The organism is Paenibacillus sp. FSL R7-0128 (assembly GCF_038002245.1).
GTDB classification, from domain to species: domain Bacteria; phylum Bacillota; class Bacilli; order Paenibacillales; family Paenibacillaceae; genus Paenibacillus_AQ; species Paenibacillus_AQ silagei.
On the sequence record NZ_JBBOCD010000001.1, the window covers coordinates 7,377,134 to 7,434,804 of the forward strand.

At 54.1% G+C, this 57,671-nt stretch carries 50 protein-coding genes and 1 riboswitch (1 of these 51 cut by a window edge); of the genes, 10 read left to right on the plus strand and 40 right to left on the minus strand.

Annotated features, from left to right (window positions below):
- Positions 1-659, minus strand: the beginning of a protein-coding gene (locus NST26_RS31550; RefSeq protein WP_340980669.1) for a DUF2339 domain-containing protein. Its footprint begins 1,912 nt before the window's first position; 659 of the gene's 2,571 nt are visible here — the first part of the coding sequence; it begins with the start codon at positions 657-659; its stop codon lies off the left edge, out of view.
- Positions 660-843: 184 nt separating this feature from the next.
- Here NST26_RS31550 and NST26_RS31555 point away from each other — a divergent pair, with 184 nt between their 5' ends.
- A complete protein-coding gene (locus NST26_RS31555; protein WP_340980670.1) occupies positions 844-2,037 on the plus strand; it encodes a polysaccharide deacetylase family protein in 1,194 nt (397 codons plus the stop codon).
- Here NST26_RS31555 and NST26_RS31560 read toward each other — a convergent pair.
- The 18 genes from NST26_RS31560 to NST26_RS31645 all read right to left on the minus strand — a co-directional run bounded on the left by NST26_RS31560 (position 2,027) and on the right by NST26_RS31645 (position 23,766).
- Positions 2,027-3,601, minus strand: coding sequence for a sensor domain-containing diguanylate cyclase (locus NST26_RS31560; protein WP_036722726.1), 1,575 nt, complete (start codon positions 3,599-3,601; stop codon positions 2,027-2,029). The two genes, NST26_RS31555 and NST26_RS31560, sit on opposite strands and share 11 nt — an antisense overlap.
- Before the next feature lie 172 nt (positions 3,602-3,773).
- Positions 3,774-4,022, minus strand: coding sequence for a type B 50S ribosomal protein L31 (locus tag NST26_RS31565; RefSeq protein ID WP_036722727.1), 249 nt, complete (start codon positions 4,020-4,022; stop codon positions 3,774-3,776).
- A 277-nt stretch (positions 4,023-4,299) separates the two neighbouring features.
- The gene (locus NST26_RS31570) at positions 4,300-5,154 is read right to left on the minus strand and encodes a diguanylate cyclase domain-containing protein (RefSeq protein WP_076081509.1); all 855 of its coding nucleotides are present in this window, start codon (positions 5,152-5,154) and stop codon (positions 4,300-4,302) included.
- A complete protein-coding gene (locus NST26_RS31575) occupies positions 5,151-7,235 on the minus strand; it encodes a cellulose biosynthesis cyclic di-GMP-binding regulatory protein BcsB (protein WP_340980672.1) in 2,085 nt (694 codons plus the stop codon). The genes NST26_RS31570 and NST26_RS31575 overlap by 4 nt, the downstream gene beginning before the upstream one ends.
- Before the next feature lie 42 nt (positions 7,236-7,277).
- Positions 7,278-8,528: a glycosyltransferase family 2 protein gene (locus tag NST26_RS31580; RefSeq protein WP_036722729.1), complete on the minus strand. Its 1,251-nt coding sequence runs from the start codon at positions 8,526-8,528 to the stop codon at positions 7,278-7,280.
- 34 nt (positions 8,529-8,562) lie between these two features.
- On the minus strand, positions 8,563-10,119 hold the full coding sequence (locus NST26_RS31585; protein ID WP_339252160.1) for a hypothetical protein: 1,557 nt from the start codon (positions 10,117-10,119) through the stop codon (positions 8,563-8,565).
- Positions 10,116-11,663 carry a glycan biosynthesis hexose transferase WsfD gene (gene wsfD, locus NST26_RS31590; RefSeq protein ID WP_339252161.1) on the minus strand — a complete coding sequence of 516 codons (1,548 nt, stop codon included), beginning with the start codon at positions 11,661-11,663 and terminating at the stop codon, positions 10,116-10,118. Before wsfD ends, NST26_RS31585 begins: the two co-directional genes overlap by 4 nt.
- Positions 11,664-11,686: 23 nt before the next feature.
- Positions 11,687-12,847 carry a hypothetical protein gene (locus tag NST26_RS31595; protein WP_339252163.1) on the minus strand — a complete coding sequence of 387 codons (1,161 nt, stop codon included), beginning with the start codon at positions 12,845-12,847 and terminating at the stop codon, positions 11,687-11,689.
- Between the two features lie 189 nt (positions 12,848-13,036).
- Positions 13,037-14,053 carry a potassium channel protein gene (locus tag NST26_RS31600; protein ID WP_339252165.1) on the minus strand — a complete coding sequence of 339 codons (1,017 nt, stop codon included), beginning with the start codon at positions 14,051-14,053 and terminating at the stop codon, positions 13,037-13,039.
- A 97-nt stretch (positions 14,054-14,150) separates the two neighbouring features.
- The gene (locus NST26_RS31605) at positions 14,151-14,543 is read right to left on the minus strand and encodes a DUF350 domain-containing protein (protein WP_036722734.1); all 393 of its coding nucleotides are present in this window, start codon (positions 14,541-14,543) and stop codon (positions 14,151-14,153) included.
- Positions 14,540-15,193, minus strand: a complete 654-nt coding sequence (locus NST26_RS31610) for a hypothetical protein (RefSeq protein WP_209868705.1) — start codon at positions 15,191-15,193, stop codon at positions 14,540-14,542. Before NST26_RS31610 ends, NST26_RS31605 begins: the two co-directional genes overlap by 4 nt.
- Positions 15,180-16,403: a glutathionylspermidine synthase family protein gene (locus NST26_RS31615; protein WP_339252168.1), complete on the minus strand. Its 1,224-nt coding sequence runs from the start codon at positions 16,401-16,403 to the stop codon at positions 15,180-15,182. The genes NST26_RS31610 and NST26_RS31615 overlap by 14 nt, the downstream gene beginning before the upstream one ends.
- Complete coding sequence (locus NST26_RS31620) at positions 16,400-17,086, minus strand: hypothetical protein (protein WP_339252170.1); 687 nt, start codon at positions 17,084-17,086, stop codon at positions 16,400-16,402. Before NST26_RS31620 ends, NST26_RS31615 begins: the two co-directional genes overlap by 4 nt.
- A gap of 29 nt (positions 17,087-17,115) precedes the next feature.
- Positions 17,116-17,334 carry a hypothetical protein gene (locus tag NST26_RS31625; RefSeq protein ID WP_036691939.1) on the minus strand — a complete coding sequence of 73 codons (219 nt, stop codon included), beginning with the start codon at positions 17,332-17,334 and terminating at the stop codon, positions 17,116-17,118.
- 146 nt (positions 17,335-17,480) lie between these two features.
- Positions 17,481-18,617 (minus strand): response regulator, encoded by a 1,137-nt coding sequence (locus tag NST26_RS31630; RefSeq protein WP_339252173.1) that lies wholly within the window; start codon positions 18,615-18,617, stop codon positions 17,481-17,483.
- A gap of 43 nt (positions 18,618-18,660) precedes the next feature.
- A complete protein-coding gene (locus NST26_RS31635) occupies positions 18,661-21,732 on the minus strand; it encodes an ATP-binding protein (protein WP_339252175.1) in 3,072 nt (1,023 codons plus the stop codon).
- A gap of 136 nt (positions 21,733-21,868) precedes the next feature.
- Positions 21,869-23,167: a nucleobase:cation symporter-2 family protein gene (locus NST26_RS31640; protein ID WP_339252177.1), complete on the minus strand. Its 1,299-nt coding sequence runs from the start codon at positions 23,165-23,167 to the stop codon at positions 21,869-21,871.
- Complete coding sequence (locus NST26_RS31645) at positions 23,161-23,766, minus strand: xanthine phosphoribosyltransferase (RefSeq protein WP_209868713.1); 606 nt, start codon at positions 23,764-23,766, stop codon at positions 23,161-23,163. The genes NST26_RS31640 and NST26_RS31645 overlap by 7 nt, the downstream gene beginning before the upstream one ends.
- Positions 23,767-23,949: 183 nt before the next feature.
- Positions 23,950-24,053: riboswitch (purine riboswitch) on the minus strand.
- A gap of 245 nt (positions 24,054-24,298) precedes the next feature.
- Here NST26_RS31645 and NST26_RS31650 point away from each other — a divergent pair.
- The 4 genes from NST26_RS31650 (at position 24,299) to NST26_RS31665 (ending at position 30,562) form a co-directional block, all read left to right on the plus strand.
- A complete protein-coding gene (locus NST26_RS31650; RefSeq protein WP_340980676.1) occupies positions 24,299-27,904 on the plus strand; it encodes a response regulator in 3,606 nt (1,201 codons plus the stop codon).
- Between the two features lie 8 nt (positions 27,905-27,912).
- Positions 27,913-29,088: an ATP-binding response regulator gene (locus NST26_RS31655; RefSeq protein WP_339252181.1), complete on the plus strand. Its 1,176-nt coding sequence runs from the start codon at positions 27,913-27,915 to the stop codon at positions 29,086-29,088.
- A 146-nt stretch (positions 29,089-29,234) separates the two neighbouring features.
- Positions 29,235-30,095, plus strand: a complete 861-nt coding sequence (locus NST26_RS31660; protein ID WP_340980677.1) for a helix-turn-helix domain-containing protein — start codon at positions 29,235-29,237, stop codon at positions 30,093-30,095.
- An 80-nt stretch (positions 30,096-30,175) separates the two neighbouring features.
- A complete protein-coding gene (locus tag NST26_RS31665; RefSeq protein ID WP_340980678.1) occupies positions 30,176-30,562 on the plus strand; it encodes a VOC family protein in 387 nt (128 codons plus the stop codon).
- Positions 30,563-30,677: 115 nt separating this feature from the next.
- On the opposite strand, the gene NST26_RS31670 is transcribed toward NST26_RS31665, so the two are convergent.
- From NST26_RS31670 to NST26_RS31680, 3 genes are all read right to left on the minus strand, one after another.
- A complete protein-coding gene (locus NST26_RS31670; RefSeq protein WP_340980679.1) occupies positions 30,678-31,604 on the minus strand; it encodes an AEC family transporter in 927 nt (308 codons plus the stop codon).
- Between the two features lie 247 nt (positions 31,605-31,851).
- Complete coding sequence (gene greA, locus NST26_RS31675; RefSeq protein WP_036691918.1) at positions 31,852-32,334, minus strand: transcription elongation factor GreA; 483 nt, start codon at positions 32,332-32,334, stop codon at positions 31,852-31,854.
- 116 nt (positions 32,335-32,450) lie between these two features.
- Positions 32,451-33,917 (minus strand): MDR family MFS transporter, encoded by a 1,467-nt coding sequence (locus NST26_RS31680; RefSeq protein WP_340980680.1) that lies wholly within the window; start codon positions 33,915-33,917, stop codon positions 32,451-32,453.
- A gap of 225 nt (positions 33,918-34,142) precedes the next feature.
- On the opposite strand from NST26_RS31680, the gene NST26_RS31685 reads away from it, so the two are divergent.
- From NST26_RS31685 to NST26_RS31695, 3 genes are all read left to right on the plus strand, one after another.
- Positions 34,143-34,574 carry a MarR family winged helix-turn-helix transcriptional regulator gene (locus tag NST26_RS31685; RefSeq protein WP_339312006.1) on the plus strand — a complete coding sequence of 144 codons (432 nt, stop codon included), beginning with the start codon at positions 34,143-34,145 and terminating at the stop codon, positions 34,572-34,574.
- 96 nt (positions 34,575-34,670) lie between these two features.
- The gene (locus NST26_RS31690; protein ID WP_340980681.1) at positions 34,671-35,840 is read left to right on the plus strand and encodes an ATP-grasp domain-containing protein; all 1,170 of its coding nucleotides are present in this window, start codon (positions 34,671-34,673) and stop codon (positions 35,838-35,840) included.
- A 13-nt stretch (positions 35,841-35,853) separates the two neighbouring features.
- Positions 35,854-36,606, plus strand: coding sequence for an esterase family protein (locus tag NST26_RS31695; protein ID WP_339252193.1), 753 nt, complete (start codon positions 35,854-35,856; stop codon positions 36,604-36,606).
- Between the two features lie 99 nt (positions 36,607-36,705).
- Here NST26_RS31695 and NST26_RS31700 read toward each other — a convergent pair whose 3' ends face one another.
- The 10 genes from NST26_RS31700 to NST26_RS31745 all read right to left on the minus strand — a co-directional run bounded on the left by NST26_RS31700 (position 36,706) and on the right by NST26_RS31745 (position 47,132).
- Positions 36,706-36,993 (minus strand): DUF6509 family protein, encoded by a 288-nt coding sequence (locus tag NST26_RS31700; protein WP_340980682.1) that lies wholly within the window; start codon positions 36,991-36,993, stop codon positions 36,706-36,708.
- 33 nt (positions 36,994-37,026) lie between these two features.
- Positions 37,027-38,115: a 23S rRNA (adenine(2503)-C(2))-methyltransferase RlmN gene (gene rlmN / locus NST26_RS31705; RefSeq protein WP_036722765.1), complete on the minus strand. Its 1,089-nt coding sequence runs from the start codon at positions 38,113-38,115 to the stop codon at positions 37,027-37,029.
- A 191-nt stretch (positions 38,116-38,306) separates the two neighbouring features.
- Positions 38,307-38,663 carry a nucleotide excision repair endonuclease gene (locus NST26_RS31710; protein WP_036722768.1) on the minus strand — a complete coding sequence of 119 codons (357 nt, stop codon included), beginning with the start codon at positions 38,661-38,663 and terminating at the stop codon, positions 38,307-38,309.
- A 211-nt stretch (positions 38,664-38,874) separates the two neighbouring features.
- Positions 38,875-40,062, minus strand: coding sequence for a nitric oxide synthase oxygenase (locus tag NST26_RS31715; RefSeq protein ID WP_340980684.1), 1,188 nt, complete (start codon positions 40,060-40,062; stop codon positions 38,875-38,877).
- A 47-nt stretch (positions 40,063-40,109) separates the two neighbouring features.
- Positions 40,110-40,958 (minus strand): EcsC family protein, encoded by an 849-nt coding sequence (locus NST26_RS31720; RefSeq protein ID WP_340980685.1) that lies wholly within the window; start codon positions 40,956-40,958, stop codon positions 40,110-40,112.
- 162 nt (positions 40,959-41,120) lie between these two features.
- Positions 41,121-41,402 (minus strand): hypothetical protein, encoded by a 282-nt coding sequence (locus NST26_RS31725; RefSeq protein WP_036722771.1) that lies wholly within the window; start codon positions 41,400-41,402, stop codon positions 41,121-41,123.
- Positions 41,403-41,974: 572 nt separating this feature from the next.
- Complete coding sequence (locus NST26_RS31730) at positions 41,975-43,396, minus strand: hypothetical protein (RefSeq protein ID WP_340980686.1); 1,422 nt, start codon at positions 43,394-43,396, stop codon at positions 41,975-41,977.
- A gap of 161 nt (positions 43,397-43,557) precedes the next feature.
- Positions 43,558-44,103, minus strand: a complete 546-nt coding sequence (locus tag NST26_RS31735; protein ID WP_340980687.1) for a hypothetical protein — start codon at positions 44,101-44,103, stop codon at positions 43,558-43,560.
- Positions 44,104-44,179: 76 nt separating this feature from the next.
- Positions 44,180-46,171 (minus strand): FAD-dependent oxidoreductase, encoded by a 1,992-nt coding sequence (locus NST26_RS31740; protein ID WP_340980688.1) that lies wholly within the window; start codon positions 46,169-46,171, stop codon positions 44,180-44,182.
- Positions 46,172-46,310: 139 nt separating this feature from the next.
- The gene (locus NST26_RS31745; protein WP_340980689.1) at positions 46,311-47,132 is read right to left on the minus strand and encodes a MerR family transcriptional regulator; all 822 of its coding nucleotides are present in this window, start codon (positions 47,130-47,132) and stop codon (positions 46,311-46,313) included.
- An 85-nt stretch (positions 47,133-47,217) separates the two neighbouring features.
- Here NST26_RS31745 and NST26_RS31750 point away from each other — a divergent pair, with 85 nt between their 5' ends.
- Together NST26_RS31750 and NST26_RS31755 are read left to right on the plus strand one after the other, a co-directional pair.
- Positions 47,218-48,441 (plus strand): UvrB/UvrC motif-containing protein, encoded by a 1,224-nt coding sequence (locus tag NST26_RS31750; protein WP_340980690.1) that lies wholly within the window; start codon positions 47,218-47,220, stop codon positions 48,439-48,441.
- 96 nt (positions 48,442-48,537) lie between these two features.
- Positions 48,538-49,365: a GNAT family N-acetyltransferase gene (locus NST26_RS31755; RefSeq protein WP_340980691.1), complete on the plus strand. Its 828-nt coding sequence runs from the start codon at positions 48,538-48,540 to the stop codon at positions 49,363-49,365.
- A 17-nt stretch (positions 49,366-49,382) separates the two neighbouring features.
- On the opposite strand, the gene NST26_RS31760 is transcribed toward NST26_RS31755, so the two are convergent.
- From NST26_RS31760 to NST26_RS31795, 8 genes are all read right to left on the minus strand, one after another.
- Complete coding sequence (locus NST26_RS31760; protein ID WP_340980692.1) at positions 49,383-50,618, minus strand: alpha/beta hydrolase family protein; 1,236 nt, start codon at positions 50,616-50,618, stop codon at positions 49,383-49,385.
- A 132-nt stretch (positions 50,619-50,750) separates the two neighbouring features.
- Positions 50,751-51,185 carry a DUF3021 family protein gene (locus NST26_RS31765; protein ID WP_340980693.1) on the minus strand — a complete coding sequence of 145 codons (435 nt, stop codon included), beginning with the start codon at positions 51,183-51,185 and terminating at the stop codon, positions 50,751-50,753.
- A 16-nt stretch (positions 51,186-51,201) separates the two neighbouring features.
- Positions 51,202-51,657, minus strand: a complete 456-nt coding sequence (locus NST26_RS31770; RefSeq protein ID WP_340980892.1) for a LytTR family DNA-binding domain-containing protein — start codon at positions 51,655-51,657, stop codon at positions 51,202-51,204.
- A 181-nt stretch (positions 51,658-51,838) separates the two neighbouring features.
- Positions 51,839-52,639 (minus strand): ABC transporter ATP-binding protein, encoded by an 801-nt coding sequence (locus NST26_RS31775; protein ID WP_340980694.1) that lies wholly within the window; start codon positions 52,637-52,639, stop codon positions 51,839-51,841.
- Positions 52,639-53,670, minus strand: coding sequence for a FecCD family ABC transporter permease (locus tag NST26_RS31780; protein ID WP_340957281.1), 1,032 nt, complete (start codon positions 53,668-53,670; stop codon positions 52,639-52,641). Before NST26_RS31780 ends, NST26_RS31775 begins: the two co-directional genes overlap by 1 nt.
- The gene (locus NST26_RS31785; RefSeq protein WP_036722784.1) at positions 53,667-54,707 is read right to left on the minus strand and encodes a FecCD family ABC transporter permease; all 1,041 of its coding nucleotides are present in this window, start codon (positions 54,705-54,707) and stop codon (positions 53,667-53,669) included. The genes NST26_RS31780 and NST26_RS31785 overlap by 4 nt, the downstream gene beginning before the upstream one ends.
- On the minus strand, positions 54,704-55,795 hold the full coding sequence (locus NST26_RS31790; protein WP_209868755.1) for an iron-siderophore ABC transporter substrate-binding protein: 1,092 nt from the start codon (positions 55,793-55,795) through the stop codon (positions 54,704-54,706). The genes NST26_RS31785 and NST26_RS31790 overlap by 4 nt, the downstream gene beginning before the upstream one ends.
- A 207-nt stretch (positions 55,796-56,002) precedes the next feature.
- On the minus strand, positions 56,003-57,631 hold the full coding sequence (locus NST26_RS31795; RefSeq protein ID WP_340957277.1) for a copper amine oxidase N-terminal domain-containing protein: 1,629 nt from the start codon (positions 57,629-57,631) through the stop codon (positions 56,003-56,005).
- Between the last annotated feature and the right edge of the window lie 40 nt (positions 57,632-57,671).

Genomic DNA, 57,671 nt, shown 5'->3' on the forward strand with positions numbered 1-57,671 from the left:
AACCCGGCGCCCACTGCCAGGATCAGCAGCAGAATCCCCAGGCGGTTGATCCAGTTCAGGCCAATCTTCATTTCGATCCGGTTCTGCTTGCGGCGGCGCTGCAGGGTCTCCTCGTCAACTCCTTCAGCAGCCAAATCATCCAGCCCGCTGTCCATCGTCCCCCTGAGCGAACGCTCTGCCTCCCGCTGCCATTGTCTGCGCAGCAGGATACTCTCATTCAGCTTCGCCTGCACCTCATCCAATATATAAGTGATCTGGGTCTTCTCCTGGCCCAGCTCGCGGGCCCCGATACTGTACATCTCCTCTATCCGCCGCTTGGCGTCCTGCTCGAAGGACGTAAGCCGGTCGAGGTACGCATGATCCCGTGAGGCAAAATAAGTCTGCAGCTTCTGCCGCGATACCCGGAGAATACCCAGCTTCTCATCCAGAATCTGCTCCGCCAGCGCAGTCCGCAGCTCCGAGTTGTCGCGCTCAAGCCTCGCGGCCTGCGCCTTCAGCTCCGCCAGGCTCTGCCTGTTTTCCCCATTTTCCCGTCTTAACACTTCGTTCTCGCGGACGAGATCACTGCTCTCGTATTCTTCAATTAAAGACTGGTATGCCTTCAAAAGCCCGTCCTGCTGCTGCTGCACAGCCCTCATCCGATCTCTGAAATCCTCCATAGCCGCCCCCCAGTATCTGCTAATCGGCAAATTGTTAATATATTGATATTACTATATTTCTAATTACCACCACAGACCTTACAAAAACCACACCGCTTAGTTAAGATCCTGTCACATTTTTGTCTTGGCAGACGTTATAGGTTTATTATTATCTTAATATTCGGGAGATGGGGAGAATCGGACATTGAAACTGAACCTGCACAAACCGCAAACACGTTATATCCTCATCCTGCTGCTGCTGGTGGTGGTCTTCCTGCCTGTGCCTTTTAGACATAAAGCAATGACCAAGCTGAGCATTACCGGCCTTGATGGAGTCGAATTCAAGACATATGCCTATGCACTGACAGCGGATCATAAGCTGATGGTGGATAAAGACCTCGCTGAACGTATTCTTAATGCGCGTATTGGCTGGGAAAAGGAGGCTCCGCTCCCCAAGGGGGTGTACTATAAGGATCATGTGGCGGTACTCATGTATCACCATCTGACGAAAGACCCGTTAATGCTCTATCCCGGCGTATTACCCGCGGCACAGTTCGATGAGCAGATGCAGCTCCTGAAGCAGGAGGGCTTCCATGTCATTACGATGAAGCAGTACCGGGAATTCATGCTGGACCGCGCGCCGGTTCCCGATAATGCGGTTCTATTGACGTTCGATGACGGCTATGAGAGCTTTTACAAGCTGGCGTTTCCCATTCTGCAAAAGTACGGCTACACCGCAGTGAACTTCATCATTGTCTCTGATGTAGACAACGCTAGTAAGCGTCAGGTGCCCAAGCTGACCTGGGAGCAGATGCGGGAGATGAAGCGCGCCGGAATGGGCTTTTATAATCATACGTATAATCTGCATTATTACGCCGAAGTCGATGCAGAGGGCGGCACCCGCCCGGCGGCGAGCTCCCTGCTGTACATTCATGATGAGAACCGGAATGAACTGAATGAAGAATACTACAGAAGAGTAACCGGGGACCTGGCTCATGCAGAGCGCAGGCTGAAAGAAGAATTGGGCAATACCGATTCGGCTATCGCTTTTCCTTACGGCTCCTATAACGACAAGCTGCTGGAAGTCTGCGATTCACTCGGCATCCGTCTGAAATTCAATATCGGGCTGGGCCTGAGCTCCAGAACCACACTGAACGCTCCACGGATCAATGAAGGGAACCGGACCCTAACCCCAGAGCTGTCCATCCAGCAGCTGAAGCAATTCGAGCCGCCGATGATTCTGACCGTGAATGGGAAGAAGGTTCTCCTTACCGGAACTCCGCCGGAACTGCGGAACGGGAAGGTCATGGTTCCGCTGGATGCGCTATGCTCCGAGCTAGGCGTAGCGATGCATTATGACCGCAGCAGCGCTGTCCTGAAGCTGACGCCTACCCCTTAGCTGCCTGACGCACCATAGGCTCACGGCCTAAGGTTACCCGGTTCTTCCCCGTGGCCTTGGACAGGTACAGCGCCTCGTCCGCCTCGCGGTACAGGTCCTCGAAGGTCACATCTGCCTGATCCGTAAAAGCGATGCCGATGCTCACCGTAAGCTGGATGTGATGCCCCCCGTCCAGCTCCACGATGTGCTCGCCCATAGCGGTACGGAAGCTCTCCGCCTCCTTCAAGGCCGCGGCTTCGCTGCCGGCGAAGAAGCAGACGGCGAACTCTTCGCCGCCTACGCGCCCGGCAATTCCTTTGTCATGATATACCTGCATAATCTTGCCCGACAAATCCACCAGTGCCTGATCACCGGCCATGTGTCCGTATGTATCATTAATTAATTTGAAATCATCGATGTCGAACAGCAGCAAGGCCATACCCGCGCCGATCTGTGCGGAGTAACTCTGCACCAGCCTCATGAAATGCCTGCGGTTGTACAGCCCGGTCAGATCGTCCACCGTGGCCTGATGCAGCAGCTCCCGCTCATACCTCTTCTTCTCGCTAAGATCACTGAAGACCAGCAGCATTCCCGTACTCTTCGCCCGGACCTGCTCTGTGGCAATGAGCGCAACCCCATAGCAGGACCCGCTCCGGCCGGGAGGCTCGATTTCGAACTGTCCCTCCCTCCGCTGCGCATAGCAGGCCGACAGCTGCCCGTGCTGCCTCAGCAGCGGCTGAATGCTTGTGCCCATCCAGGTCTCCGGCTTCTCCTCCAGCAGCTCGGACAGCATAGCATCCGCCGCCTCATTGACATCCATTATGTAATCGTAGCGGTCTGTCAGGACGATGCCGTCCTTCATATTCTCGAAGATTTTATTCTTAGCCAGCGGATATAAGGACAGTCTGGGATCGCGGAACAAGGTGAGGTAAGCGGCCACGATGGGCGGCAGGTAAGTGAAGGCCGTGAAGCCTGTAATCGTAATCTGCAGCAGCGGAAGCAGGAACACCGACAGGACCGGGACCAGCAGACTGAATAACAGCAGCGCATTATGGCGGAAATAATACTTAGGCCCATTCAGGAGAGAGATGGCCAGCAGATATACAGCATACAGTCCGAATAACTGATCGTACGCGATGAGGATCATGCTGAGCACCGTGGGCTTCACTACGATTCCGGTAACACCGGCCACCGTAGCCAGTCCGACCTCGCTGCGCATCAGATGATGGTAAGAGTCGGTGAAGATCAGCAGCACATCCACCGCCACCGGGATACAAAAATAAATAAGCCTCTTGGACAAACCCTCAGAGGAACGGGATACATACTCTTTAATAACCGCATAGGTGAAGATCGCACTCAAAAAAAGCGGGCCCTGCTGCACATTCTTCCACCATAGCTTCGCCTCGAAGGAATCCGTTAGAATCTCTCCGGCCGTAGCCGCGAAGATCATGCTGACCAGCAGCATCAATATCCATAAATAGCATCTTCCTGGTGTATGACGGTGCTTGTAAGAACCGATGCCCATGTAGAGACTTAGAACGCTGCCCATTACCAAGTAAAACGGATAACCCTGCATCCACGGCATGTCATATTTCTCCTATTTTTGAGATTGCTTTGCCTTATTATATCCTACTCTTTCGCACAAATGAATCATTCTGCCAAAAAATACTACCGGTACCTAAGGTTCCGGACAAAACAAAAGAGGATACTCCTTCACCATCTGCATGGATGCGGGAATATCCTCTATAGCAATACCATTATTTCTTCTGAGCGAGACGTTGTTTGAACTTGTCAACGCGGCCGCCAGTTTCGGTATCTCTTTGTTTACCTGTGTAGAACGGGTGGGATGCAGAGCTGGAGTCTACACGGATCACCGGGTAAGAGTTGCCGTCTTCCCATTCCATAGTTTCACCGGATGATTTGGTGGATGAGCTAAGGAATTTGTAGCCTACGCTAGCATCGAAGAAAATAACCTGGTTGAACTTAGGGTGTATGCCTTGTTTCATTGTAGTAACCTCCTTTCCATACGGATACAACTTATGAAGAATTATTGAAGCCATCTCTTGGTCTATTTAAAAATCCGGTTAGACAAAGGGAGATGCGTAAATCTTCCGATTTTTACACGCCATACTATCATACGTGAAATGAGCCGCTGAGTCAAGAGCCTGTCCTAGAGGGATTTTACCATTCCGCCGTCGATCAGCAGGGACTGTCCCCTCAAGACCCAAATCCATCGTCCAGTCCTCCTGTCAGATTGGTTGCAGGACTTCCTGCTCCCACTCATTATACATCGTATTCCAGTTCCTTTTTGGCCTGGACGATGAAATCCAGCGGATTCTCGATGGTGTCCGCCGCATATTCCACTGCACCGATCTTCAGCCCCAGGGTGACCTTGTACTTGCCGGAGAACTCCGAGTCATTCAGTTCCTGCAGCCGCTGTTTGATCCGCTCAATGACAATCTTGGCCCCTTCCCGGTCCGTGAAGAGCAGAAGGCCCCAGGTAGCATCCTCCTTGTCCAGCAGATACAGCGCATCATTGGTACGAATGCTCGACTGGCTGAGCTGGGAGACATCATAGATGGCTTCGGACAGCTGTTCTTCCGGGATCAGGCGGCGGATTTCATTCCAGTACTTCACCTTCACCACAAGCAGCGTCAGCGGGATTTTATAACGGACCGAGATTCCGGTGAACAGGCTGGCGTCCTTCTGAAAAGAAATGCTGTTGCGCAGATCCGTATTCTCATCCACCGCAGCCAGATTATTCGTGCGCTTCAGCAGCCGTTCATTCTCCGCCTGCAGCTCACGGGTGCTTGAGGTGAAGACCCACAGCACCACCGTAAGCAGCGGGGTCATAATCAGCCAGAAATATGTCTCTACACCGATCGATGCGCCCTGCGATACCGTCTGATAGACCACGAAGAAGCCGTAGCCGAAGACAAACGCCAGATTCAGCGTCAGTCCCGCCGTGACCGTGGTGAAATACGTGACCAGCGCCAGGATGAACGATACATTCAGAATAATAATGTTCTGGACGTAGTTATCCGGTGAGCCCGCGATATATACGATGCAGGCGAAGATCAGAACCAGAAAGGCCAGGAAGCCCAGATCCGAGGTTAGACTGCTGCGGTTACGTCTCACGCTTGATCACCACGTTTCTTCTTATGTTTGCGCAGCATCAGAATCAGCGCCACGACCACCAGCGTCACGATCATCACCGCTGCGGTCACGAAGCCCAGTACATCGCTGCGCTCCATCACCCGCGAGACCAGAGAGTCCGTCTTAGCGCCGGAGACCGTCTTGAAGCGGTAGGCATTCACCGTGCCGTCCTTATCCGCCACAACGCCGTCACCGTACACCCTCCACCTGTCCTTCTCGCTCCCGATCAGCTTGGAGACTACGAAGTAGCTCTCAGAGCTGACCGCAGTGACCGCAAGCAGGCCGCGTCCGCTCTCGTAAGGGGATTCCAGGAGCTGGAGCGTGCCGATGGCGGCTCCGTACTGCTCGTCGAGGGCGATTTTCTCATTGGAGAGGAGGGTTGACCCGTCCTTGTTATACTTGAAAAAGAGCTTGCCGTTGTTGTCACGGATCACCTTATTATTCTTATAGCTCCCGATCGCAATAATATTGTTGTCCTTCAGGTTATCCGCTCCTGCGTTATCGCTGTAAAAGTGGACATCACCGGTATTTCCTCCGGCAAACTGCCCGAGCATATTGAAGACATTCCCGAGGCTCCGGTAGGTGTAATCATCCCTCTCCTTCGGCAGCACCACCGCCACACGGTTGAAGATGCCGTCCCGCAGGAACGGATACGGGTAATTGCTCAGCAGGAGGTCGGTGCGGTCCTTCGTGTTCAGGCGCATGAGCGATTCCTTGCTGATATAAGCCCACGGCATCTCCTCTTTGTTCGGAGTACAGAGCATGCTCGCAAGCTCCAGATCGAAAGCCACCGTCACGGTGAAGTTGCCGGAGATATTCAGACTCTGCGGCACATTCAGATTCAGCACATCACCGTTGGCCAGCTCCTTCGTCAGCTTCTTGCTGCCGATGGGCGTATTATTGATGCTCACGGTCACCAGGGAACGGTTGAAGTCCAGATTCGCCGCATACCGGAAATCCAGGCTGATTCTGCCGTCATCCGCAATGGAGCGGTTGGACGGGAGAGAGACGAAATACGTCTGCTCCTGATGGTTGGGCCCGGTGAGCTTGTCCCCCGTCTCCGTGAACGTAATGTTCGAGCTGATGGCCGGCGCAGGGTTCACTACATCGGTAGCATTAGTAACCACCTTCAGATCCTTGCGGAGCTGGCTCATCAGCTCCCGGCTTGCCATCAGCCGTCCGGCCTTGATCAGCAGGCTCTCGTCCCTCGAGGTCACCACCAGTGTAGGCAGGGAATCCTTGTTCACCAGCTGAATGACCGCATGGGTGCCGAGGTCGTCCGCCGTACTCACCAGCTTCTTTATTCGTTCCGGCAGATGATCATACGTAGCTACCAGCACTACTGCACTCTTGTCCTTGACGGTATCTTCGCGATAAGGCAGCAGCGGAATGGTTCTGTCGTTCAGCGTGTTGCCTTTGGCGAATCCCGAGAGGGCGTAGGTAGCACTTTCCAGCTCTGCCCCGCTGGCATTCTGCGGCACGGCGAGCAGGCTTTGTTCATTTTTTACCGTATCCATTCCTGAGAATCTGGCACTGAAATCCTGAATGCCTCCAGTAATGGGCTTCGGTGTATAATTCACAGCAATGTTCGAGGTGTTGAACAGATGCAGCCAGCTGTCCTGCATATCATCGATATTACACAGTTCATAGCCGCCCGTCGTGGTTCTTAAGCTCCCTTGTATCCGCAGCGTATTGCTGCCCTTAGTCAGGAAGCCTTTGGGCGCCTCTACACTCAGGCTCTGCTGCCCGTTATTGTCCAGGGACGGCCGGAAGGAATAGAACGGAATGCCGTTCAGCGACAGTGTTACGCTCGACAGCTTATCCTCACTGATCTGTGAGGTCTGGAATTGCAGATTGATCATCACTTGATCCACATTCCAGTAATCCATGACTGTGAAGAACTGCTGCTGGGAGCTGGAGCCCCTCAGCGAGACATCGCTGGTGAACAGCGTCTCATACGTTGCTCCCGCTTCACCGGGAAGCACCGCCGCCTGTGCCGCAGGGATTTGAACCAGGAAGAGGGAGAGGCAGAGCAGCACTGTTAGGATCTGTTTTTTCATCATGTTCCGTATCTCCTGACATCTTATTTCTGGACCTCCGGCGCACTAGTACCGCTCGGTTTTGTACCACTTGGCTTCCCGTTTGAAGATAACGTCTTTGAAATAGTTGTACAGCCCGTAAGCGGCCACTACCATCCAGAGCTGGCAATACGAGACGTACATCAGCAGAATAATCCACAGGTTCGACAGGCTCATCTCACCCTTCTCTGTGGTCAGGGTAACGAAGATCCCCACCACGAACAGCACAATAGCGAGCAGCCACAGGAAGCTGCTGAGCCCGGCGATGGTGGTATGTACATACCCCATGGCATGCAGCACGAGCAGAATATCCGAGGTGACCAGCGAGATCAGCAGGAGGAAGTAGATCGAGACATAATACAGAATATCGAAGCGGATCTTCGCCGCCTTCCGGTCGATGAGGAGCGGAAGGTTCTTCACAATGACATAGATATTGCCCTTCGCCCAGCGTGTCCGCTGCTTGAACCATACCTTCACCGTCTGCGGCTCCTGCTCCCAGGTGACCGACTTCGGCTGGAACTTGATCCGGTAGCCCATCATATAAATGCGGAAGCTGATCTCCGTATCCTCGGCAATTGCCTTCACATCCCAGCCGCCGATACTCTCGACAATGGTCCGGCGCATAATGAAGTTCGTTCCCGGGATCGTACAGAGCTTGAACAGCTTCCAGCGCCCTGCTTGCGCCATCCACTGGAAGGACAGAGTCTCGATATTAATGAACCGGGTCAGCAGGCTGGCATCCCGGTTGCGGGTTCTGAACTTGCCGATAACCGCCCCTAGGGAGGCATCATTCATAATCTCTGCCACCAGGTATTTCAGCGCCGTGCGCTCCGGCGTATTGTCGGCATCATAGATCGCAATCAGCTCCCCGCTACTGCGGGTAAAGCCGATATTGAGCGCATTGGATTTCCCTTTGCCGCCTGTGACGGCGTCCGTATTGATAATGATCAGCTTGCGCTGCGGATTCCGCTGCTGGATAGCATCCAGCAGCTCAGCGCTATTGTCTGACGAATTATCATTGATGACGATAATCTCATACCGGTCATGCGGGTAATCCAGTGCCAGCAGGGATTCCACGGTTTTGCTGATGACGACCCCCTCATTGTGAGCAGGAACCATAATCGTCACCATGGGATGCTCCCCGGTAATCTCAGGCACCGGTTCGTTTTCCGTTTGAATGTAGTACAGATACCCCGCTATAATCAGCATCACATTCACCAGCAGCAGGGACCAGATACAGATGACCGCGATCACCATCAATACGTCTGAGATCGTCATAGTATTCTCCTAAACTCGCTATATTTTTCCCGGATTACTTGTTCAAATATTTCCTGCGGTACATTCTGTAGCCGATAGTGAGCAGGCCGCCGAACAAGAGCAACGCAGCCAGGATCACGATGATGAAGAATTGATTCTGCACGCTGAACAGTCTGTTGAAGCTTGTCGCCTGCTTCTCCTTGTACTGGAAATCAACGGCGACCTTCTGCGGGGTATAATCGACATCCAGTGTGTTGCCATCCAAGCGGATCACCCCGTCAGCAGATTCAAGAGTGTGCTTATCCGTGCGGACCGTATGCGCCTCCTGCTTATAGTCTGCGAAGGTATACCATTCCGCATTCAGATTCTGCAGAAGTTCCTCCAGCCCGCGCTCATCCTCCGGCAGGTCCAGCGTCACCGCCGTATTCAGCGGAAGCTCCGGCATCGCCTTTCCTGTTCTGCCAACTCCCTGCAGCAGCGCCGGGGGCAGACTGTACAGAGAAGAAGAGAAGGCCGCTGAGGTGTCTGTCTGCTCCATATAATGGGTCTCTCCGTCCGGGAAGAGCACCGCCGAATTGAAGAACCCCATGCCTGCGGCCGAATACTCCTTGTCATACGTCCAGTAGCTCTCGGCAGCAACGCCGAGCGGTGCCACGCCCCCTTCCGCCAGCACATTAATGAACTGATTCATCTTCCCGCGCAGGGACCGGTCATTCGAATTAATCGGCGGTCTGACCGCAGGGGCATTGACCACGATGCTGCCGTTGCGGGACTGGACGGCTCTGAGCGCCTCCAGATACCGCTTCATAGCGGGGAAATCCGTATTCGCGAATACCGGACGGACACTGGCGATGAAGGGAATACCGCTTCTATACAGGCGGTCTGCCATCTGCTCCAGCAGATTCAGATCCGAGAAGGGATAGATCTCCTTGATGACCAGATACATCTGCGGCTGTGCGGTATAGTGCAGCCAATCCTTCAGCACATAGGCCGCAGCTATAGCTGTGAAATCGCCCTGCTTCAGATAAGGCAGGTAAGCGGAGCGGCCGCTGCTTACCGCAAACGGCAGCTGCGCCCCCCCATCTGATGAGGACCACGTTCCATAAGAACGCCCCGCGTCCGAAGCGGTGATATATGGCATCCCTTCGACCTCCACCGGGATTCCGGTGAATCCGCCGATGGAGAGGCTTGCGCCCGCTCTATGCCATACCCCGGTCTTCAACCGCAGCGTCTGCTGCATCCGGGCAGGCGGTCTATATCCAACATGCAGCATAGCCCCCTTGTACCCGGCTGCTTCCTGAAGGTAGTCTTGATTCGTAATCTCAAGCTCATCATTGTTAATCACAGTGATCACGCCGGAATAGCCCTTCATGCCGCCCGGCTCATAAGAGGAAATAGGCTTCAGCGTGACCTGTGCGCTGTAGGCGGCAAGCAGCCGTTGCAGCTCGGCCACATTCCCCTGCTGGCCTGAATTCTTCGCCAGACTGTCGAACAGCAGCAGAATCCGCTGCGCCGGAGCCGGAGAAGCGGCAGCGGATGCCGGACCGGCAGACGGCAGCAGATCACCCGCCAATACAATGAACAGCAGAATGACGATTCCTCTGCGTCTCACATGCCCACCCCTTTATTCAGTGCCGGATATTCCTTGAGCGGCCGTGCAGACGGCGCAGACGGCACCGATCTGCGTGATGAGATTCCGCGGCCGATTACGCTCGCAGCCGTCTGGAAGATGATCAGGTCGAAGGCCAGGGTGAACAGGAATTCATGCTTGGCAATATCCGCGTCACCCGCCCCGATAATGGAGACTACGATACCCGACAGTCCGACCAGCATCGTTGCCAGAATCACCAGCAGACGCTGCATCCCCCGGAAATCCCGGGTACGGATGGACCGGACGAACGATGGCATATAGACCCCTATCGTTACGGCCATCCAGAGAAGAATGAAGGCGAAGGGACGAGGGGCCAGCTTCTCCTTAAGTGTGCTGTACAAGCTGAAGAAATGACTCTGTGCCCGGAACTCCTTGCCTGCGGACAGCTCATAGTTCCCCATAGCCGCTGGCTTAATTTTATAGGCACTCTCAGCAGCCGTATCCAGGATTGAGCCCAGCTCATTCGGGTGAGAAGCATAATAGGTCAGAATGGAGACGAAGCCGTAACGGCTGTAGAAATTTTTATCCAGCAGCTCGGATTTCACATCCACCGTCCCGTATTGGTCATAGTACGTATTCTCTTTGAGAATCGCGTACTGTTCATTGATCCCGAAGGAACCGAGCGCAGTCTCCGGATTCTTGGATTCCATCAGCACCCCACGCGTCATCGCATGATACTGGTTAATATTCACGAACTCTTTGGAGATATTAAGATACGTTGCAATTCCGGCGAACATCATCAGACCGGCCGACAGCAGTGTCACCCAGCGGAATAGCTTGTCCCGGCGGATCAGCACCAGCGGAATCGAGAGCAGGGAAATCACCATCCCCACCGGAGCATTCTGCTGCTTGGAGGTGGTCAGAATCAGGGTGCTGATCAGCAGGATCGCCAGCATGGCATAATCGTTGTATCTCTTCCGGTACAGTAGCAGCCAGGAGGCGAACACCAGAATCATGGTCACCATCACCAGGCTCTCGCCGAAGAAGGAGCTGAAGTAGTTGGTGTAGCCTGTATCCCCGAAAATGAACACCGCAAGCGCCGCGACTGCCATCCCCCGCTTTGGTGACATTTTCAGCGTGATCGCTTCAACCAGCAAGTACACTGCGGCAACATACAGCAAGGTGTAGATTGCAGCCTGGAAGCGGATATCGAAGACCTCGCGGCTGAAAAACAGCTTGTTGACGAAAATAGCCAGCTTGATAAACAGGGACTGGGAGGAGACCACCATCGTGCTGTTCTCGTTGAAATATTGAAAGATTCCGAACTGCTTCACGAAATAGCCGAAGTACTGGCTGTCATAGTCCGGAGCATTGAAATAAAGGCCGTTGCTATAGATAATCCGGTAAAAGTCTCCATTATCCGCCATGCCGATATAAGGGGAGGTAAACAGCGAAATAGCCGTCACCAGCAGCACGCAGAACGCGGCGGCAAAGGCCGGAGTAATCCGAAAGCCAGCCAACGTGATACCGGGCCGGGTCGATGTAAGCTCTAGGTTGTTTATCATTCCGATTCCCCTTTTTGGTTATATTATGGAGCCTTATAGGAGTACGCCAGCAGTGCCATCAGGTTGTCAAAAGAGTAGGCCTGCCCGGAGGCAGGATCACCGAAGCCGCCATATAGCGGACTCAGAGGATCTGTCACCCTGAATTCATTCATCCGGTCCATACTGGACTGATAGAGCTCACCATCCTCCAACACAGCTCCAATCATGGCTGTGAGCGCGTAGACCGCTGTTGAACGAATATCATTAGCCGGCTTGCCCTCACGTGTATATTGTCCGAACAAGGTTCCCGCTGCGACCTGAGCTTTGATGTAGCTGATGCTTGCCGGCCGCTCGCGGCCGATCTCTGCCAGATGAAGAATTGTCAGCAGAGATTCTACCGAGTTGATGCCTTCAGAGCTGTACTGTCCGCTCTTGTAATCGAAGCGGGTCTCATAGAATGGAAAAGAATCGGACAAATATCCCTCCTCCAAAATACCGCTCATATTCTTCAACAAATTCTCTTGTAATTCGCTAGATATCGACAATTTCTGCAATACACTCAGATCAATATAACACAAAGTTACGAATCCGTTGACCATTTTCAAATAATTGTCATAGATGTCATAAATGTAACCTTTTTTAGTGTTGTTTTTATAGAAACGTTCTCCATATTTATCGGCTTCTCTGGTATATTCCGGCTGGTTAAATGCCTGCCCCGCCTCATATAGCGCTCCGATCATCCGCAGGTCATCCACCGCTGCATTCACGGGGTAACGCTTCTGCTGCCTGGGACTGTAGCGGTAGCTGAAGCCGCCCTCCATATCGAAGATTCTGCGGGCCGTCTTCCACTGCCGGTCGAACAGCTCCTGATTGCGGGTCCGGACCGCAGTCTCCATCAGGAGAGAAGCGGACTCGCTCAGAATCTCATGACCGGTAGCCACCTCTGCCGATTCAGAGGTCTCCTTCAGATTCGTATATACCCCGTCGGGTCCTGTAAGCTGCGTATTTATGAAATGGTATAATTCCTGCTGTTCCAGTGTAGGCTCAAGCTGCGGCGCTTCATCCGGCCGTGTAGTCCCTGCGGGAGAGACCGCCGGAGTATAGACGGGAGAGGATGGCGCCGGTCCGGCCTGATTGCCGCCGCAGGAGGTTAGCAGGAGCAGCGACATCCCCAGAACAGCAGCCTTGCTATATCTGCTTTCCAATCGATCACATCCTTAAATGACAACTACCAATTGATCCATACTAATATAACGGTAATTATTGTCACATTATTTACTGTTTGTTCGAACATTATGTGTCGCCTTCACATATTTCTCCTTTTCCGCCAAAAAAAAGAGCCGCTCCATGTCTTAATGACCGGAACAGCTCTTATGAATGCTTAGGTATTATCTCTAGCTCTCTTTAATTCTCCGGTACGTGGCCTCATCGGCGACGATGTAGAGTCTGGCGTCTGCCGGAATCGGCCGGTCAAGCTTGCGGTTAATGCCCAGGTCGCCCCGGTCGGACAGCAGAGTCGCCCCCTGACGCAGCAGATCCTGAAAGGCCTCCCCATAGGTTGTCCAGCCGCTGCGGCGGGGAATCTCATAGATATCATCCCCGTGCTCGCGGCTGAGCAGCTGGGTGATCACCTCAGAATTGCCCTCCTGCAGCGCAGAGCGCACCGCCAGTCTGGAGATCGCATCATGGGAGAGCACGAACTCGTTCACCTGCACATGCTTGAAGTTCTTAATGTTCTTCTCCTGCATAATCTCTACGGTAGTATGTACCTGCGGGGCAATCCGCTCAATGCTGGAAGCAATCAGCAGCGACTTGCCGTCGCTTAAGGAAGCTTCGTCGATACGGGTGTCGCTGAACACAATCGCTGCTCTGGCGCTCCCGATATTCGCCTTCAGCAGAATGTCATCGCTTGCCGCATCGCCGCTGATGAAGTGGACCTGCTCCATGGCTTCCAGCGGATGCCGTCCGTTCTCATCGATAATGACCACTTTGCATTCCTTGTCGTAACACAGAATCTCATCTACTGCCGCCTGTGTCTTGCGGTTCCAGTTAATCAGCACGACATGATGTTGTCCGTGAAAGGTCAACGTTCCGGCTCCTCTCCTGCGCTGCATCTCGCCCATGGCATCGATAATCTTGCCGATCACCAGACTGAGCAGACCGATGCCAAAGATATATAAGAAAATCGTAAACACCTTGCCTGTGACGGTAGCGGCAAAGTAATCGCCATACCCGACGGTAGCCATGGTGGTCATCACCCAATAAAAGGCGTTGAACCAGCTATGAAACGTGTCCGGCTCCAGCAGGAAGGCGATGGTTGCGCTGAGAAGAATGAAGGCCAGAATAATAAAGGCAATGGACTTCTTCTTGAGATGAAGCAGCTTGCCGGATAATTGGATTAGAAAATGCAATGCTCATCCCTGCCTCCCGGGTGAATTGAGCCGGCGGGCAGCAGCCTGCGCCGAGTCCCTTGCGGGGCACAGCCGCCCGCCTGCCAATCGAGTCTACCTAAATAATCAGACTGCTGACCGCAAAGGCCGTCCCGATGAACACCATGCAGAGCATGACGCCGACCGCAACATTTCCCTTCTCCAGCTGCTCTGAAATCCGGAAGCCGGGCGTGAACAGCTCGAAGATCCAGTAAGAAGCGATCAGGCAGACATACCCCACAGCGAACCAGAGCATCATGAACCAGATGGAGGTATTGGTGTAAGCGGCCACGCCTAGAATTACCGCCGTAGCCAGGAACTTGCCGCCGAACGCCAGGCCTACCGCAATATTTCCCTTTTTCAGCTCCTCCATATCCTTGAATGGAGTCATGAGCGCGAAGATCACCATACCCAGCACCTGAAGCAGAACAATGGTCAGAATACTAACCACCAGATTAATTACGATCGTCATTTAGCCCACCCCCGAAATTTCGCATAGGCCGAATCATAGTCGGCGAAATCATGTACTTCCTCCAGCACCACTGAGACTTTCTTCTGCTTCTCCAGCGCGGTATAGCGCTTGTCGTCAATCGGCTGCTTGATCCGGTTGCCGGAAGGCAGCTCCAGCACTGCGAAATTTCTGGTCTTGCTCTGGTATTCCGTCTTGTACACTCCAACCAGGTCCACATCCGTTGTGATGGATACCTTGAGATTAGCCAGATCCTCTGTGGCCGCCTTCTGGTCGGCGTAAGACTTAAGTGTCGTCCAGGCGGACAGCTTGATCTCATTTTTCTGGTCAGCGTCCGTTATCAGCTCGGCATCCATGAACTGGAGCGTCCAGACGGTGTCGCCTGTAGCATAATTCCCGTCGTTCGGGAGCAGCTCATTATCCGGCAATATAGTCATATCGCTGCCGACCAGATCGCCAACCTTGCCCTCCACCACCCGGTAATCCCATGGTACACGCGATACACTATCCGACGTATCAGTGCCGGTATGAAATACACTGCCGCTGTTCGCTGAGCATGCACTCAGCACCATAACCGCCAGTAGCAGCACTGTAGTCAGCAGGGTGCCCCGGGCTCTGCGCCCGGCAGCATGCCCCTCTCTATCCTTGAACATCTTCAAGCCCCCTCACTCCTAGCGCGATAAAATGACTGGCATTGCCTGTAATCGGCCCGCCGGCCCGGCCAAGCAGCCCGCAGGGCGTTCCGTTAATGACGAACATGCCGGTCAGCAGGTGCAGCTCACCCTCCGCCGTCATGATCCGGGCCATTTCTGCCCTTTTCTGATAGACCACGGGGAAGAGCTGGCTGCTGTCGTAGCCCTCCTCGTCCTCGATCTCAAGCGCGCCGCTGTCATCAAAGATCCGAACAGATCCGCCTTCGCGGCCGAATACGGATTTGGATACAAAGCTCTCTGAGAACACCGCCTTATTGTACGTCGGCAGGATGTACCGGGAGATGGCCTCGCGTTCCGGCTCCGTGAACAGCAGGCCAAGCTCATACATTCCCCAGACAGCGGCCATCAGCCCCTTGGACTGGAGGATGATGCTATGCGGTCCGTTGAACAGCTGGAGCTTCCCGCTCTCAATGGCATAGGCCAGAGCCTCGCCGCCTTCATCTACGGCCATCCACTCCTTCGGGTACAGCGCGAACATCCGCTCTATGATCCGGTTCTCTCCGTCCTTGACCACACCCTCATCAATCGACAGATCCAGACAATCGACACAGCGGACATCCAGTCCGCTATGCGCGGCCAGCGCCTCAATCGTTCCGCTGTCCTCCTCATGGCTGCCATAATCCACACAGGCTACCGTGTCGGGGCGCTCCACGCCCCAGGCTGCGGCAAGCTGCTGCTTCATGGCCGCATTCACGTTTCCGACGCCTGCTTCCGCGCAGATCCACGGCGTTGCAATGGAGGCCTCCACATAGCCGGTCGGAGTATCCGCATTCAGCTCCAGCAGCTTAATCGTGCCATCCCCTGCCACGGCAAAATCGAACCGGGCATACCGGCTGATCAGTCCCGGCTCCGGCAATGGACAGTCATCCAGCATATGCCATAGCACCGGAGGAATCCCCAGGAGATCGTACAGATCATGTCTGAGATGGACATAACGCACGGCCTTATCCAGAATCGCCCAGAGCGCGGCGGCGGCTTCCTTCAATTCCTGATAGGTCTCGCTGCGCATCACAGCCACCGCATCCAGCCAGTATTCCTCGTCCTCCAGATCGGCCCAGGTGAAGCCCAGCTCATGCAGCCGCTCAACCCGGGGAGCTCGTTCCAGACCGGACTGGTCTATATATTCGAATGCCTGCTCCGCCCGGATCATCCGCCGAACCCGCTCTTGCCGGAGCGCACCGAGCTTTTGCCCGAGCTTTTACTGGAGCCGGATTTGGATTTATTCGAACCCAGCCCGCTGGAGGTGCCGCCGATGCCGCCCGATTTGGAAGAGGTATTCCTTCTGGTAATGGAGCCGGTGGATGAAGTTGAGGTCTTCGGCTTCACCACCGAGCCGGCCACCGGCTTGTTCTGGAATCGTCCGCTATTATAGGAGGGCGGCTTATAGGTATTGCGTGTACCTCCATAATAAGTAGGCCGGTCATTGTACCAGCCTCTGGAAGAGTAGAACGAACCGCTATTGAAAAGCATGTGGTACAGAAGCACATCATCCCAGCCAAACCCTGAGTTATACCCGCCGTAGTTGTTAATTACTGTCGTGCCGCCGGAGGTTACAGCCCCCTGCCCTTCCTGGACCTTCTCTTCCTGGTCTTCCGGATATGGAATACTCCAGTCTACATTCTTGTCGAAATATTGCTTAACCTCCTCAGTAGACCAGGAGACCAGCTTAGGCTCCTCGCCGCCTGTGCCGCTTGCGCCTGCACCTCCCGGAATGAATAAAGCGTTAGCCAGCAGCGCAATGCCGAGCGAGGTGGATAATACGCGGACCGGTTTGCCGTCCGGCGTGAACAGCCTGCTGATTGCGGGTTCTTTAGCATCTTCGTCTTTTGCCAACTTGGGGCCTCCTTTCCTGGTATTCATCCTTAACCTTCTGTACGCATGGGAACCAGCAGAAGCTCCAGCTTCCCTTCATCTACATTCAGTCTTCCCTCTACCGCCTCGAACTCACGTCCGCCAACGACAATATAATTGACATGCTCCAGTGCCGTAACCATATTCATGCTCCAGACGCGCTCTTCAATCATTTGCAGGTCGCCTTCAGGCAGCTTCTCGAACAGGATGACCTTCAACCCGTTATCCATTCCCACTCCATCTCCTCTTGAATATTCGTATGCTTCTGATACGCTGTCATTACGCTTTCGTTTCAATTCCCGCAGCCTTGAATATGTATACCACAGCATATAAATAATAATGACAACAAGCAGTTTTGCAGTGGCCGGCTACGGGCTTACAATACCTTCTGGACCCAGCTGTCCATGACCTGGTCAGGGCGGATGCCCAGCTCATTCTCCAGGAGCTCCTTGTATTTATCGTAGTGTGTCCTGAATCCGATGAAATCCCCCAGGTCGGCGTAACTTCGCAGGATCAGCCTGCAGAGCTGGTCGGAATAAGGATCGGCTGCCTGCAGATCCAGCAGCCGCTCCAGCGCCAGCCGGGGACGCCCGGAGGACAGCTCATATTCGGCGGAATGCAGCGCCATGCGGATATACCGGACCTGCAGCTCCTTGCGCCGGATCTCTGCCCAGTCGTAATGATGCTCCTGCAGGTAGTCTCCACGGTACAGCTTCAATATCTTTTCCCGGCGCAGCCATTCCTCTTCTGACTCCACAGGCGTGCCGGCATAGCCCAGCTCGAACTCCTCCACATCCAGCAGCACCTGCTCCTTGGTCAGCCTGTAACGCTCCTGCGAGAATTCGACGAGCACCTCCATATCCCAAGCCTTCAGCAGCTTGCGGATATGGTATACCGTGGTATGCAGGTTCGTTACGGCCTTCTCGGGCTTGAAATCGGGCCAGACGAGATCCACAATGGTGTCCTTGAGTATCCACTGGCCGCGGTTATGCAGCAGCAGGGCGAAGACCTCCTGCGCCTTGCTTGTTCTCCACTGCATTTTGCGCCCCGGCTCCGTGCTGTCTGTGAATTCAAGCCGGTGGAAGCAGAGGATTGACAGCTCCTTGACAGGCGCCGCAGACGCCGGTGTAGGCGGCATCTTCACTTCAGCGCTCTCCTTGCCGACTTCCAGACGCTCAAGGGTTTTGTTTAACCGTTGGGAGGTCACCGGCTTCAGCAAATAATCCGCTGCATTGAGTTCAAAGGCTTCGATCGCATACTCGCTGTATGCGGTAATATAGACAATCCGGGTGTTCCGGTCCATACCGGCAATGTATTCACCTGCTTCCAGCCCGTTCATCTCCGGCATCCCGATATCCAGGAATACAATATCCGCCTTCTCCCGTTCCAGATGCGCAAGTCCCAGGCGTGCCGAGGTGAATTTCCCGGTGATTGTAAGACGCCCATCCTTCAGGAGCATACGCTCCAGATGCTGCAGCGCCGGCTTCTCATCGTCAATCAATATGGCCTTCATCAGTCGGACTCACCTCCTCTTCGTTCGTAGTTCTCAAATACCTTTAGGTGGGGATGGTATATGATATAGCGGTTCCCCTTCCCGGTACACTGTCGATATTCAGGCCTGCTCCGTACATCTTGAGCAGACGGTGCTGAATATTGCGCAGCCCTATGCCCCCCTCTGTCCGCTCTTCCGAGAGGACCTCCGCAATCTTCTCCGGGGTCATTCCTACACCGTCATCCGTGACTGCTACCTTGAGGCAGCCGGGCAGCAGCTCAACTGTCAGCCGTACCGTCCCTCCGGCCTCTTTCTGCATCAGGCCATGATTAACGGCATTCTCCACAATCGGCTGGATGCTCAGCGGCGGAACCATCGCCATCACATCTTCCGGCACATCGAACTCGATGTTCAGCCGTTCATCGAACCTCGCCTGCTCCAGCGCAAGATAGGATTTGACCAGTCCCAGCTCCTTCTCCATAGAAACCGTCTGTCCCCGGTTCTGGAAGTCGAAGCTGCTCCGCAGGTATTGGCTGAGGTCCAGCAGCAGCTCCGTGGCCTTGTCCGGGTCCTCCGGACAGACCGAGATAATGGCGTTCAGCGCATTATATAAGAAATGCGGCTTAATCTGTGCCTGCAGGAAGGCAATCTCCGACTGGACAGATACACGGATCGACTTGCGCATATCCAGCAGGGTCTGCATCCGTGCCTTGAATTCGCGCACCTCCACCGGCTTGCTCAGATAATCATTCGCTCCGGCCTCGAAGGCTGCGAGGATATCATCAGGACGGCTGCTCGCCATCAGCACCAGAATCGGCAGCTCGGACAAGGTGAACCGTTCACGGATGGCCTTGCATAACAGAAGCCCGGGCATTTCCGGCATTACCCAGTCGGCAATCACCAGATCAAGCTCAGGATGCTGCTGGATGATCTGGATCGCCTCCGCGCCGCTGCTGGCGGTAATCACAGAATGGTTATCCAGCTGCAATACGCCTACCAGCACGCGGAGGTTAACGGGATCATTATCCACTACCAGAATGGAGCAGCAGTCTTCAGACGGCAGTTGCACAGGTTCTTCTCCGGGAAGCGGGTACGAAGGCGCCGTCTCCCAGCCGTGAAGCTCTCCGAATTCCTCCTCCAGCAGTGCATTGCTCCTCTGCAGGATCGGCTGGGTGAAGCAGAAGACGGAGCCGTGCCCCAGTTCGGAATGTACCTCAATCTCCCCGCCCGTCAGTTCTACCAGCCTCTGGGTAATGCTGAGGCCAAGCCCGTTCTCGCGGTAGACCTTACTGGCGGCAGGACCGCTTGGATCATTGGCATCGAAGATCGTACGCAGACGCTCAGGCGCGATGCCCTGGCCAGTGTCTGTTATGATGATGGCAACATACTCTTCTTTAACCTCAGCAGACAGTGTTATCACGCCTCTGGGCGTATAATTCACTGCACTCGCGAGTAAATTATGCAGAATCTGAGCGAACCGCTGCTCATCCGTCTCCAGCAGCGGAAGCTGTTCCGGCAGACTCAGCCGGAATTCCAGCTGGCTGTTGCCGTAGACCTGACGGGTGACCGCCATAATGGAGGAAGCTGCCATGCGGAGATCGACGGCCTGCCGGCGCAGGAAGAGCGAGCCGTGATTCAGCTTCGCGAAGTCCGACATATCATGGATCAGGGCTGTAAGCCGCTTGCCCGTGGAGACAATCGTCAGCAGCTGATCCTGCTGGGCAGTGCTGATGGAGCCGGCCGTCCCCTGAGCCAGCACCTTGGCCATGTTGACAATCCCCTGCAGCGGCCTCCGCAGCTCCTGCGAGGTATCGGAGATGAAGTCATCCTTCAAGCCGTCAAGCGACAAAAGGCGGCGTGAGAGCTGTTCCACTTCGCGGAAGGAAGCTGCGTATTGCCGGGTCATAAGGATCGCCTGCACGAACCCGAACAGGAGTATCTCGTAGGAGATGATGAAATAGCTGAAGGTCATGCCCATGAAGCTGACCAGATAATAGATAATGACCACGCTCAGGCTCTCGATACTGACCATCATCAGGAACATATTCTTCGGATTTCGCCGGGTGCCCTGGACCATGGAGTAGAGCACGAAGCCCAGGCTTACGGAGCCCCAAGTCAGCAGCAGAACCTCCAGATAGCTGAACAGATAGGCCGGGACGAAGGCAGCAATCAGCAGCAGGAATGCCGTAACCAGCCTGGAGGCCTTAATCATCCCAATGGACATCGGGTAGTTCACTGAATTGGCGACATAGTGCAGGAGATAATAATAGACCAGTGTAGAGGACGCAAGTTGCAGCTTGAGTATAATCTCGTAAGGGAAGCCGGGCAGCGCCGCCAGGATAAGCTTTTCACCATGCGTAAAAATGTAGACAAAGGCCGCTATGCAGAACAAGCCCAGATACAATGTGACCCCCCGGCTCTCCCTTACCTTGGAGAACATCAGCAGGAAGAGGGCTAGCACGAAGAATCCGATCAGTGCAGCCCCGTCTACAAACAGGGCAAATTCCCTGTGCTTCAAAATAGCGGCCTGATTACCGATCACAATCGGCTGAACGATCCCGCCTGAGGAGTAGCTGTAGTTAGCTACCTGCACAATAATCTCCATGGTATCCCCGGTTACCGAGGCGAATCCCATAAAAGGCATGTTATTCTGTCTGCCCTCAGAGGCCGAGGCTGCCGGGGTTCCGCTGCTTCCAATCTCCTGCCCGTTCAGATAGACCTTGCCGGCACTGCGGATGTTGCTGGTGCGCAGGCCGTAGACCATGGCTTCCCCTGGGGTAATCTTCGCCTGGAGGCGGTATGTAGCATAGCCTTTGGCTCTGCGCCCGCCCTGTTCAGAGATATCGTCGTTCCACTTCCCCGGGACCTGAATCATCGTAGAGGCGGCGGGGACCTCCTTACCAGCGTTCACCGGATGGAAATCCTCAGGCGACAGCAGCACATCCCGGTACAGCTCCCACTCTCCATCCAGCTTCATAATCCCGTCGTGGCGGGCGTCCCAGGAGCGAAGGTCAATCACACCCTGCACCGCCTGCGGCCTGTCTCCCTTAATCTGATGTGTCTGGAGGACCGAGAGCAGCGGAACGATCAACACCAGCACCAGACTGCCGAGAATGCTCAGCCAATACTTTCTCATGTCCTCTGCCAGTCCCTTCTAGTTGTCATTGTATAAATTATACAACAGACTCCGTTCATCTGAAGCAAAAAAAGCCGAGTTCCATTTATTTCGGAATCGGCTGTTCATCTTATTAGAGCTACGTGGATGGAATATTTTACTTCGTTTCCGGAGCGGCTGCGGCAGGAACCGCACTCTCCTGGGTCTTCGACAAGAAGATATTGAGAATGATCGCTGTCAGCGACCCGGATACGATTCCGTTCTGCAGCAGCATCCGAGCGAATTCCGGCAGCTGGTCGAACATGGACGGAAGCACTGCAGAGCCGAGGCCCACCGCGATGCTGCAGGCAGCGATCAGCAGATTGCCGTCCTTGCGCAGATCCACATCGGACAGAATCGACATGCCGGAAGCAGCGACCGAGCCGAACATGACAATCATCGCCCCGCCCAGCACCGCATTCGGCACCACTGTAGTCAGTGCAGCCAGCTTAGGCAGCAGCCCGAGTACGACCATAATTCCGCCTGCTGCAAAAATAACATTCCGCGTCTTTACCCGCGTCAGCGACAGCAAGCCGACATTCTGAGAGAATGCGGTGTACGGGAAGGCATTGAACAGGCCGCCCAGCATGATGGCCAGTCCCTCGGAACGCAGGCCGTTCACGATCTGCTTCTGCTCCACCTGCTGGTCCGTCGCCTTACCAACGGCAAAGTAGACCCCGGTCGATTCGACCATAGACACGATATTCACGATAATCATTGTGAAGATTGCGGTGATGCTGAACTGCGGCCAGCCGAAGTAGAACGGCTGTGCAACGCTGACCCAGGAGGCTGTAGTCACGGTAGAGAAATGCACGATGCCCATGGCGTAGCCGATTACTGTACCCACTACAAGTCCTACCAGCACCGATATGGAACGCAGAAACCCTGTAGTCAGCCGGTTCACGGCCAGAATAACGAGCAGAGTAATCAGAGCCAGCAGCAGATTGCGGGGCTGCCCGAAGTCGGCGCTTCCCTGGCCGCCGGCCACATTATTCATCGCAACAGGAATCAGCGACAGCCCGATAATTGTGACTACCGAGCCGGTGACCACGGTCGGGAAGAACTTCAGCAGCTTCCCGTACACCGGGGCTGCCAGCACCACGAACAACCCGGAGATAATGATCGCGCCGTAAGCTGTCGCCAGATTGGAGCCTGAAGCGATGGCGATAATCGGGCTGACCGCCGTGAAGGTACAGCCGAGCACCACCGGCAGCCCGCTCCCGAAATATTTGCTGCCCATAATCTGCAGCAGGGTCGCCAGCCCGCAGGTGAACAGATCCGCTGCTATCAGATACGCCATCTGCGTACCGTTCAAATTGAGTGCTCCCCCGACAACCAGCGGTACAATGACCGCTCCGGCATACATCGCCAGTACATGCTGAAGCCCTAGGGCAAGTATCTTCTGTTTGCTTAACATCCTGCACGCTCCTTGATTAATCCTTCATTATCTATGAAATGAATCTCACCCGGCGACATGGAAGCAATCCGTGCCAGGGAATACACCGGAACTCCGCGCTGCTCCAGCAGACCGCGTCCCTCCTGGAAGCTCTTCTCAATGACACAGCCGACCCCGGCCAACTGCGCCCCGGACTCTGCTACGATATCGCATAGCCCTACAAGCGCCGCGCCGGTAGCCAGGAAATCGTCAACGATCAAGACGGTATCGTCCGGCCCGAGATATTTCTGTGAGATGCTGATCTGGTAGTCCTCTTGACGGGTGAAGGAATGAACCGGTGCCGAATACACCGCTTCGGACAAGGTGACTGCCTTCTTCTTCTTGGCATAGATGAACGGCACGCCCAGCGCAATTCCCGCCGCCATGGCGAACTGGATGCCGCTGGCCTCCACAGTCAGCACCTTGGTGATCTGCCGGTCCCCGAAGACCGCTGCAAATTCCTTCCCGATCGCAAGCGCAAGCGCCGTGTCTACCTGATGGTTCAGAAATGAGTCCACTTTCAGTACAGTCTCCGATAGAATTAAGCCCTCTTGTCTAATGCGTTCTTCCAATACTTTCATTACAGCGGATCTTCCTCCTTAGAAATAAAAAAGACAGATAAAATAAAAAGGACAGATTCCCTGAGTGTTTCTCTCAAGTGAATCTGTCCTTCTGGGTTTTTGTCCCTTGGTGGTGTAACACATATACGTGTCCGCATCGCTTGGACCAGTCTTTCCCGTGCCGCAGCACAAGAAACGGAACCCTAGATGCGCTATTTCACTCATAGTCGGATAATTACAGTGGCTATCCGGTAGAAACTTATGGGCCATATTCCCAAGATTATATGAGTTATATGAAATCTGTTATAAGAAATCTATTATGAAGCATGTCTGTTATCTTACACGCTCTACCCGCTGCTTACAAGCAAAATTTTAAGTAAATTGCGGTGATTTCAAAGTTTTCATGAAACCTCCTGCAAAAGCGGGCCCGCCTCCAGGAAGCCTTGTAAATTTTAGGTTTAAGGTGTTTTCTTCATGTCTTCTATATCACTGAAGCTCCATAAAAGCTATAATTATATAGCTAAACATTCTAACTGAACAAAGGCGGCGAACAATGAGAATAAAACAACAGGTTTGGTTAGCAACTTCAGCTACTATACTGCTGTTAGGCAGTATGATTACTATATCTTTCCTCTTTATGGAGGGCGGCTCGCGCCTGCTTGCAGCAGGATTAGGCGCAGGCGGCATTCTGGTTAGCATCAGCCTTCTTTACAGTATTCAGCGGAATATAGATCGCGGTCTAGGCCGGATCACGGAGATCTCAGAGGATATCGCAGCAGGCATTTTCAACCCTGATGCTGCGGCTGCTGTTCAGACGGATGAATTCGGGCAGCTGGCCGCTTCCTTTTTCGGGCTGGCGGCTGACCTTCACCATAGAACCGCCGATGAGCGCGAACTGCGGCTTAGAGCCGAAGAACAGGCCTGGATTAATACGCAGGTGTCTGAGATGGCGCTGCTGCTTCAAGGCTCTGTCCAGCTGAAGACGGCCTCGCGTGTGTTCATCGGCAGGCTCGCTACCGCTGTAGGCGGAAGCTACGGGGCTATCTATCTTAAGCAGGGGGGCCAGCTGAACTTCGCAGCCGGCTATGCCTTCGATGATGCCGCAGGGCAACAGGAATCCATACCGCTGGGCAGCGGCCTGGTCGGACAATGCGCACTCGATAGGCAGATGATTGTTCTGCAGGATCTTCCAGAGCATTATATCAAGGTCCGTTCCGGTCTGGGGGAGGCTGCGCCTGCCTCACTGATTATAGTTCCTATTAAGCATGAGCAGGAAATTGTTGCTGTCATGGAGCTGGCGGCACTACGCCCGTTCAGCTCCAAGGAGATGCAGCTGATTGAACGCACCGCACAGAATATGGGCGTGCTGATTAATACACTGGCGGATGTCGCCCGGATCGAAGATCTGCTGAGTGAGACTCAGCTGCAGAAGGAAGAACTGGAAGCCCAGACGGAAGAACTGACCGCCCAGACCCAGGAGCTGGAAGCTCAGACCGAAGAGCTGATGGCCCAGACAGAGGAGCTGCGCCTGCAGACCGACCAGTTACAGGACCAGAAGACTGAACTGGAGGCGCAGTCCGAGAGCCTGCTGACCTCCAATGAACAGCTTCAGACACAAATGAAGCTCACAGAGGCCCAGAAGGACGAGATTGAAGCCCAGACGGAGGAACTGCGGCAGCAGACGGAAGAGCTGCATGCCTCCAACCTGGAATTGCAGAATCAGATGGAGATTTCCCGCCGGCAAACCATGGAGATCAAGGCCCAGGCCGACGAGATCTCTGCGGCAAACCGCGATATGCAGAAGCAGCTTCAAATCACGGAAATGCAAAAGTCCGAGATCGCAGATCAGGCCGGGGAGCTCCAGGCACAGACGAGTGAATTGCTGGAGCAGAAGGAGCAGCTTCAGGCCCAGACAGAAGAGCTTCAGTCTCAGACGGAGGAGCTTCAGGCCCAGACCGATACATTGCAAACCCAGGCCGATGAACTGCTGATCCAGAAGGAGGAGCTGGCTGCCTCCCATGATCAGCTGCTGCTTCAAGTCGAGCTTACTGAGAAGCAGAAGGAGGAGATCCAGGCACAGGCGCAGGAGATCTTCATGGCCGCGCAGTACAAATCGGAATTCCTGGCCAATGTCTCCCATGAGCTGCGCACCCCGCTGAACAGCCTGCTGATCCTCTCGCAGATTCTTGCCGAGAACAAGGACGGCAATCTGGAAGCGAAGCAGCTGGAATACGTTCATACGATCTTCTCGGCAGGCAAGGATCTCCTGCAGCTGATCGATGAGATTCTCGATCTGGCGAAGCTGGAGGTCGGCAAAATGACCCCTGTCATCGAGCCGGTCTCCCCACAGGATCTCAGCAATCATGTCTTCCGCCACTTCGAACAGCAGGCCAAGAAGAAGAACCTGCGGTTCGATGTCCATTCCGACAACCGGCTGCAGGATTATCTGATGACCGACGGTCACAGATTGCAGCAGGTCTTGAATAATCTGTTATCCAACGCCATCAAATTCACACCGGAGCAAGGCTCCGTCTCCCTGTCGATCCGTACCAGCGGCGAAGAGGTCATCTTCGCCGTCAGCGACACCGGTATTGGCATAGCCGCTTCCAAGCTGGAGAGCATCTTCGAAGCGTTCCAGCAGGCAGACGGCACCACCAGCCGCAAATACGGCGGCACCGGTCTCGGCCTCACGATCTGCCGGGAGCTGGCTACCCTGCTGGGCGGAAGAATTGAGGTTGATTCCTTGGAAGGCAAGGGCAGCACCTTCTCCCTGATTATTCCCGCTGTAGAACCGGGTGAGGATGCCCAGACCCTTGCTGCCGCAGCCTATTCAGCAGCAGCCTCTCCGGAGATTCCGGCTTCCGAGCCTATCCGCCGCGAGAATCCGGCCTTCCGCGAGTCCTTCGTGCCCGACATTTCTATCTCCAATCCGAAGCTGCTGCAATATGCGGAAATGGATGATGACCGCAGCAATTTGCTAAGCGGGGATATTACCCTGCTGATTATCGAGGAGGACGCCGAATTCGCCGCCCGGCTGCTGGAGCTGGCGCGCAGCCGGGGCTTCAAGGCTATCGTCGCCTTCCAGGGCGATCAGGGGCTTGCCCTGGCCCATGCCTACAAGCCTGATGCAATCCTGCTGGATCTGCATCTTCCCGTTCTGGACGGCTGGTCCATTATCAGCCGCCTGAAGAGCCGGCCGGAGCTGCGGCATATCCCTGTGCATGTGATTTCAACAGCCGAGGAGAACCAGCAGAGCCTGTCGATGGGGGCTTTATCCTTCTGGAAGAAGCCGAATGATTATGCAGAGCTGGAAGCAGCCTTTCTCCAGATTGAGACTTATATCCGCCGTCCGGTGAAGAGTCTGCTGATTGTCGAAGACAACAAGGTTCTGCGCGGCAGTCTTGTCGAATTCATCGCCCATCCCGATGTGAACATTATTGCTGTGGGCACCGGAAGAGAAGCGATGGAGCATCTGGCCAGCCATCATTTTGACTGTATGGTGCTGGACCTGGGTCTCTCGGATATTTCCGGCTTCGACCTGCTGGAGCAGGTCAAGACCAACCGCAAGCTGCAGACCCTGCCGGTGATTATTTATACAGGCAAGGATCTCAGCAAGACAGATGAGCAGCGCCTTAAGCACTACGCCGAGAGTATTGTGATCAAGAACGTGCGTTCAATGGAACGTCTCTATGACGATACGGCCCTCTACCTCCACCGCAAGCATGCAGACCTGCCTTTGGATAAGCAGCGACTGATCGAGAACCTGCATAATCCGGAGTCCGCTTTTGCCGGGAAAAGCATTCTGCTTGTGGATGATGATATGCGTAATATTTTTGCGTTATCCAGTGTGCTGGAAGGTTATAATATGGAGATCAGCTTTGCCCAGAATGGCAGAGAAGCCCTGGAGCATCTGGAGACCCACCCGGGCGTAGAGCTGATATTCATGGATATTATGATGCCGGAGATGGATGGTTACGAGACGATGAAGCATATCCGGCTAAACCCAGACTATGATCAGATCGTCATTATTGCGCTGACCGCCCGCGCCTTGGAGGAAGACCGGGTCAAATGCCTCGAAGCTGGGGCGAGCGATTATATATCCAAACCGATTAATACCACACAGCTGGTGAGAGTGCTGAAATTATGGTTGATTCAATAGGAGGCAGCATGGAGTATCCGATTAATATTTTGGTTGTAGATGACCGGGCAGACGAGTTCCTGTCCATTCAGGCATTGCTGGCCGATTCACCCTACCGGCTGGTTCAAGCCCTCTCGGGCCTGGATGCTCTGAAATGTCTGCTGGAGCAGGAATTCGCCCTGATCATTATGGATGTGCTCATGCCTGGCATGAACGGATTTGAAACGGCGAAACGGATTAAGATGCGTCAGAAGTCACGGGATATCCCTATTATTTTCTTAACCTCGCTGACCTCGGAGCTGGAGAACTATATGTTGGCTTACTCGGCCGGGGCCATTGACTATCTGACCAAGCCGTTCCATCCGACCGTGTTAAAAAGCAAGATTGACGGCTTCGTCCGTCTCTACCAGACCCGCAAGGAGCTGCAGCTCAAAACGCAGGAGCTGGAGAAGGCCAACGGCATCCTGACCGAGCTGAAGGAGACGGCCGAGTTGGCGTTGCGGATCAAGAGCGGTTTCCTTGCCATGATGAGCCATGAGATCCGCACCCCGCTGAACGGGATTATTGCCATGTCGGATGTGCTTCGTTCCTCCGAGCTGTCTGCTGACGACCAGGAGATGGCCGAAATCATTCATACCAGCGGTCACGCGCTTGTCTCTGTCATTACGCACATCCTGGACTTCACCAAGATCGAATCCGGTAAAATGGAGCTGGATTACGAGCTCTTCAATCTTCACTCCTGCATCAAAGAAACGGTCGATCTGTTCAGGGCTCTGGCGAAAGAACGCAACCTGACCCTGGAGACCTCTATTGATTCTGACATTCCTGCCCTGCTTATCGGTGACCCCAACCGTCTGCGCCAGGTACTGAATAACCTGATCGGCAATGCCATCAAGTTCACGATCACCGGCGGCGTCAAAGTGCATGTCCATCTCCGGCAGGCTATGGATAAGCTGCTGGAGCTGGAATTCATTATTGAAGATACCGGCATTGGCATTCCAGCGGATAAGATGAACTATCTGTTCCAGCCGTTCACCCAGATCGGAGCCACCATCAACCGCAAGTTCGGCGGAACCGGGCTCGGGCTGTCCATCTGCAAAATGCTGGTCGACCTCATGGGCGGAACGATCTATGCCAAGCCGGGTCTAGTGGGCGGAGCTACCTTCATCTTCACCATCCAGGTCGCTGAAGGCCAGCCGGATTGAGGCTTCGCCCTATTGTTCAGCATGAAGCAGCCTCACTGTATACAAGAAGCTCCCCCTTCAGATCATGAAGAGGGAGCTTCTTTGTTATTGCTGTGGACTATTGTAGAATGGAATGGACCAACTGTGGAAGGGGATGAACTCTATAGATGGGAACCTCCAGATTCCCTTTGTTCCAGCGGAACTTCGTGCTGCAAGCGCGAAGTACAACTCATCATTGGGAAGGCACCGGCCCCCTTTCCTTAAAGACATTTCGGAATGGCCGAGCCTATTACAAAACAAAACTCGGCCATTATGCTGTTGAGCGAGAGGGCTACCTCCTGTTAAATGAAGGGGAGCAGTACGCTATAGTCATTGAGTCAGAAACCGAAGTCGACTCTTTTTGTGTATTTTTCAAGACTGGCTTTGCTGAAGAGGTTCATAGAGCCGTTCATTTAGGAATAGAGAAGTCTTTGGACGATCCATTCTCAGAATCTAAGCACCCGTTGCAATTTCATACAAAGTCATACCGCAATAGTCATCTGATAACTCCACTTCTCGAGAACTTCAAGAATTCCTTACCTGTACTCGGCAGCGAGAATCTCTGGGTCGATGAACAATATCAAAGTCTAATTCAAGCAATGCTTAACGTCCACCAGAAGATTTCTCAAGAAATTAATACATTGCCAGGTATGCGGCCAGCCACTAGAGAAGAACTCTTTCGGCGGTTGACACTAGCATACGAGTACTTACATGCTTATTACAACCAAAACGTGTCCCTTGAAGAAGTTTCAAGAGTCGCTTGTCTTTCTAAAAACCATCTGATCCGCAACTTCCGCCACTTTTTCAAAAGAACGCCACACCAGTTCATCCTCGAAAAAAGGATACTTGAAGCACAGCGTCTCCTTGCTCAAACGGAAAGCAGTGTAACCGAGATTAGCCTAAGTGTTGGATTCGACAATGTCTCTTCCTTCAATAAGGTTTTTAAACAAAGAATGGGATACTCACCCCGGATGTTTAGAAAAAAGTGATTTTGGAAAAGTAACGCTTCATCCGCACATGTTACATTTACTGCGTGGAACATACAATATAACAAGGGAGCGATATTCACATGAATTCAGAATTTCAAATCAAAGGCATTGGGCAAATATCCATTCGGGTACATGACATGGAGGCTGCCACCCGATTCTATCAAGATACCCTAGGCCTAAACCTGTTATTTCAGATCCCAAACATGACTTTCCTGGAGTGTAACGGACTTCAGATGGTCTTGAGTATTGCTGAAGACCCGCGGTTCGATCATCCCAGCTCGGTGTTCTATTTCCAAGTTGACAATATACACGCATCGTACGAAACGTTAGTCGGGCGGAATGTGCATTTCCTGGACAAGCCGCATAAAGTGGCTGAGATGGGTCAAACCGCAACCTGGATGACGTTCTTTCAGGACCCCGATAAAAATGTACATGCATTGATGAGTGAAGTGCCTGTGTCTAAATAATTACTTCCAGGGGGGCACAGTTGCCCCTCTATTCAGTTTTTCGCACATATTTGGCCCGCGCACCCCCGCAGCAGCAAATTGTATGCTGTTTTTCGCATACATTCGTTGCGCCTCCCTATCCCCCCACCGCCGCAATCAGCACCGGCAGGACCAGGAAGGAGGCCAGCGTCGTCCAGACGATACAGCGCGAGACCAGCGCAGGCGAGCTGCCGAAGCGTTCGGCCAGGACGACGGAATTGACAGCCACCGGCATGGAAGCCAGAATCAGCAGCACCGAGAACAGGGTGCCTGTGATGTTCAGGGCGAGCAGCACCAGCGCGGCCAGCAGCGGAGCCAGCACCAGCCGGACGGTCAGCCCCGTCCAGAAGGCCAGCTGCACATTGCGCTCCGTGTGTGCTGCCTGGACCTTGACCATCTGCGCGCCGAGGATCGCCAGTACTACCGGCGAATATGCTCCGGCGGCCATCGACACCCCTGAGGCCAGCTCATGCGGCATATGAAGGCCCAGCGCCCGCAGCAGCAGCGCCAGGATGGCGGCGTAGATGGCCGGCAGCGAGAAGACGGACTTCACCGCGCTGCGCACGGAGAACTGTGACCGGGCGGCAAAATACACGCCGATCGTATTCACGATCACCATCTGGGCGATGACATAGACCGATGCCTTGTCCAGGCCCAGCTGGCCGAAGGCCAGCAGCACCAGCGGCAGGCCGTAATTGACGCTGTTCGTGAAGGTGGAGATGAGCGTCAGGCCGGCGGCCTCCGGCGGAGCCAGCTTCAGCATTTTACCGATTAGGGTCGCCACACCCCACAGCAGAAACAGGTTCATGAGCGAGAAGGCCAGTGTCTTATAGACATCATCGAAGGAGATATCTGCCGTAGCCAGCGTGTCCAGAATAATAGCCGGACTGAGAAAATACAGATACAGCGTCAGCAGAGGCTTCGTATCGAGCTGCTTATACCGTCCAAGCAGCGCTCCGGCGGCCACCGGAATGGACAGCGGTACGATGACCTCAACAAGTGTCGTGAGTACAGTCTGAATCACAAGCCAGGACTCCTCTATGCAGTAGTTATTTTCTACTATAACCCTCCCGGCAGGGAGCGTCTAAGACAAGGAAGCAATATCCTTGATAGCAATTGCCTATGACCCCCGCCGCGTGCAGACAAAATAACCCCACAAAGTGGGGCTTTAGCTTAGATGATGACTCAGGTACTTTGCGGAGGCCCCAAAACATAAAAAAAATCCCGCACCCTTAAATTAAGGGCCACGGGATTCCGGTTGGGTCTTCATTTTACAGCATTTTGATCTCAAGCAGCTCGTATTTGATGATCCCCATCGGGGCATTGACGCTAATGATATCGCCTACCTTTTTGCCGATCAGCTCTTTGCCGAGCGGGCTCTCGTAGGAGATCTTGTTGTCCAGCACATCGGCTTCCGCCGGGCCAACCACTCTATATTCAATCTTCTCCGAGTACTCCACATCGTTGAGGATAACGATGCAGCCTACGCTGACTGTACTCAGATCCATATTGCTGGCATCCACGATCTGCGCCTTGATCAGCATCTTCTCCAAAATCATAATGCGGGTCTCCATGAAGGATTGATCCTCCTTGGCGGAGTGGTATTCGCTGTTCTCCTTCAGATCGCCGTAGCTGATCGCCAGCTTAAGCCGGGCTGCAAGCTCCTTGCGCCCTGCTCCCTTCAGTTCCCTCAGCTCTTCCTCCAGCTTAGCCAAGCCTTCTTTGGTCAAAAATACTTCGTCATTATTAGACATGTATACAACTCCTATTATTTGCTCACTTTATAGTATTCTAACTCATAATCGCCCAACATGCGAAGAGAAAGCGCTATAACGCATTATTAAGGAGTATTTACGGCAGAGTCCCGGCTTCAAGCCTCTGCCTGCGGAGCAGGGGCCGCTGCAGGCTTGCCTCTGCCGCTTCTCAGGAGAAAGGTCAGCGGAATAGCCAGCAGCCCCACTGCCGTAGCGATCAGGAAAATATCCTGCACGCCCATCGTCATCCCCTGCGCCTTCAACAGAGAACCGGCTGCCCGGGCTGGCCCATCCGCCAGCTCCTGCTGGTGGGCCAGCGATCTGGAAGCGAGCAGCGAGCTGAATACGGCAATGGATAAGGCACCTGTAGCCTGGCGGACCCAGTTGGTCACGGAGGAGGCGTGGCCGGTGATGGCCCTTGGCACCGCCGACATTCCGGCATTGGTCACCGGCATAAAGGCCAGCGCAATGCCGACATTGCGCACCGCCATAAGCACCGCGACACGGGTATGGGTCACGGCCAGCGTGATGTGGGCAAGCTCCCAGGTTGAAGCGCTCAGCAGCAGAATGCCGCCCAGGATCAGCCAGAACGGTCCGATCCGGGAGTACAGCTTGCCGACCACCGGTGACAGAACAGCCATCACGATGGAGCCCGGCAATAGCACCAACGCGGTCTTCAGCGGGGTAGACTGCTGGATATCCTGCAGGAAGACCGGGATCAGGAAGGTCCCCGAGTATAACGCAACGGTAATAATGCAGTTGATGATGAGGCTGTAGGTGAACCGGCTCTGCCGGAATACCTTCAGATTCAGCAGCGGCTCCTGGATCGACAGCTCCCTGCGGATGAAATACGTTAAGGCCGCCGCCCCAACCAGCAGCAAGGTCAGGGTATTCCATGACGTCCAGCCCCAGGCGCCCCCTTTATTGAACGCCAGAATAATGAAGGCGCTGCTTAGAATGACTGTGACAAAGCCCGGCAGATCAAAGCTTCTGCTCCCGGTGTTCTGCCGCTGGAAGGGCAGGCACTTGAGAGCTACGCCAATGGCAATCAGCCCAATCGGCAGATTGATTACGAACAGCGATTTCCAGCCGAAATAGCCGGTCAGCCAGCCGCCGAGTGTCGGGCCGAAGGCAGGCGCCAGCATCGAGGACAGGCTCCAGAGACTCATGGCGAAGGCCTGCTTTTCTTTTTCGATAAACTGATAAATCATCGTCATGGTGGTAGGGATGATCAGACCGCCGAATATCCCTTGGATAATGCGGAAGGTAATCAGTGAATGAATATTCCAGGCCACCGTACATAGTGCCGAGAACAAGGTGAAGCCCGACAGGGCGAATACGTAGAGAAGCTTATAGCTCCATTTATCCCCGAAATAACCCACCACAGGTGCAATGACGCCGGTAGCCAGCAGATAGCCGGTAATCATCCACTGTACGGTGCTGATCCCGGCGTGGAAGTCCTTCAGGAAGACCGGGAACGCTACGTTAATGGTGGTTGTACAGAGAATAGCCATGAAATTGCCGAAAAAGATGGCCAGAATAATCAGCCAGAATGATGAATGTTTTGCCGCCGGACTGCTCAAGGGCGCTCTCTCCTCTATTTTGCGGTTCACCCCAATATAGGTGTATGATACAATTAATTTAATATATGTGTATTATACAACTATATGTTTGAAAGTCAATGTGACCTATTTCATGATTCTTTCATAACAAGGCGGCAATATCCGGTGACTTAGCATAAGGCCGGTGTTATCACTTATACTAGGGAGACATATGACAAAGTAACCGGTAAAGGACGGAATCTAACTATGGCTGATGAACAGAAGGATAAGCACCTCGAAGCTCTGAACCAGGAGCTGATCACGCTGATCCGCCTCGGCTCGCTGGATAAGAAGCATGGCGGGCTGGACCGCTCCTCGTATACCCTGCTCCACCATCTGTCGATACACGACAAGGTAGGCGTTAAGGCGCTTGCCGAACAATTCGGCCTCGACACCTCTACCATCAGCAGGCAGACAAGTGTCCTGGAGGCGAAGAACTATGTGGAACGGGTGCCTGATCCGCAGGATGGGCGCTCCAGCTATTTTCAGCTTACTGCGCTTGGTGCACAGACCTTCGCCGAGGCCCGGGACATCCGGCTTGCGCGCTACGGGGAGATCTTCGGGGATTGGTCCCCGGAGGACTGCGGACTCTTCAGCGGGCTGCTCGCCCGGCTCAACCGCACCCTGCAGCCAAAATAGCACCAAGAGGATTGACGGATGCTGGCGAAGCTGGTAGATTGAATTAATCATACAAAACAACTCGGAATTATATTTTAGCCAAAGGGGCCGGTCTGCATGAACTTTATTTTCTTTTCCCCGCATTTCCCTAAGAACAGCGCTGAATTCTGTACACATCTGCGGGAGCAGGGAGCCACGGTGCTTGGGATTGGCGATGCAGCCTATGACCAGCTGGAGGACAAGCTGAAATCGGCATTGACCGAGTACTACAGGGTAAGCAACCTCGAGAGCTACGAGGAGATTCTGCGGGCTGTCGGTTATTTCACCCATAAGTACGGCAAGATTGACCGCTTCGAGTCGCTGAATGAATACTGGCTGGAGCAGGATGCCGCGATCCGTACGGACTTCAACATCTACGGCACTAAGTCGGATTTCGTCCATAATCTGAAGCAGAAGTCCAAGATGAAGGAATTTTTCCGCAAAAGCGGGGTAAGCACCGTCCAGTTCTCCACCGGCACAACGCGTGAGAGCGTCGAGAGCTTCATCCAGAGCGCCGGCTTCCCGCTGGTGGTGAAGCCCGATCTCGGCTCCGGGGCCAGTAACACGTATAAGATCAATAACGAAGAGGAGCTCCAGCACTTTTTTGACACGAAGCCGGAGGATGTAGCCTTCATTATTGAGGAATTCATAGACGGGGTCATCCTCACCTATGACGGGCTGGTGGACAGGGACGGGAATGTACGCTTCGCGGTCAGCCACCTGTTCGAGAACAGTGTGATGGATGTCGTCAATACGGACAATCACCTCTACTACTTCTGTCTGCGGGAGATCAGTCCAGAGGTCGAGGAGGCGGGCCGGAGCATTTTGCAGGCTTTTGACATCCGGGAACGGTTCTTCCATATCGAGCTGTTCAAATCGCACAAGGATGGCCGGATCATTGCCCTGGAAGTAAATATGCGCCCGCCCGGCGCTTGGATGACTGATGCGATTAACTTCGCCTATGATGTGAATGTGTATAAGGAATGGGCCAGCATGGTTGTGCATAATGAGGTCGGCGGTCCATACGAAGGCAAATATTATACCGGCTATGCCAGCCGCAAGAATCATAAGCATTACGCTCACAGCCATGAGGACATCTACAATGCATTCGGCGGGAAGATCGTCAATTATGACGAGATTGAAGAGGTCTTCAGCAGAGCAATGGGCAACCGCGCTTATCAGTTCCGTTCACCCGAGCTTTCGGAGGTCAGAGACATTAGAGGCTATATTCAACAAGAAGAGGGATAGGATGTGTTAACGGATGAGGATAAGCTACCATAAGGAGTACAGCCACAACCTGGGCAGAGACATGGAGTATAAAATTTACGGCCACGCCGGCAAACCGATGCTCGTCTTCCCCACCTCGCTTGGACGCTTTTATCAATATGAGGATTCGGGCATGATCGATACGCTCTCGTCCTTCATTGAAGCGGGCAAGCTGCAGATCTGGGCCTGTGACAGTCTGGACGAGGAGACCTTCTTCTCCACCCACTGGAACAATGAGGACCGGATACACCGTCATGAACAGTATGACAAATATATTGCGCATGAGCTGATTCCCGGCATCCTCCATGAGAGCAAGCACAACAACGGCGGGACCGACCAGCGCATTTTGATCTCCGGCTGCTCGATGGGCGCTTATTACAGCGCCAGCTTCTTTTTCCGTTATCCGCACTATTTCGATACCTTGATCGCCCTGAGCGGCGTCTACTCCACCTACTACTTCTTCGGCGACTATATGAGCGGGAACGTCTATCTTAATTCACCGCTGCATTACCTGCCGGGCCTGACGGATGAGCATTATCTGAACCAGTACCGCAACAGCACAATTATCGTCTGTGTCGGTCAAGGGGCGTATGAGGATGAGATGCTGCATGAGACCCGGCTGCTTCAGGAGGTGCTGGGGCAGAAGGGCATTCCGGCCCGGATCGACTACTGGGGCCATGATGTCAGCCATGACTGGCCATGGTGGAACAAGCAGATTCATTATTATGTGGAAGGCTGCCTGGGCTAGTGAAGCGGGGCTTGAACGCGAATCCAGTTGTAGATTTGCACAAAAAAAGGAACTGCTGAAATCAGCAGTTCCTTTTCTTAAGACCGCTGCCGCCCTGTCCTATGCAGGAACATGCTCCGAACAGAATTGAAGCAGCGCGGCTTCCTCATCTTCTTCCATATCGAAATCGAGCAGCTGGCCTGACGAGGTCTCCAGCAGATCGTAGCTGACAATGCTTGTCTGCTCTTCTTCCACTTTGACAATCACGCGGGCGGACACGCCGTTCTCCACGTACAGCTCATCCTCCTCCGGCACATCAATATTCACGACGAACTCATATCGCTTGCCGCTTAGGATATTAAATGGATCTCTTACGTTCTCCACGGTGTAGCTTGTAAATGTCAACAAGTTGCATTCCTCATTTCTCAATTCACTGCCAGATTATTGTAACACAGTATCTGCGGCTTTGCCTTTGGTCTTCTTAATCTGCTTGCTGCGCAGCTGTCCGCAGGCCGCATCAATATCGACGCCCTGCTCCAGCCGGGTGCTGACACTGACACCCTGCTTCTTCAGCGTATCGAAGAAGGCACGCACCGACTCCCGACTGCTCCGCTGATATTGGCTATGCTCATCTACGGGATTATACGGAATCAGGTTGACGTTCGCCAGCTGGCGGCGGTCTCCAATCAACTCGGCCAGCTCCAGCGCATGCTCCTCGCGGTCATTGATATCCTTCAGCAGGATATACTCCAGCGTGATTCTCCGGTTCGTCTTCTCCAGATAGTAATCAATCGCCGGCATTAACTTCTCTATAGGAATCGCCCGGTTAATCTTCATAATCTGTGTCCGCAGCTCATTATTCGGGGCATGCAGCGAGATCGCCAGATTGACCTGCATATTGGCGTCGGCGAATTCTCTGATTTTGTCCGCCAGACCGCTGGTGGATACTGTGATTCCTTTGCCGGCAATCGCCAGACCCTTGTGATCCTTGATGGTAATCAGGAAGTTCAGCAGATGCCGGAAGTTATCGAACGGCTCGCCGATCCCCATAACCACGACATGGGTGACCTTCTGGCCCAGACCAGCCTGATCCAGATAATGCTGGACCTTCATAATCTGCTCCACGATCTCGCCGCTGGTCAGGTCCCGGCTCTTCGCCAGCAGCCCGCTTGCACAGAAGCTGCACCCGATATTACAGCCGACCTGAGTGGTGACACATACGGACAAGCCGTACTTCTGCCGCATCATCACTGTCTCAATCAGGTTGCCGTCCTGGAGGCGGAAGAGGAACTTCACCGTACCGTCGGCCGATTCCTGCTTGACATGCTCTTCCATCGTCTGAAACACATAATGCTCTTCCAGCAGCTCTATGCATTCCTGATTCATTCCGTCCATCTCGGCGAAGCTGGTGATCCGCTTGCGGTACAGCCATTCCCAGACAGCAGCGGCCCGGGATTTCTTGTGGCCATGCTCCAGCAGCCATGCCGTCAATTGCTCCAAGGTCAATCCATAAATGGATTCTTTATTCATTTCATATCCTCTTTTCAAAACATTAAAGTTCAATCTATCTATTCTACCTTGACAGGGACATTAGCAGCAACAATACCTTATTGTCTCAAATTTCGTTTATTAAAACAAGAGGAAACGCTGCGGAGTTGGGTGCTTGAAGCAGGAAAAATAAAAAGCGCAGTCCGCAGGGACCACGCCTTTTCCATCAAACCTTATTTATACAGAACCTTCTCGACATTGTACTTCGCGCGAAGCTTGTTCACGATGTAGGTCTCATAAATCTCTCTGTCCACCGGATCTTCGACGAGGCAGACTTCGATGCGGGTAACCTCATCACGGTGGGGCTTCATCACGGATACATTATCCTCGAAATGCTTCTTGATCCGCGGTCTTAGCTTGCGGGCCTTGCCCACAAACAACAGCTCGTCCTGATCATTGTAGAACATGAAGATGCCGCCGGCTTCGCGGGTAATCAGGTGGAAATCGGTGAATCCGTAAATATGGCTCAGCTCAGGGTTAGCTTGCTTGTAAATAATAACTTCCGGTGACGGAATGGTAATGCTGATCATTAAGCTTCACTTCCTCATTGGATATAGAAATAAATAGTATCACAGAAAGGGTAACATGACTATTTCTATCTTGTGCAGATTGGCTCATAGGTTACTTGCGCTTCGGCTTCAATTCCGGCATGCCTAGCGTAAGCGCCATATTGCACAGCATCGAATTAGCCAGGAAGGTGCTCACCTTCACCTCAGGATGCGCAAACCCGGCAGCTATTGATCAATCACTCTTCATGGACTGATGAAAAGGGCAACCCTTCACTTCTGCACCCTCAGCGCCATGCTGCTGAGAATCAGCCTCCTTCTTCCGGTAGACGAAGCGCGGGCTTAGCTGCAAATCACGCAGCTTGTTGTCATTCCAGATCGGCGTGGAGGAAGGCGACATCGGCGGAATCAGCCAGCCCCACTTGCCTGACACTTCCCGACCCTGCTGCTGCTCCTGTTCCTGGAAGCGGACGAACTGGTCTGCGGCTGTATGATGATCCACAATACTGACCCCTGCCTGCTTGAAGGAATGGAGGACCGCCCGGTTCAGTTCCAGTAGGGCCCGGTCTTTCCACAGCGAGGTGTTCGTAGAGCGGTCCAGGCCCAGAAGATCAGCCACCGCAGGCAGGCGGTTGTAGCGGTCCGTATCGCCGAAATTCCGCGAGCCGATCTCCGTCTCCATGTACCAGCCGTTAAATGGCGCTGCCGGATAACGGATGCCGCCGATCTCCAGGCACATGTCCGAGACAATCGGAACGGAATACCAGCGCAGGCCCAGCTCCGTGAACTGCGGGATCTCCGGGTGGCTGAGCGGCACCTCCTGTACAAGTCCTGCCGGGATAGGGAAGCAGCGGGGTTCCTCCCCGCCGATGCTGATTACGAGCGGCAGAATGTCGAAATCCCCGCCCGTGCCCTGCCAGCCCAGCTTAAGGCAGACGGCGGTGAATTCATCCGAAGCCGGATCACCGGCACGCGGATGCTCACCGTCCCCGGGATAACCGGCATAGCGGATCAACTGATGATTCCAGATCCGGATAGCACGGCCTTGCTCCTCTTCACTGCGGAAGACGGTAATGACCGGCCGGATACGGCCGCCGTTATTCGCATGTTTCATATGATGCAGCAGCGCCTCAGCGACCTCCGCTACTGTCTCTGCTCTGCGGGCGTCAATCACATCTAGAGAATGCCAAAACAGTCTTCCGATGCAGCGGCTGTTATGACGCCAGGCCATCCTTGCCCCGTGCGCCAGCTCTTCTCCCGTGTGCCTGTATGTACCTGTGCGCTGCAACTCTTCGCGTATGTCCGCCAGACGCAGGTCCCGTTCATCCTCTGTTAACCCCAGTTCCTGATAGCAGGCCGTAATGAAAGACTCCGCCTGCCCGATCAACTCCTGAGTGTTATGCTGTGGAGCTGTGTGTTTCATCTTCTCTCTCCTATCCAAGCGTTGCCTGCTACAGTTCCCTCAGCGTATCATCTCTGTTCCAGCTCTGCCAGCCTGGAGATAATCCGTCTTTTGCGGTAGAGCATCCGCGCAGCCTCTGTGACCTCTTCCAGCGTCTTGCGGTTGAGGTATGCGCCGAAGAACATGCCTGCAACCGGAACGGTTTGGAGCAGCTTTTTCCAGCCCCAATTGTCGCGGTATACAGTTACTACCTCCTTCCAGCCCTGAATCCTTGATACGGTCTCCTGGGTCGCGGCGAGAATGTTGCCGTCCCCGCCTGCCTGCAGATTCAGCTCCTTCAGCAGCGTGCGCTTTCCGACCACATCGGAGGAGGCGAACTGCATCACCTTCACGGTGAAGATCCGCTCGGCCTTATCGGTCGGATCGTAGCCATAACACAAGCCGATCTCCTGAATCGCCTTCAAGGAGAGGCCCAGGACAGCCGGAATATCCGCAGCCAGTGTAAAAATCCCGCCGAAGCCGGTGGTCGCCCCCTGAGCCGTAGCCGTATTCCGGCTCCGCTCCGCGAGCTTCAGTGCCGCTGCATCCATGACAGCCAGCTGGAACGGCCCAGTAGAGGGAGCGCCCGCCGCCCGGCTTGTCTCTTCCATCAGCTTGCCCACCTTGCGCCCAGCCACCAGATAGTTGCCGCCGTTCTGGATGTAGCCGCCCAGTTCATCGAGCAGCCGGCCCACCTTATCGTGGATAACCTTTGGCGTAATTGCATCTAGCAGCTTGAACGGCAACCGGGTAATCCGGTCCCAGATCATCAGCCTATTCTGCTCTTTCTCCCACCTGGTAATTTCCTTAAGCGCAGCATGCAGCATCTCCGGTGTCTCCGGAGGACTCCATGAATCAGTGTTATCCGCTTCCGGCATAGATATGTACCTCCTCTGAATGGTCTCGTCATTACCTTATAACCTATTTCCCGGCAAATGATTGCACAAGCTCCCCCCATTGCCCCTCGGGTACCATTAAAAGCAAACAGGCACCCCGGATCAACTCTGGGAATGCCTGTTCAACATAGCCTGTTCCAGGCTCTAATCCTGGGACTCGACAACCTGCCCATCCAGCGAAGACAATCTGCGCTTCTCTTCCTCCAGTCTCTCTTGGACCAGCTCTACCCCTTGTTTCCCGACCGAACCTTCCGGGGCATGGCGCACGGCTTCCTCAGCGTGCTCCAGGCTGTTCTCTGCCTGATCCATCATCTGCCCGGTCGGATGACTCGAAGCCTGGGTTACAGCGTTGTGCAGCTTCGTCACCGCATCGTGCGCCTGATCCACCGTACTGTTGGTGCGCAGACTGGATTCATAATGCTTCATAAGATCCTTCCCCCTCCATCACAATGTCCGTTCTTCTGTAGGATGGATTAGGGAAGGAAATCTTATGCGGATTGTAGGCGCGGGGTTCACCCGGAACGGATATTTATCTGGTTGTGGCGGGCAGCAACTGGTGCTACGTGTGATTTTGGGGGACAGGCTGGTTTCCGCAAATCTCAGTACTGGGGGCTGTATGCGCTTGGACGGGTGGAGGTCATTATCCCTTTTCGCACACTCTTGTTCCATGCGGACCGTACGGACGTTATTACTCTCAAAACCGTGGCCTTTCGCTCCATGCGGACTGGAGAGACCTTATCCCTCCATAAGCAAGGCCGAATTGGGCCAAATGGGAGCAATAAAGGCTCTGGAGTCCGCATGGGTTCAAAAACAGGCTGAATTCTGGAAATAACGGCGCTGGGGTCCGTACGTACCTGAGTGGAGGAGGTTATGAAGTTTACAACGCTCAGGTCTGTGTGTACTCGAGTGGTAGTGGCTATGGAAAAACGGCGCTGGGGTCCGTATGCGCCGGGCCGGTGGAGGGTATGGTACCTTAAGCAGTGCCTATTAAGCGGTGCCTACACCAGGAACATGGCGACAATGGTCATTGCCGTAAGGCCCAGCAGGACCGGCTTCAGATTGCGCCGGGCCAGCTCGAACGGGCTGACGCCGCAGATCGCAGCGGCGGGAATGAGCGCCCACGGGATCAGGGTGCCGCCGCCGACCCAGATGGCGGCCACCTGCCCAAGGGCGGTCAGCGTTGCCGCGCCGGAGTGGATCGCGGCGGCGAACAGCCCGGCAATCGAGCCGGCCAGCGAGATGCCGGAGAATCCGGAGCCGTCGAGGCCGGTAATCGCCCCGATTACCGTCAGCGTTACGGCTCCCACCACCCCGTTCAGCGGCACGTGATTCGCCAGGGCCACGCCCAAGTCGTTCACGATGCCGTGCGAGCCGTCCGGCAGCACCTTGCCGTACAGCTCAGTGAAGGCGGCGTCGCCCAGATAGAAGAAGGCGGCAATCGGGATGACCGGTCCGAAGACCTTGAAGCCGAAGGTAAATCCTTCGATAAGATAGGCGGTGATCTTCTCCAGGCCCTGCCCCTGGCCGCGATGGGCCAGCAGGGTAATGACAATCAGGATCAGCACGGCGGTTCCCCCGACCAGCGCGGTAGCATCTCCGCCTTGCAGGTGAAGCACGAACATGCCGATCACATCCAGCAGGAAGAGCAGCGGAATGGCGATCGCCAGCCCTTTGCGCAGACGGTCACTCATGAGCACTGGCTGGTCATCATCCGTCCCCGCATCAGCCAGCGGCTCTGCTGCTCCCGGGGAAGCGACCAGGCCGTCTCTCCAGGTGCCATTCTTCTGGTCGCGCTTCATCATCCAGAATGCGCTCACCGTCGTGACTATCCCCATCACAGCAACCAGGGGGATACTGGCTTGCATCACGCTAGACACTGGAAGACCGGCGGCATCCGCCGTCAGTTTCGGAGCGCCTTGAATAATATAATCGCCGGAGAGGGCGATCCCGTGCCCGAACAGGTTCATGGCTACCGCTGCGCCCAGCGCAGGCAGACCGACCCGGACCGCCACCGGCAGCAGAACCGCCCCGACCAGCGCTACCGCAGGGGACGGCCAGAAGAAGAATGAGGTCACCATCATAATCAGTCCGATTCCCCAGTAGGCCATCGCCGGTGTGCGCAGGAACCGGGTGAGCGGAGATACCATCGTCTCGTTGATGCCTGTTATAATCAGAATCCGGCTCATCGCCACGATAATGGAGATAATCATTATGGTGCCGAGCAGTTCCCTGGTTGCATAGACAAAAGAATTAAAGATCCCCGACACCGACCCGCTAAGCGTTGCCGTCGCCAGCAGCCCGAGCGCCAGAATCCCGGTCACACAGATCATTGTCGTATCACGCCGCTTGATCAGCAGCGCCAGAATGAACACAATAAACATCAGATACACCCAATGAATCGCAGTAAGCTGGATACCCATTAGCCATGCGCCCCCTTTCCACTTACAAATAGCAAGCAGGTGCTATATGCTATGCAGGAGGATAGGCCTTTGTTCGCCTCAGGGACGCGCAGAACCTCACAAAAAGACCCCTGCCTCCACCTCATATGGATTCAGGGATCTTATTTGCGGATTACACTCTGTTACCGGTGCCTGCCTGCTCTTCTGGCCCGGAGGAACGCAAGCTGCTTCAGTCTGTCCTGATCGTATAAGCTGCCCGCGATTTCCGGTTGCCCGGTATGTAGATGGGTAATCTCCTGTACGGCTGCTGGTCTGGAGGCGGCAGGAAGAAGGGAGGAGGTTCCGTCCCTGTGAACGATCAGACTATGGCCGGGTGAGGAGTGCGGCTCGCGCACATACTCGTCAAGATAGCCATACACCTTACGCTGCATCACAGGATCTTTGCTCATCTGCTGCAGAATATTCGGAGCGATTATAAGCTCCCGCTGATCACTCCGGTCTCCTGCGCCGGTCTTCTCCCCCTTGCTGCCGTCTTTGGCTACCGCCATAATGCGGACGGACAGACTGTACCTTGCCTTGATTCTGCGTGCCTGTTCCTCAATTGCCGCTCCCACAGCTGCCATCATCTCCGGGAAGCTGAGCGAAGATGAACCGGCAGAAGTATGGTCCGCTTGTTGCGGTGAGCGGGTCAGCGAAGCGGCGTTGATTCGTGATATGGGAATATACATCGGACGCTCCTCTTCTCGCGCGTAAAGTTCAGGACAACTCTTTATCGGCAAAAAGAGGAAAATTACTTATAAAGGGCTATTCCTTAGCCAATGCGCCCGCTGCCGCATCCTCGCCGCCAAGCCTCCCGGAGGTGAAGGAGTAGCCCAGTCCAACGCCGTTGCCTACATAGGTATCATTGAAAAGCACCCCTTCGGACTCCACGCCCACGGCGTACAGCCCTTTGACCGGCAGACGCTTATCATTCAGTACCTGGAACTTGGTATTGACCAGCAGACCGCCTACTGAACAGAGGTTGTTGATCTCGGCAATAACGGCGTAATACGGCCCGCTGCTGCCCATAGGAACCAGATATTCCTTCGCCTTGCCGAACTCCGTATCGGTGCCCGTCTTCGCTGCTTCCTCATAGAGCTTGAACTCAGCGGTAAATACTTCAGGGTCCATCCCTGCATTCTTCGCCAGCTCCTCAAGTGTATTGCCCTTGAAGCCGTCGCCGTTCGCTACCATGGATTCGAAGACTTTATCGGCATCCTTCCATGGCTGCTCCAGTGTGAACTTGTCTGTATAGGAGGCATAGAATTCCGGCGGCATACCCGGCAGCTTAGGCGCCTGAAGCCCCTTCATTCCCTTGGCCTTAAGGGCATCCAGCTGCGCCTGCGAGACAATCACCAGATGATATGCTCCGTTAAAAGCACTGGTATTCGCTGCCGCAACCGCTGTAAGCGTCGCCGCTTCATCTCTGAATCTCGCGCCCGAAGGGCCGACATTCATCAGGGTTGGCAGGTAAGACAGCATCATCGGATAGCTGGCTTCAAACGGCTCATACTGCGTCTTCAGCTTGTCTGTAGCTCTGGCCAGCGTCTGGTGCAGCATCTGCCCGCCGAAGTTGTCCGGCACCTTTGCGCCGATCTCCCAGGACATCTTCAGCCCCTCGCCAATGTTCTGCCCAAGCCCGCCATTGACGCCTTCGAAGCCAAAGGCTTCCTTAACCATCTCTTTATTCCCGGCATACCCGCCGGTAGCCATTACAACGCTTGCCCCTGCAATCTCCAGCGTTGTTCCGTCAGACTTCTTGGCCACGACTCCGGTCACCTCTCCATTAGCGCCAGTCATCAGCTTCTGCGCGGTGGCCTCCGTGATCACCTGTCCGCCGCCCTTCTCTACGGATGCTGCAAGCATCTTGCGCAGCAGCTCCTGGCGGGTCTCATAAGGAGGCAGCATATGGAGCTGTTCCCCGGCGAAGTTCAGGAAGGTGGTGGTGTAGCCCTTGCCGGTCAGCCAGTCATAGGTCTCGCCCGACTTCGTAACGTATTGGCGGATCGCCGCCGCATCCACACGCCAGTGATTGTTCACGATCCAGTCGGCAATCTCCTTCTCGACTTCTACTTTCAGCCCGCTGCTTAGCGCGGCCGAGGAGTTGTAGAATTTGCCCGCCCAAGACAGGTTGCTCGCGCCGCCGATCGTCGCTGTTTTCTCGATCAGGATCACCTTCGCGCCCTTATCAGCTGCCGATACCGCTGCCGACACACCGGACGCACCTGCACCAACCACGACCACATCTGCGGACAGCTGCTCGGTCTTGCCTTCTCCCGATTTCACTACAGCCTTTGTTTTAAAAGCCTCCACATTGCCGCCCGCCTGCTTAAGCGCATCCTCCACAGCGGTCAGAATCGCCTTGCTGGACTCAGACGCACCGCTGACGGCATCAATATTCAGGGTCTGGCCGGATAGAATCTCCTCCTTGACCTTGTTGATCGCCTCTACCCCGATTCCGGCGGTTTCGTTCTGGCTGACCACATCGATTCCGGTAATGACCGAATGATCGTCAAGAGTCACCTCAACCTGAATCTTGCCATCCTTGCCTTCAGCCTCTGCTTTATAGGTTCCCGCTTTGAAGTCTGCCGGTACAGCACTTGTATCCGCTGGCTGTGACGCCTGCGGCGAAGCGGACGGCTGCTCTGAAGCTGCCGGTGCGGCGGAATTGTTACCGCTGCAGCCGCTTAGTAGCGACAGGACCAATACCAGACATACGGTGATTAGGAACACTCGTTTTGTTGCTTGCTTACGCATCAATTTCTCCCCCTGTGTGGTTAATGCAGCCCCGTTTCTCTCTAATGGGACTGTTGACTACCGCACAAAGTGTAAACCTTGGTACTGTACCAAGGTCAATGAACAATATGTGAAACTTTTCTCAAAGTAGGGTGAACGCTTACTCCGCTTCAACCGGAATATTAATCTCCAAATACGTTTTGCTGCCGTTACCCGTGCGCTCAGTGAACAGGATTTTACCGCTGATATCCCCGCTAATCTTATAATTCCTTGCCTGCACATACTCTAGCATGAACCCGAAGGCTCCCCGCTCCAGGTAATCCTCATGGCCGCTGACAATTACGGCAGAGATGCAGGTCGCCGGCTCCAGAACCTCCACACTGTCATTCAGGCAGACCCCGAGCTTCATCTGATCCTCCGCAAGCAGGCCAAGTCCCCAGCTATACTCCAGCTCCCCTAGTCCACAGACGCATTCGCCTGCCTTATTCTCAACCCGGAAGGAATAAAAGGTGAACGGCAGCAGCTCCATCCATGCCTGGACCGTGTCTTTGAGATCCTCCTTTTGCAGCAAATGATTCTTGTTCGTCTGCTGAATCCGGTACATCCCCGGCACCTGCTTCATCTTGCACGTATATAGAGATGCGCTGACCTGCGCCAGCTCCGCCTGAATATCCTGAATCTTGCCGAGCAGCAGCCTGCTGCGCCGGATCTCCTCCTCCAGCTGCATACCCGCGGCAGCAATCGACTCCATCACTTGCTCACACGGCGCGTCCTTAATCAATCCGGCTACATCCTGAAGCGGAATCTGCATGCTCCGGTACCATCTGCTCGTCAATAGATTCCGCGCATCCAAATCATTGAAATACCTGTAGTTATTATGCTGATCCTTCATCGGCCGGACAATATCATGTTTCTCATATAAGCGCAGTGTATCTGCCGTCACTCCCAGAATGGACGCGAATTCACCGATCGAATACTTCATCAGCAGCCCCCCAGCTTACTTGATCGCATACGCTCATGCCTATCGTTCATGCAGTTAATGATAGAGGGTTTGGCCGGGAGACATTGTGGATTATGTCACACCGCTGCTGCCGGAGCACCGGGAGGAGCTTTTCCTGTCGCAGGTGGCGGCAGCATGGTCTATACTTGAAAGATACGGAAGAAACTCACGAACGGAGGCGGCTGCCATGCCCGCACATCTAACAGACAAGGTCGCCAGCCTGCCCTTGACGCCTGGCGTATACCTGATGAAGGACGGCCTGGGCCATGTGATTTATGTCGGCAAGGCGAAGCAGCTGAGGAAGCGGGTCCAGTCTTATTTTTATAATAATAAGGGACATTCTCCCAAGGTGAAGCAACTGGTTAAGCATATCCGTGATCTGGACTACCGGCTGACCGACACGGAGCTGGAGGCCTTCATGCTGGAATGCCAGCTGATCAAAGAGATCAAGCCGATGTATAACCGCAAAATGAAAAATCCGCTCGCCTACAGCTACATTTCCATCGTGGACAAAGCACCTTACCGGCAGATTGAGATCGGCTACGAGCCAAGTACAGAGGCGGGCGGCCTTGTCTATGGCCCTTATACCAGCCGGAGTACGGTCGAGAGAGCGGTGCTGGGCATCAAAGAATCACAGCGTATTCTGTGCAGCAGCCCCCATTCCCGCAACTCACGGTGCCTGAACCACTCGCTGGGCTTATGCATCGGCATGTGCGGAGGCGGGGAGGCAGCTGTGGCACAGTATGAAGCAGTCATAGACGAGATCATCTGCCTGCTGGAAGGCAGGGACAGCCGGATTGTAGCCGGACTGGAAGCCCGCATGGAGGAAGCTGCGCTGCGGTTCGACTTCGAGACCGCCGCCAAATTCCGCGATTATCTGGGGGCGGTTCACTCGCTGCTGCAGAAGGAGCAAGTGATCGAATTCACCGGAGCCAACAAGAATATTATCGTGCTGGAGCCAGTAGACGAGCACTCCCATAAGCTGATCCTCATCAAGGGCAGCGTGATCCTCTACCGTACCCTGCTGGCAAGGGACGCCCTGAACGAGGGGCAGCTCACCGGGATGATCGCTGCATCCGCCCGGGAGGTCTTCCACAGCAGTAGCCAGACCGCCGCTACGGAAGAGATGAGCCGCCACAAGATCGACGAGGCACAGATCATCTACAGCTACCTGAAGAGCAGCTCCAGCCATTATCTGCTCGTCCCGCTAGAGTGGCTGGAGGATGAGGGTTTGACGGGGTTAGAGGAAGGGATAGCGGAGCTCGTTCAGTCTTCTGTCTTGGATATGTAGCAATTGATTATAGAGAAACTCTACCATCAGTCCCCTGATGAATCATGTCATAATTTGTATGATCGTTGAAGATTCGTTGAGTACAGGAGGACATTGATGAACATACAGATTATTCATCCCGAAGCAGACCAGTACGGGAACAGCAGAGAGAATATCTTCATTGCTTTGGGTGAGCAAGGAGATTACCTGGGCAGTGCCTATACCTATCCGGCGATCAATCATCACCAGACACCGGACACCCCATATCTGATCTATATAAGCGTTGACCCCGCTGAACATTCGGATGAAATTGTACAGCAGGAAGTTAGCCGGGAGCTGTTTAACCAAGTACTGATCCGGGCGAGAGAGCTGCGGGCATTACGGCCGGACTTAACCGCCAGAATCTACGGCGAATTCCAAGCAGACCAGAAGCAGCGTGACTTTTACATAGGGACCCAGTTCGAAGCAAATTACAGCATAATTATGGAGGCCTCTATTGCGGAAGGCTTCACTTACAACCTGCCGGAAGAGATAACCGTGCAGCCGGAGGACCTTCATTCAGAGGACAGACGGATAGTCTACAAAGAGCGGTACGATACCATATTTATCACCCCACTCAATCTGGACACACTTGCGGAGCAAGGCAGACATCCCCATTTCCGCAATCTTTCGTTTAGGCGGGACGGCAGGCTGCTGGGAGGCTGTACCTTTTGGGCGGCAGATGGCTGCGGTTATATTGAAACGCTGTATGTTATGCCCGAAGCCCGGGGAACCGGAATCGCCAAGGTGATCATGAATTATATATTTGATTATTTCTTGGCAAATGGGATGAATCTGGCCAGACTCGAAGTCTGGGAGCTGAACACCTGCGCAGTTGCGCTGTACCGGTCCTTGGGCTTCACTAGGGTGGAGCATAAAACTGCGTTTCCCGGAATCACCTTATAGCCGCCGCTGCATCCCCTTTAATACACCGCCTGCGGCGCAAACCGGCCGGTGCCTTTTAACGTATAGTCATAGAATTCAAGAATTAGCCTGTTCATGGTCTCAATACAGTAATACTTATCGATATCCGCCTGCCCGCGCTGCAACATATTCGCCAGGATGGGGGAGAACAGCGGCAGATCGGTCAGGCTCAAGTGCTTGGCTCCCTCAAAATGAACGGTATACGCATCCTTGAAGTTCGGATTGCCAGTGTTATTCGCTGCGTAAGCCGAGTTCTTCCCGAGCTGTCTCCACACATCGTCCGTGTATATGTTCAGCAGCGGTACGCGGTAAGGCTCATCTTTGGCCGCCAGATCATTCATCTTCCGGTCATACACCAGCTCGGTGAAGAACGGGGCATCCAGATTGACAACAGCATCCACATCGCTGCGCTCCCGGCCAAGCGCGACGCTTGCCGCACCACCCATGGAGTGGCCGATTACGCCAATATGCTCCGTATCAATTAGTTGGTACACGGGGTCCTCGCTACTGGCGGCTTTCTCCAGGATATGATCGATTACCAGATTCATGTCTCCGGTCCGCAGCTTCATCCATTTTTGCGTAAGGCCGTATAGCTCCTCCATGGTGTAAATCCCGTCTTTGTTGGAATCGTTAACTTCCCGCATATAATCAGCATTAATCATAGTGACCTTCCCGTCCACGCTCTGTGTATAAAAGGAATGGTAAGGATGATCGACGGATGCCACAACATAGCCGTGACTGGCCAGCTCCGTGAAGGTTGAAGCGTTGCTCTCTCTAACCCCAAAGGCGCCATGGGAAAAGACGATCAGCGGGTACGTTCCCTCCGCGTGGCCGGGATACCAGAACTCCACATTCACCCTCCGGCGCTCTCCGGTATCCGTAAATCCCTCCATCCGGTTAGGGTCCGTATAGGTGTACACAGCCGTTCTGACCTCATATTCCCCGGTCACTTCAGGTGCACGGTACTGCGGGAATAGAATAGGCGGGATAAGTGAGATTAGCAGCGCCACAGCGGTTAGCAGCCTTTTACACACCCGGGTTGAACGTCTGGACGGTCTCACGCCTGTCTTCTTGCGGAGCAGATCAACCGAGCCTTTCAGCGCAAAAATAAACAGCAATGCCGCCAGCAATCCCCAACTAAAACCCCACTCGATCACAGGGGACAATGTCAGAATAACGAATACGATAAATAGGGTAATTCTAATCCAGCTTAAGAGCTTGATGCGGCTGTACATAGGGATAATTCTCCTTTTCGCGTGAGGTGATGAATTCATCATAAAAAACTGCGAAAAGGGTGTATACCCATTTACGGTAAGCTGTAGCTACAGGGCAATAAGATGCATAAAAGCGCGGCATTACCTACGGAATCACCCGCGAATGTCCTGCTTCACAGCCTTCAGTCTCTCATTAATCTGCTCCGCTTCCTTCTTATCCTTCTCATAGGACAGCAGACGGACAATGGCATAGACTACAGCGATTTGCAGGGCAAACAGAAGTGCAGCGGACAGACTGGCTATAACTCCGATCAGGCTGGCAAGGGCAATCAACAGAATCTCCAGCAGGAGAAAATGAATCACAATTCTAACACGCATCGCCTGCTCGCTTACCTCGTTAGGAGCGTACAACATCATGCCTGTCAAGGCTCCAAGCAGGGAGAATCCCATAATTGTATAGATGGATATCAGATCAAAGGCGAGTTCCGGCATAAAAATCTGCCGCAGCACCGTAATGATAATGATGATGGATGCGAAGATAACCAGAAAATCGCGGATGATATCTTTAACAACCTCAGAACGCTTCATGCTGTGATCCCCCCCTTTATAATCCAAGTCTTTGTTTCAGTACGGGCACATACTGTCTTGAAATGACTACACGTTCCCCATTATCAAGCAGTGCTGTGAACCTGCCGCTGAGGGACGGACGCACACTTTCGATCTTGGAGATATTCAGAATCGTGGATTTGGAGGCGCGAAAACAGTTCTTGTCCCGGCACAGCTCCTCCAGCTCATACAGCTTCTGCTTCACTTCATACACCTGGTTCTCGCTGTAGACAAATACTTTACCGTCCACAGCTTCGAAATAATAGACATCGCTGAGCTTAATGCGGCTGACCCGCTCTTCCTGAACTCCCAGGAGGACAAGAGTCTCTGCCTTAAGCTTATGTACAATCTCACTGATCTCTTCAGTTGCTTCATAGCATCTGATGATGATTTCCTCTTGCTGCTCCCTGCTGATATGCTCGATGGAAATTTTGATAGGATCACCTGCGTTAATTCAGATTGGAAGGTCTACCGCCTAATTCATGTTCATGATAAGGGAATGGATCTCATGCGGCAAATATAATTTCTATGGGTACACAAAAGGCTGCCCTCCGGTGGACCGGTCGGACAGCCTTATATGCAATGTGAAACTGCCGGAAGTATGACATCTGCAGTCCTTACTCTAGCGCATTCGCCTACCTGTTATGATACCGCCCCCGCGGCACAACCAGCGGGGAACCGGAGACCGGGTCAGGGATGACTGTGCTATCCAGTCCGAAGATCTCTTTGACCCGCCCGCTGGTGATGACCTCTACGGGTGAACCCTCCGCCACCAGCCTGCCGGAATGCAGTGCAAAGATATGGTCGGCATACCGGGCGGACAGGTTGATATCATGCAGGACCATCACAATGGTGGTTCCGTGCTTGCGGTTCAGATCGGTCAGCAGGTCCAGAATCTCCACCTGGTAGGTGATATCCAGGAAGGTGGTCGGCTCGTCCAGGAACAGGATGTCGGTCTGCTGAGCCAGGGCCATCGCAATCCAGACCCGCTGCTGCTGGCCGCCGGAGAGCTCATCGATATTACGGTTAGCGAATTCGGTAATATTCATAATCTCCATCGCTTCGGCCACGGCCTCGTAATCCTTCCGGGACCAGCCTCCAAGCAGGGACTGGTGGGGGAATCTGCCGCGTCCCACCAGATCGGCAACCGATATCCCTTCCGGCACAATCGGGGATTGCGGCAGCAGACCAATGACCCGCGCCAACGCTTTGGCCGGAATCTGCGAGATCGGCTTGCCGTCCAGCGTCACCTGGCCTGCGGTGTGCTTGATCAGCCGGGCCATGGTTTTGAGCAGGGTGGATTTCCCGCAGCCGTTCGCTCCGATAATCACGCTGATCTGCCGATCGGGGATCACCAGGTCTACCCCATGAATAATCGTCTTATTCTCATAGCCTGCTACAACCTGTTCAGCTCCAAATACATGTGCCTTGTTCATTATAACTCTCCCTTTCGATTCATGCGGATTAACAGGAAGATCAGATAAGGCGCTCCGAGTAATCCGGTAATGATGCCTACAGGGAATCTGTACTCAAAAGCAAATTGTCCAATCAGATCGGACGCCAGGACCAGATTCACGCCGACCAGACCTGCGGGGATGATGCTGGAAGCGCCGGTACCCACCAGTCTTTTGGCAATCGGCCCTGACAGGAAGGAGACAAACGCAATAGGTCCGGTAGTAGCCGTAGCCATCGCCACCATGCAGACAGAGCTGACAATCAGTGCAATTCGGGTCCGGTCGGTGCGGACTCCAAGCGAGGTAGCCGACTGCTCCCCCAGCTCGAGAATACTCAGATGCTTGCCCAGCAGGATGATGATTGGCGAACAGATCAGCACGATGATCACCAGCGGCGGAAGCTCGCGCATCTGTGAGCCGTTGAGGCTTCCAGTCAGCCAGCGGACCGCTGAAGGGATGTCCTTCTCGGAGCCGATCAGCAGCAGGTAGGAGATCACGGCATCCAGCATCGCCTGAAGGCCGATTCCGATCAGAATTAACCGCCCGATGGAGAAGGTTCTTCCCCTGGAGAGCACGTAGATCAGCAGCACTGTGGCAAGGCCAGCGATTACCGAAGCAACAGAGACTACAGCTCCGCTGGATTGAAGGATCACGATACAGTATACCGCAGCCGCACTCGATCCTGAGGTAATGCCAATGACATTCGGATTCGCCAGCGGATTGCGCAGCATCGTCTGGAAGGTGTACCCGGCAATCCCGAAGGCGAATCCGGCAAAAAGACCCGCCAGCATCCGCGGCAGCCGGATCACATTCACAGCGAAGGAGACACCCTTCAGCTCTTCGCCGGAAAGTGCGCGGATGACCTCCGAAGCAGGATAGATGGTATTCCCGAGCAGCAGCATCGCGCAGCACAGTACACAGGCAAGTACGGCAAGCAGGCTGGTAACAATCAAGCCCCGGCGCTGTCTCTGACGTCTGCCCGCCATAATGAATTCAATCGTTTCATTTCTCATAAGGACCGCACTTTCGACTTCATCGCTAATAGAATCAGGATCGGTGCCCCTACAAAGGCTGTGACTACACCGACTTCAAGCTCTCCGGGGCTTCCAATCAGCCGGCCGCCTACATCGGAGACCGTGAGAATAATAGCCCCGGTGACCGCTGACATCGGGATCACGAACCGCAGGTCCGAGCCGAGGATCAGCCGGATTACGTGAGTGGACAAGAGGCCAATGAACCCGATAGGCCCGGCCAGTGCCGTCACTGCTCCGCATAATAATACCCCGGCCAGCGCTGCTATAAGCCGCAGTGTCCCTGTGCGGACCCCGAGTCCGGTCGCCACATCATCGCCCAGGGCCAGCGCATTCAGGGCCGGAGCCGTAATGAAGGCAATCAGCATGCCGATCAGCAGGAACGGAAGGAAGGTTGTAATGCCGCTCCAGGTCCCCGCACCCACGCTGCCCACCTGCCAGAACCGGAACTGGTCCATGACGTAAGCGCGCGGAATCATGATAGCGGTAACCAGAGAGGACAGAGCCGCGCTGATGGCAGCACCCGCCAGAACGAGCTTAATGGGCGTGGCTCCGCCACGCCCCATCGAGCCGATTCCGAATACGAAGACCGCTGTAATTGCAGCTCCGGCTAAGGCTAACCATATATATTGGCCCGCAGTGCTTATGTTCAGGAAAGCAATTCCGCAGACTACGAACAAAGAGGCTCCCGTGTTCACCCCGAGGATGCTGGGATCGGCAATCGGGTTACGGGTCACCGCCTGCATCAAGGCTCCCGATACACCCAGCGCCCCGCCGCACATCAGGCTGAACACCGTCCGGGAGATCCGCTTGCGCACCACGTTTGCCCCATAGCTGTCCACTTCTGGACGGAAAAGCCCGTCCATCAGCTCATTCCAGCCTACATGACGGGCTCCCAGTACCAGTGAGGCAATGATGCACAGGACCAGCAGGACCATGCAGCTCACCAGCACCAGGATAAAATTCTTCGGCATATGCAATTTTAGCTTGTTATCGTCCGAGACTGGTGAACTCATCATTTTATTTTATCAATAGCTCCCCCAATTAAGGCAAGGTATTCATCAATCGTATACGCAATGGACAGCGGGTTCGGTGTTCCGGCAGCAACCAGCGGAGTATCACTGTCGATAAAAGCTACCGATCCCCGTTCAATGGCCGGAATTTTGCCGATCAGTGAATCTGCCTGAAGCGTCTTAAGCAATTCGTCATTGCCATAACCTACGATCAGATCTGCATCATACAGGGCTTCCACATTCTCGGAGCTTAAGCTGAGCGAGTAGCTGGTAGGGTCTGTAATCTGTTTGGTAATGCTCTCGGGATATATCATCCCCAGCTCATACAGGAATGCGACCCGGGAATCCACAGGTGTATAAATATGCAGTTTCGACAAATCCTCAGCGGAGAAATTGACCCAGACTACTTTTTTGCCGGCAATTTGCGGATATTTGCTCAGCTTGTCCTTAACCAGGGCTTCGGTGTCCTTGATGAGCTGCTCGCCTTCAGGCTTCATACCCATGCCTTCTGCGTTCAGCAGCACCTGCTCACGCCATGTCGTAGCCCAAGCAGCCGTCGGGTAAGCTACCACTGGAGCGATCTGGCTCAGGGTCTCATAATCTTCCTTCGTTAGGCCCGAGTACGCGGCCAGAATAACATCCGGGTTGGCGTCAGAGATTGCCTCGAAATCAAGACCATCGGTATCCTGGAACACATTCGGATCAGTTACATTCAGCTCCTTGAGCTTATCAGCGGTCCAAGGCAGCAGCCCGCTGCCATCCTGCACACCGAAGTTCGCAGCCGAGAAGCCTACAGGGACAACGCCCAGAGCCAGAGCCACATCATGGTTAGCCCACTGCACAGTAACTACGCGTTCCGGCTTGCTTTTAATTACAGCTTCACCAAGCGCATGCTTGATGGTAATCGGATAGGTCACAGCATCCTGCGCCGCTGGTGCTTCTGTGCTTGCCGCTTCGCTAGTTGCAGCTGCTGTAGGTGCCGGGGAAGGTGAAGCAGCTGAATTCGACTGGTTGGAGGAACAGCCTGCCAGCACTATAGTTAGCGCTAATGGAATAAATAATGTCTTGAAAGAGAACTTTTTGGTACGGTTCATGTGTGGACCCTTCCTTATCTGAATAGGTTTTTTATACGATAATGAGAATCATTATCGATAAATATATACGTGTCTGGACAGGTTGTCAATGTAAAATCTGGATTCCGCGCTCAACAAAAGCCCGCAAGCGGCACTAGTTACAGTGAGCCGCTTGCGGGCTTGGTCTAATCCTGGCCTAATATAGAAGGTTAACTTCCGTTCACAAAATCACATGCTCTTAGTCAACGTAATAGACTGATCGGCGTTGCCCCATTGTACGTTCCAGCCCAGTAATTCGGTGATGAAACGAAGGGGAACTACGGTTCTGTTGTCGTCGTTCACAAAGACCTTGGCGCCGACGGATTTTCTCATGCCGTTGACTTCCATGAAGTCTTTGTTCATCCAGAATACCAGGGTGTCGCTGCCTGCTGTAATGGTAACCTGCTGCGCCTGCTTGTCCCATTTCACCTCTGCCCCGATGCCTTCACTCAGATAACGAAGCGGGATGTAGGTCATTCCGCTCCAAATGAACGGCTTGGTATCCATTTGAGTTACTTTTCCGTTAATGTTCAGGACGCCGCTGCCCACCTTCATCCAGACTTTCATCATGGAAGCAGGATCTGCTGGTGTTGCAGGTGCAGGTGCTGCTGCATCCTGGAACTTATCGTTGAACTGCGTAACAATCGCATTGCCCAGCGCTTGGCCTACCCCGAACATCGTCTTGTAGCCCTCGCGGTTCGTCTTGTACGATGCGTCATAGTTGCCCGCTGCATATTGCGTAAGCACCTGCTGCACTTGATTCTCGTGGGTGGTCAATGCGGATTGTCCCGCTGACTTCGGCAGGTTGCCTGCTGTAGCCGAATCAAGGAAGGCTGCAAATTCAGTGGTGAAGCCTGCGATACGCGCTTCGACTGCCGCTTTTGCCGCTGCATCATTGTTCTTCACTGCCGCTGTGAAATCAGCCTGGGCATTCACATGATTCGTGACCCAGATCTTCTCGAAGGCCGCCGCCCCGTCTGCACCATAGATAGAAGCAATTGCTGCCTTGAAGTCTGCTGTATTCATGGCTTCAGCTGCAAGCAGCGCATTGGAAGCCGCTCTTCCGTCATATTGCTCCTGCATTTGCAGGACGGACAGAGCAAAGTGTTCACCCGCTAACTGGTTGAGTGCGGATCTCAGATCAGCAGCTTTGGTATCTGCCTTGGTATTCTCGAATTTAACAGGCATTTGCGTAGTAATCGCACTGGACAAGGCTTTGCTGATACTGAACATTTCTGCATAACCCTTACGGTAAGCTTCATACGCGCCCTTGTAATCACCGGCTGCATAATCCTCGAACACTTCCTGGACATGGTTCTCATGACTGCGGATAACCTGCTTCGCGGCAGCTGCCGGAAGCTTGCCCTCTGTTGCCGTGCCGAGGAAATTTCCGAACTCGTCTACAAAGCCGCTTACTTTGTCTTCTGCAGCTTGGACGGCTGCGGTATCCTTGTTCTTCGTCGCCTTCACCAGATCGTCGGTGTACTTATTATGTGCGCGGAAAATCCGTTCAAACTCTGCTGCACCTGCATCGCCGTACAGTGAAGCAATGGCGGGCTGCATATCGAGCGCGTTCTGATCAAGCGCCTGGTAGGCCGCTGCCGCATCCTTAGTACCGTCATAAGCCTTTGTCATTGCGGTTACGGCAAGGGTGAAATGCTCGGAAAGCAAATAATCCAGGCCCGCTCTCAGCTCGGCAGCCGGTGTATTCACCGAAGCCTTCATCATGGTGGCTGCCGGGGCTGCCTCCGCACCTGCCAGCGCAGGTATCATCAGGGTCAAGCTTAACATCGGAACGACTAATTTCTTCATCTTCATCTCAATTCACTCCTTAGGTTGGGGTAATATGTGGTGTTCA

Bases quoted from the DNA above. Each gene is read 5' to 3' on its own strand.
- NST26_RS31630 (WP_339252173.1), bottom strand. From the start codon at position 18,617: ATGAAGGCCATATTGATTGACGATGAGAAGCCGGCGCTGCAGCATCTG.
- NST26_RS31560 (WP_036722726.1), bottom strand. From the start codon at position 3,601: ATGCCGTGGATGCAGGGTTATCCGTTTTACTTGGTAATGGGCAGCGTT.
- NST26_RS31640 (WP_339252177.1), bottom strand. From the start codon at position 23,167: ATGTTAAGCAAACAGAAGATACTTGCCCTAGGGCTTCAGCATGTACTG.
- rlmN (WP_036722765.1), bottom strand. From the start codon at position 38,115: ATGAATAAAGAATCCATTTATGGATTGACCTTGGAGCAATTGACGGCA.
- NST26_RS31685 (WP_339312006.1), top strand. From the start codon at position 34,143: ATGGCTGATGAACAGAAGGATAAGCACCTCGAAGCTCTGAACCAGGAG.
- NST26_RS31690 (WP_340980681.1), top strand. From the start codon at position 34,671: ATGAACTTTATTTTCTTTTCCCCGCATTTCCCTAAGAACAGCGCTGAA.
- wsfD (WP_339252161.1), bottom strand. From the start codon at position 11,663: ATGATAAACAACCTAGAGCTTACATCGACCCGGCCCGGTATCACGTTG.
- NST26_RS31710 (WP_036722768.1), bottom strand. From the start codon at position 38,663: ATGATCAGCATTACCATTCCGTCACCGGAAGTTATTATTTACAAGCAA.
- NST26_RS31655 (WP_339252181.1), top strand. From the start codon at position 27,913: ATGGAGTATCCGATTAATATTTTGGTTGTAGATGACCGGGCAGACGAG.
- NST26_RS31615 (WP_339252168.1), bottom strand. From the start codon at position 16,403: ATGATCCGGGCGGAGCAGGCATTCGAATATATAGACCAGTCCGGTCTG.
- NST26_RS31790 (WP_209868755.1), bottom strand. From the start codon at position 55,795: ATGAACCGTACCAAAAAGTTCTCTTTCAAGACATTATTTATTCCATTA.
- NST26_RS31695 (WP_339252193.1), top strand. From the start codon at position 35,854: ATGAGGATAAGCTACCATAAGGAGTACAGCCACAACCTGGGCAGAGAC.
- NST26_RS31780 (WP_340957281.1), bottom strand. From the start codon at position 53,670: ATGAGAAATGAAACGATTGAATTCATTATGGCGGGCAGACGTCAGAGA.
- NST26_RS31740 (WP_340980688.1), bottom strand. From the start codon at position 46,171: ATGCGTAAGCAAGCAACAAAACGAGTGTTCCTAATCACCGTATGTCTG.
- NST26_RS31635 (WP_339252175.1), bottom strand. From the start codon at position 21,732: ATGAGAAAGTATTGGCTGAGCATTCTCGGCAGTCTGGTGCTGGTGTTG.
- NST26_RS31625 (WP_036691939.1), bottom strand. From the start codon at position 17,334: ATGGATAACGGGTTGAAGGTCATCCTGTTCGAGAAGCTGCCTGAAGGC.
- NST26_RS31605 (WP_036722734.1), bottom strand. From the start codon at position 14,543: ATGACGATCGTAATTAATCTGGTGGTTAGTATTCTGACCATTGTTCTG.
- NST26_RS31660 (WP_340980677.1), top strand. From the start codon at position 29,235: ATGGGAACCTCCAGATTCCCTTTGTTCCAGCGGAACTTCGTGCTGCAA.
- NST26_RS31645 (WP_209868713.1), bottom strand. From the start codon at position 23,766: ATGAAAGTATTGGAAGAACGCATTAGACAAGAGGGCTTAATTCTATCG.
- NST26_RS31785 (WP_036722784.1), bottom strand. From the start codon at position 54,707: ATGATGAGTTCACCAGTCTCGGACGATAACAAGCTAAAATTGCATATG.
- NST26_RS31575 (WP_340980672.1), bottom strand. From the start codon at position 7,235: ATGATGAAAAAACAGATCCTAACAGTGCTGCTCTGCCTCTCCCTCTTC.
- NST26_RS31725 (WP_036722771.1), bottom strand. From the start codon at position 41,402: ATGAAGCATTATGAATCCAGTCTGCGCACCAACAGTACGGTGGATCAG.
- NST26_RS31755 (WP_340980691.1), top strand. From the start codon at position 48,538: ATGAACATACAGATTATTCATCCCGAAGCAGACCAGTACGGGAACAGC.
- NST26_RS31565 (WP_036722727.1), bottom strand. From the start codon at position 4,022: ATGAAACAAGGCATACACCCTAAGTTCAACCAGGTTATTTTCTTCGAT.
- NST26_RS31650 (WP_340980676.1), top strand. From the start codon at position 24,299: ATGAGAATAAAACAACAGGTTTGGTTAGCAACTTCAGCTACTATACTG.
- NST26_RS31775 (WP_340980694.1), bottom strand. From the start codon at position 52,639: ATGAACAAGGCACATGTATTTGGAGCTGAACAGGTTGTAGCAGGCTAT.
- NST26_RS31720 (WP_340980685.1), bottom strand. From the start codon at position 40,958: ATGCCGGAAGCGGATAACACTGATTCATGGAGTCCTCCGGAGACACCG.
- NST26_RS31760 (WP_340980692.1), bottom strand. From the start codon at position 50,618: ATGTACAGCCGCATCAAGCTCTTAAGCTGGATTAGAATTACCCTATTT.
- NST26_RS31765 (WP_340980693.1), bottom strand. From the start codon at position 51,185: ATGAAGCGTTCTGAGGTTGTTAAAGATATCATCCGCGATTTTCTGGTT.
- greA (WP_036691918.1), bottom strand. From the start codon at position 32,334: ATGTCTAATAATGACGAAGTATTTTTGACCAAAGAAGGCTTGGCTAAG.
- NST26_RS31580 (WP_036722729.1), bottom strand. From the start codon at position 8,528: ATGACGATCTCAGACGTATTGATGGTGATCGCGGTCATCTGTATCTGG.
- NST26_RS31730 (WP_340980686.1), bottom strand. From the start codon at position 43,396: ATGGGTATCCAGCTTACTGCGATTCATTGGGTGTATCTGATGTTTATT.
- NST26_RS31745 (WP_340980689.1), bottom strand. From the start codon at position 47,132: ATGAAGTATTCGATCGGTGAATTCGCGTCCATTCTGGGAGTGACGGCA.
- NST26_RS31715 (WP_340980684.1), bottom strand. From the start codon at position 40,062: ATGAAACACACAGCTCCACAGCATAACACTCAGGAGTTGATCGGGCAG.
- NST26_RS31735 (WP_340980687.1), bottom strand. From the start codon at position 44,103: ATGTATATTCCCATATCACGAATCAACGCCGCTTCGCTGACCCGCTCA.
- NST26_RS31795 (WP_340957277.1), bottom strand. From the start codon at position 57,631: ATGAAGATGAAGAAATTAGTCGTTCCGATGTTAAGCTTGACCCTGATG.
- NST26_RS31665 (WP_340980678.1), top strand. From the start codon at position 30,176: ATGAATTCAGAATTTCAAATCAAAGGCATTGGGCAAATATCCATTCGG.
- NST26_RS31610 (WP_209868705.1), bottom strand. From the start codon at position 15,193: ATGTTCAAGGATAGAGAGGGGCATGCTGCCGGGCGCAGAGCCCGGGGC.